We start from the raw sequence: 54,980 nt of genomic DNA on the forward strand, positions 1-54,980 counted from the left end.
GGGCAGAGCGAGAGCCCTGCGCCGAAGGCGCAGATCAGACAGGATTTCTATCCTTCGGTGCCGGGACTCTGCCGGGACTCAGTTGGTCCCGGCAGAGTCCCGGCACTGTCCCGTCATTCTCCCGGCACTAAGGGAGCGCGTTACGGTCGCATCCTTACTCGGCACAGGCCTGCTCGGTCCCGCTCGGATCCAGTCATAGGCCGCCGCTATGGGTTCCACGCTGGGTGTCGGCGTTGCGGCGTTCGCGCCGGTGGCCATGAGACTGGTTGCCCGGCAGTGGTTCACGCCATTCAGGGACGTGCGCAGATATTGCGTCGGTCCACTCGTCGGTTCCTGGTCGCCGGCATAGTATCGACGCGTGCCTGACATGAGTGGTGGAGCGCTACATTTTCTGAACGCACCAAACCTGAATGCGGTGCTAGACATTCCGTCGCCCAGCGGAGTCGATTACGCCTCGCTAGACATCGCGTACGTTGCAGATGGTGTAGAAGCGATTAAAGACGCATGGATACCCATCCTCAGGCGAGATAAATCGTTTTGTGAAACTCCATTGGAGGATTCTGATTCGCGGTGGCGAGAAGCGAGCCTGCGACTCGCTTATCATTTTGTTGCAGCGCTGCCATTTGCAGAACCTTGCTTCGCGAAAGGCAGAGGCGGAAGATGGACGCCGTTCTTGAAGTCCTTTCAGCGCGACATCTACATGGAAGATTCCGGCGCGGATACCTCCCTCGAGCGGCATATGATTTCCTACTTCTGTTCTGCATACTGGGGCGCTTTATTCACAGAGGTCGTCGGATCCGCTGTTGTCGGGCTCACTGAGAATGGGTGGGATCTGTTTATATTTTGGGACATGCAGAACATTTCCCAGATAGCGACAACTAGTCCGCATAAAGAACATCTCAAGATTGGTCACGTATTCGTCGAGGCCATCGCAAGACGGGCAAAGGATGCAGTCGAGAAGCGGGACGCACGGGATCGCTATCTGCGGGATAAGCTCTGGGGCCCACTTGTCAATACGCGGGAGATCGGGAAGTTGGCAAGACGCGATGAATCGGTTGTAACGCGATATGGGGACAAAGCGGTAGAGGAGCGCTTCGAACAGCAGTTGAGCGTTCTGTTTCAGTCATTTGGCTTTATCGTCGCAAGCACTTCACGGGGAGAAAGACGAGTTGACTTAATCTGTATCGCGACTCAAGCGGGCGCAATGCCTTTCACTGTACTTGTAGAAGCAAAGAGTACTGCGCGGGCCTATTCTTTGCCCACGAAGGACGCGAGGGCGCTTCAGGAGTATGTTGAAACTGTCAAGTATAAATTGAACACTTTTCCGCCGCTCAAGTTGGTTCTAATAGTAGGGCCGGAACCTGCAAGGACACTTGATTCCAAGCTTAGGACTTTAGAGTCTCAGGTCTCGGTACCTTTTCGATACTGTCGCGCCGAATTTTTATCAAATCTGAGAAGCGCATTCGCAGGCGCCCTACCGTCGGGCGTTTTTCTCGAAGCCGCATGCCGCGACTCGCAGGTGCTCACCAATGACACTTTCCGTGCGGTAGTTGAGCACATGCGAGGGAATGCGGAGGCTCATAATGAATTCGTTCGCCGAATGATTCAATAGCCTACAGGAGCCCAGCGGATATCTAACGCCTGGCCTGGTTGTGCTATCTCGTGAGGTTGGTGCCACCATCCGGCTGTTAGGGGGTGGGCGCAGATGCTCGGTCGGTGCCTCGAACGAATAGCAACCACCAACAGCACTCGATCGCCCACGTTCACCACGTACTGAGCCTCGTGGACGGAGTTATAATACCGCACCACTCGGAGGAGAAGGCGGGGATGGCGTTGGGGCGAAACATCGAGGATCGGCCTTACGATCGATCTTTGATGTCGTGAGTTTGACGTAAAGCGAAGGAACCTGTGATGGCTCGTGTGCCGTGGGCAGCTCTCGGGGGAGACGAGATCGAAGCCGTTGTATCTAATTTGCTGTACAACGAGCACCCCCGCGCGAAACGGATCCGGCCATCACAGGGGGACTACGGGCTAGATCTCATCGTTCCGCGGCTCGGAGATCGAGGCGAAGTATGGGACGTCTATCAGGTCAAGAAGTTCGCGTTGAACCTTACCGGCGATCAGAAGACACAGATCGAGAAGTCGTTTCGCCGACTCATGTTTGGGCTTGCACGCAAGGAAATTCCAGTCGGTGACTGGTACGTGGTGATGCCTCTGGATCCGACACCGGAGAACGTTACGTGGTTCGCGGCAATGCCCGACGACGTGATCGCTGACATGTTTGCCGACGAGCCGAGGCTGGCTGCCTCGGCTGAGGAGAAGCGAGACCCGCTCACCCCTGGCGAACGTGCGCAGATCGACCAGTGGCGGTCAGCCTCGGGGCGGATCGTTGACTGGAAGGGGTTGAATGCGTGCGAGGCCTGGGTTGCGAAGCACTGGTATGTCACCGATTACTACCTGAACGGCGGCAGCGAGCGCATTAGGAACGCGGTTGCCGACGTCGCGAAGATCCTCCAGCGCGACGAGAGTCTGGTCGATCAGGGCGATCAGACGGCTCTTCTTACGCCTGCGGAGTCCGAGGAGCATCTGCTGCGCCTTCAGTCGGCTCTCGATGGCGACCCGCATTTCCGCTACGGCGTCAGTCTTGATCCGCACGTCCCCGATCTCGTCGTCAACACTCCGGGGTTGATCGCCGCAACACAGAGAGTTGGTTCGGACGGTTCGTGTCTGACCTTTCGGATCTACGCTCGCTTCGACGAATCGCTCAATGAGCGACCTATTCCGATCAAGCTGAACTTCGCCATCGACGACCCGGAGTTCGACCAAGCTGCGTACGACAGTTGGCGCAAGTACGGGACGCCACTCAGCGCACCAGCAGCCTTCGAGATAGATCTTCCGGGTGGGCTCGGCAGCAAAGCCGAGGCTGTACAGGTGCAGGTCACGCAGGCGGACAGCAAGCAGCACGAGATTCGGGTCCGGGTTGTAACCAACGACGGCACGGTGGTACCCGACGTGCGATTGGAGATGAAATCCTCGATCGGTCCGGACAGAACCGGGGTGCGGATCGATGGGACGGATCAGTCTGGCTTGTTGGTGACGCACGGGACCCTCGACGGCGAGTCAAATGTCAGTAACTTGCAATTCAAGCTGCGGAAGGTCAGCGGTGCTGAGATAGGCGAAGCATGGCCTGCAATCGCGCTGATAGCGTCTATGACCTACCCGAACATGGTGCAGGTTGCGGGGAAGTACGGTCCATTTCTGGATTTGCAGAGAGTGCCAGAAGGAGTGGTAATGATCGCTCCCGCCGAGTTCGCCTACCTCCGTGCACTCAATTGCATCCAAACACGCACGGCTACACCGATTCGCATTCCGCGTTTGGATGAGGTCACGGTTGACGAGATCCGCGATGCACTGCATGCCGAGGCGATGATCGAGGGCCAGGTCGTGGTCACGGCGTGGCAGCCTTTCGAACTTGAGTCGCACATTGTTGCCCAACTCGATCCTGCGGGCAGCTACGAACTGGTACTCGAAGGGGCCTACAGGCTCTCGATCGGTGACCAGGAGGTCGCAATTACGGACACCGTCACCCTGAAGTTGCTGTCGGCGAAGCTGGACGACCTCGTCGGCGGCCGAGTTGTGCCCGACCTCAACAACACGAGTCACCAGTGGATCCACGGATCGGCTATGCCCCCCGAGGGGCGACGCCGAGTTCTTAGTCGTCGGATCGATCGGCAGGACTGCCACGAAGCACCGCAGGATCGAAATCGCAGCGCCGACGAGGAAGTGGGAGAGGTGGACGACTGAGCACCTTCGGCTGAATAGGCACGCAGGGAGTGCACGGCACCTTCAGTCTCCGCCAGCCCAGCTCGACGAACGCGACCAAGAACTCGCCGCCGCTGCGCCGCCAACCGGGAATTGTTGGCCAACATGAACAAACGCCATTGACGCAGCCAGCGTCGCGACCGATCCAGTCTCGAAGTCGGCAAGCGGGCCTTGTGCATTGGTGTCAGCGGTCGGTCGCTGCGGTAGGTCGCGACGGGCGGCGCCTTCCACCGTGAATCCGGGGACCAGATGGGGACCACACGTCCCGCGCGACAATGAACATTGCGAGGGCGCAGGCGGACTGGGCCCGGATGCGAACCGTGCGTGACGTGCACAAAGGCGTGGTGATCAGTCCTGGGGGTCAGGTGGTCGCAGGTTCAAATCCTGTCAGCCCGACAAAGAAACCCCTTCCGACCTCGGTCGGAAGGGGTTTTCTGATCTCAGGTTCGGGCTGGGATTTGAGCGGATCGCATCAAAATGTCATATTTTCGAGCTCATTCGCCGCGTGCCCATCGTTCGAGGACGTCCCGGTTGTCGGGAACGGTCTCGGGGATGTCGATGTAGTGGCCCTTGGCCACCGCGGTGGTGTTGCCCAGTTGCCGGGCTGCCCGTTCTGGGTCGCCGTACTCGCGATCGACCTCGGTGGCGGCGCCCTTGCGGAAGGTTCGCGGGGTGATCCATGCGAAGGTTTCGCCGCGGGCAGCGCGCCAGGTCCGGCCGAAGTTGTTCGGGTTGCGCACTGTCCCGACCGGGGAGGGGGAGAGCAAGCCCATCGGGTTCGGCTGCCCTGAGGTTTTCAGGTAGTCGATGGCCTCGCGGATGGCTTCGATGGTGTGTTTCGGCAACAGGATTCGGCGCCATCCGTTTTCGGTCTTCGGTGCGGGCTTGCGGGCCCATCCGCCGGTGCCTTTGCCCTTCTGCTCGACCAGGGTTCCGGTGATGTCCAGGTAAGGGTCTTCGGCCTCGAGATCGATATCGCCGAGGAGCAGCGCGAATACCTCGTGGGGGCGCATGCCGGTTCCGGTGATCACGTCGATCACCCATACCACTGCCCAGTCCCGCGCTGGTCCGGTCGTGTAGGCCGGAGTCCCGGGAATCGCCTCACCGCGAGCCCATGCGCGGACCTGGGCGCGGAAGGCTGGCAGCGCGTGCTGGTCTTGGACCTTGCCGCGGGCTTGCTTCTTGCGCCTGGTGAATGCGCCGACGCCGTCGATCGGGTTCGTCTCGACGGCGCCGTGGCGGACGGCGATCTGCATCATGGCGCGCAGGACGATCTTGTGCTGCTTGGCTTTGCGGCGCAGCCCCAGGCTCACCAGCCGTTTGAGGTGCCGGTCCAATTCTCCGGCGGTCGCTTGCCAGACTTGGAGGTTGCCCAGGGAGTTCTCGATCTTGGCGGATGGTGACAGCATCCCTGCTGGGATCGCAGATCGCGACGACAAACTACTGACGCAGATGGAATCACTCTCGGGCGGTGCGAGTCGGTTGCGGTCGTCCGATGCTTCCACGACAGCCAGAGGGGAACGGGAAATTTCGCAACAGAGTGAACCATCATGTGGTGCACAGCGTTTCTTCTGGTAAGCCGTCGACGGTGTGTCTATAGCGTCGAGTGCCGTTCGGAGATCTTGCGCTACCCGCGTACGCGAGACTGCATTTCAAGAAGAAGAGGTTTCTACGTGATCAACGCCAAGAAGACAATTGCCGTGTGTGCGAGCGTAATCGGAATCACTGCCGGGATGGCGGTATTCCTCCCCGCGACGGCATCCGCGGCAACCTACGGTGGTCAGTGCGGTAAGGGATATGACGTGATCGATTCGCACGACATCGTCGGTGGCACCGCCTTTCTGACCTACAACGGTAAGAACAATTGCGTTGTCACCGTCCGGGACCAGCCGGGGAAACCCGTGCGGATGGGCGCCGGGCTCCGGCGGTCAGGGGATAGTCGCGCCGTAGTCGTCGACGACGCCGAATACACCGAGTTCGCGGGTCCGGTGAAGGTCGAGGCAAAGGGCGAATGCATCGACTGGGGCGGCCTCATCGGTGATGACGAGTGGCAGGTATTCAAAGTGCACTGCGGCTGAACGGCACGTGCCCGTACCTGCTCATACCAGGCCGGTACGGGCTCGTGCGCAGGGGGCTGGCGGCAGCACCGATGCGTACTAGCGCCACACGGACATACTCAATTCGGCATGTGCCTGCGTCGCCGGAGCTGGCTCTGGCAGTGTCCGAGATCCGTTGGCGGACAACCGCTCCACGGGTGCGTGTGAGTGTGCGCTTTGTCGTCCTCGAGCCTGCAGTGAAGGCAGCAGTCGGCGAGCTATTCCCCAACATTGGATATCCGAGGATGCCAGCAGTGTGGGGGCACCTATGTTGATCCGTCCCACCGGGGCCAAGGCGTCGCCGATGGCTTGTGCGCAGAGCTATTCAAGTGGGCCGCTGAGGAAGCCGGCGTCGACTGGCTCGGCCTGCATGTACGCGATTCCAACACCCAAGCGATCCGGTTGTATGTCCGCCAGGGGTTTCGCGTTGTTTCGCGCAGCCACCATCCCGAACTGGGCGTGAGCTCGTTGGTCATGGTCCAACCGATTACCCAGGCCGACCGCAGGCAACCTAGATCGGATGTGTCCGTTACTGCTGGCCGAACCACCTCGCTGGAGGTCGACTCGCCCGCCACCGGATCAATCCTGGTTCTCAAAGGTAGCCGGACGAAGGATCGTTACCGCCGTGAATCCACCGACACGATGACTACTGACGACCGTCTGCGCACTACCTTCGGCGACGCGGCATCATCAACCGGCACCTGATCGACATCATCGCCGGACGTGCGCGGAATCTCGGTGGATGGTTCAGCGCCGACGACGGCTGCAAATGCCAGGTACCTGCGCCGGATGCGGTTGCCCCACTTCAGGTTTCGGATGGTTCGGTTACAGCGGTGCGGAGCGCCACCAATCGATGAGTTCGTCCACCGAGTGGTTGGTCCAGAAGGAATCGATCCGACATTGGCTGCGCTGTGAATCGTCGAATCTGACAGTGATGTCGGTCCTCCCGCTTGTGTCGTCGTGGCGCCACAGAGTGACTGTTCCGGAGGCGCGCGGCAATCTTTCCAGGAGCCTGTACTCGGGTCCCACCGGATCGACATATGGTTGATCGGCGGCCGAAGAGTAGGCCTTGTCGGCGATCACCACTCGCGGATTGCGTCGAGGCGGCCCACCCTTGAGGCGCGGCACGACCATCGTGTCGAGCAACGGCGCCAATACAAGAGCGTCGTTGGCCTGCCCAACGGTCACCAGCACTGCCAAGCCGCGCCCATCGGTGACCAGGTGCACTTTCATGGCCAACCCGGCATGGGATCGCCCCACCAGCCGGTTGTTTGGGACGGATTGAAAGACAACCAGTTCTGGCAGCCATGGTTGTGGAAAGGCGAGAAATTCCAAGCCATCAAAGACATCAAACTACGCGAAATGGACTTCTGGGTCGGCGACTGACACACCCGAACGGCGCCGATCAATGTCCGCTGGATAGCCGTTCCAACGTCGCTACGGCCGTCGGTTCGATCAGGCGCCTACCAGTACGCAGAAATCGGGCAGGCCGGCAGAGCTGTTGAAAATGTCCATGCTACTTCGCTTTTCAAGCAGCAGCGGGTCCTTCGGGCGCTTGGCAGTACCCCTGCGCGCCTTTCGCCGCGCTCATCCGGGCGTGACCTGCCAGCCCGCCGCGACGAGCAGCACCAGTGACGCCGCTACCGCCGGTGCGCCGACCGGCCACAGCATCGCGGTCAGAACCAACGGGCGCGGCCGCGGGCCAGCGGCGCGGACACACGCCGAAACCGAACTGACCACAGTGATCACCGAGATCCATGTCGCCACCTGCGGCACCTAGGGTGCTCGACGCGTGCATGCCGAGGTTTGGCTGGGAAGGGGAATCCGGTTGGACCGCAAGCGGGTTGAACGGTCGATGCAGTGATCCTGCGGCCGAACTCATCGGATCTGGCCAACCTGCGCTTCACCGTCGATGCCTCGGATCTGTTGTGGTGCATGGACATCAGCACCGCACCCCTTGAGGGCTGGGTCTATTGCGCGGTCGTGCTGTGGGTTCCTTGGTACGCGGTCAAGCCAGCGTAGTAGTGGATGTGATGGTCTTTTCGGTGTGTGTGAGGTGGTCTTGTAGTTCGGCGTGCCGGAATTGGTAGACCGCTCCGGTGGTGCGGAGCAGGCGGAGCCAGTGCGCATCGTCGAGAAACCGATGTGCCCTCCACGGCAACTTTCCCCTGACGGCCGGCCAGCGGGTTGTTACGACGAAACCGAACCAGGCTGGCTCGTGCATCAGCGCGAACACCACCGCGCCCACTCGCACTGACACCCCACCAGTTTCACCTTCCCGCGCTGCGCAGGCCTTCACAACCGACGAAATTCCCTTCGGGGAACGCGCTAGTAGCGGCGGCCCGTGAGGGATCGTTCGACAAAGCCTTTGGCGACTTCCTCGAACGTCTCGAGGAGTGTGTTCGCGGCTGGCGTGAGACGCTGTTCGGCCAAGTGCGCGAGTAGAACTCGCCGGGATGGAGCTCCGTCGGTCAGCGGAATCACGCGGACGTCCTCTCGCAGATTCGACAGCGCAAGTCGGGGCGCCAGCGAAACACCGAGGTCGACCGCCACCATCGCCTGCGCTTCCTGATAATCGTTGGCCGCGAATGCGACGACAGGGGTGAATCCTGCTGCGTTGCAAGCCCTTTCCAGGGCGAGCCCGACCGGATGCTGGTCCGCACGAATAATCCATTGCTCATCGGCGAGTTCGTGCATCGCGATCGTTTTCCGATCCGCGAAGCGATGGTTGACCGATACGACGAGCGTCGGTGGATCGATCAGGAGTTCATGCACCGCGAGCTCCTGATCGTCGACGCGAGCCCATTCATAGTCCCAGAGCAGCGACAGTTCGACCTCACGCGTATCGAGCATGGCACGCAATTGCGCGAATCGGGAGCTGCGCACAGTCAGCGCCACAGCTGGATGACGAGCCTTGAACAGTTTGACCACCGACGGCAACAGGCTGGATCCGGCCGTGGGAAATGTTCCGATCCGCACGGTGCCCGAGCGGAGTCCAGCGATGTCGTCGAGCTCTCTGCGCGCGGCAAGCAGTTGAGTCTCGATGCGCTCGGCACGACGAGCCAGCGTTGCCCCCGCCTCGGTCAGCCGGATGCCGCGCGCATGCCGCTCCAGCAGCGGTTGGCCGGCCTCGTTCTCGAGCTTGGCAATCTGCTGGGAGACCGCGGAGGTCGTGTAGCTGAGCCTGGCCGCGGCTGCCGTGATGGAGCCCGCGCGCACCACCTCGATCAGCAGCAACAGGCGACGAGGGTCGAGCACGGCGCAGCCCCAGAGTTTAGTAGAAGTTAAGTCTCATCGAGATTTTCGAAATTGTACTCCAGTCTCCGATGACGCACGCTTGTCCCTGTCACCGTGACTCACCTCATGAACAGGTTCGGCGTGTGCGGTGCTTCACAATTCTCTTCACGAGCGAAAGGCGGCCGGACTGGTGTTCACACTCCGCGGGACCTGGATGCGCGGAGGGACCAGCAAGTGCTGGCTCTTCAACGCGGTGGATGTAGACCCCTTGATCGTCCCGGCGGGCGGGGTCGACGCGATCCTGACATCGGCCTTCGGTTCGGGCGACCCCCGCCAACTCGACGGTGTCGGCGGCGGCAGTTCCACCACATCGAAGGCCGCGATCGTCCGGCGCTCCAGCACGCGCGGCATCGACATCGACTATCTGTTCGCCCAGGTGGCGATCGGGGACCGGCGAGTCGAATGGGGCAGCAACTGCGGAAACTGCGCGACAGCGATCGGCCTGTACGCGCTGCAAGCAGGGCTCGTCCCGGTCGACGCCGAGACCACGACGGTGCGCATGCGCAATCAGAACACGGGAGCGATCCTCACCGCCGAGATTGCCACCCCGGGTGGGATCGCCCCCGCCGAGGGCACTGCCGCGGTCCCGGGCACCAGCGCGCTCGGCGTCCCGGTCTCGCTGACCTTCACCGACCTGGCCGCCGACCACCGATCACTGCTGCCGACCGGTGCGGCATGGGACCGGCTCACGGTCGGTGACAACGACTACCGAGCCACCCTGGTTAGCGCCGGTGCCCCCGCCGCGCTGCTCGATGCCGCCGACCTGGGGCTGACCGGCGCCGAGGACAATCAGGTGATCGCCGAGCACGTGCCCCTGCTCATCGCGCTACGCGGAGAATCCTCGCTGCGGATGGGACTCAACCGAGCCGGGGCTCCCGTTTCGCACGCGATCCCGAAAGTCGGCATCGTCGGCACACCACGTGACTACCGCACCAGCGCGGGGGTACTTATCACTGCCGAGGAATACGACGTGTCGGTCCGGATGGTCTCCATGCTCGCGCCGCATCCCGCGATCGGGCTCACCTCGGCTGTTGCGGTGGCGGCCGCGGTGACCGTGCCCGGCAGCGTTGTCGCCGACAATGCCCGCATCCGGTGGCCCGGGTCCCTGCGACTGGGCACCGCAGCCGGTGTCCTGCACCTCGACATCGCCGCGACACCGGACGCAGGCCTCGAATCCGTCACCTTGCACCGAGCCGCGAGGCGCATCGCTACCGCAGAGCTCTTCGTCACGCCGCCGACGGTCCTGGCCGGATCCGCATGACGGTCAGGCTCCGGCGAGCCTCCGGGAATTCTGATGCGAACTGCCGAATCACCACAGCTCGACGAGGTGGTCGACGACAATCGGCCCCAAGCCGACCGCATTGCCCGGGCCGATCCATCACCACCGGGCGAATAGTCGGCGAACTCATGGACATTGATGTCCAGGATGAAGGAAACACATGAAAGTCACGATCGACAACCTGACTCTCGCGTACGCGGGCAACACCGTGGTGCGCGACCTCGACCTCGATATCGCCGACGGCGAATCACTGGTTCTGCTCGGGCAATCCGGATGCGGCAAGACCAGCACCATGCGGTGCATCGCCGGACTCGAAACCCCCGACGCCGGACGGATCGCCATCGGTGATCGAGTTGTCCACGATTCAACGAAAGGCCGCACCGTTCCGCCGCACAAGCGCAATGTCGGGATGGTGTTCCAGTCGTACGCGGTCTGGCCGCACCGCACCGTATTCGAGAATGTCGCGTTCTCGTTGCGGATGCAGAAGGTCGCGAAGCAGGAGATCCGTACGCGGGTGCTCGAGGCCTTGGATCTGGTGGGTCTGCGGGAGTTGGCCGACCGCGGCGCCAGCCTGCTCAGCGGCGGGCAGATGCAGCGGGTCGCGCTCGCTCGCAGCCTGGTCATGCGCCCGAGCGTGCTGCTGCTCGATGAGCCGCTGTCCAACCTCGACGCTCGTCTGCGTGAACGCCTTCGAATGGAATTGCGCGAGTTGCAACTGCGACTCGGGCTGACCACCGTCTACGTCACCCATGACCAGGTCGAGGCGTTCGCCCTGGCCGACCGCATCGCGCTCATGCACAAGGGGCGCATCGTGCAGATCGGCACTCCGGAGGAGATCTACACCAAGCCGACCTGCGCCTCGATCGCGGACTTCCTCGGTGTCGGCAATATCTTCCGCTGCACGCCCAGCACCGGAGAACGCGGTGCGGTCGAGTTGACCGACTTTCCGTCCATCGCGGTCCGAATCGATGCCACACCAGCCGAATCCGGACCGGTCATCGTCTGTCTGCGCCCCGAGGATCTGCTGGTCACGGCGGTGGACGAGAGCACACCGACCGGACAGTCCTGGACCGGCCGCGTCGAAGTCGCCAGTTATCAGGGCGCCTCGATCCGCTACCGGGTGACACTGGATGACGGTCCCGAAGTGGAGGCTATCGCCACCGGCCACACCAGCCGGGTTCTCGGGATCGGGGAGCGCGCGGTGGTAACCGCCATCCCGGGTGGCGCCCAGGTGCTGCGCGATGACCGCGTCGAGACGACGGCGGTGCCCGCATGAGTGCCCTCGACACCGGGCCGACCACGGAACAGCCTCGCTCCGAATATATGGAGCCCGAACGGAAATCCACGGCGTCCCGATTCAAGCGGCCCCGGCCGCGCCGCTGGTTCCCGGTGTTGCTGCAATTGGCTCTGCTCGCGCTCATTGTGTTGTGCCCGATGTTCTTCATCGTCATGGGCGCGTTCACCGATAAGATCGAACGCACCTCGCTGTTCGACTTCGGCGACTTCACCCTGGACAACTTCCGCGTGCTCGGCTCCGACACCGCGCGATCGGCGATGCTGAACTCGGCCGCCGTCGGGATCGGCGCGTCACTGCTGGCGCTGGCGATCGGCTGCACGCTCGCCTTCTTGGCGGCCCGCACCGACATCCCCGGACGAAAACTCATCTACGGCATCGGAATCGCCCCACTGTTCCTGCCCGCACTCGTCGGCTCGCTGGCGTGGGTACTGCTGGGCGGGCCCGCCACCGGCTACCTCAATCTGGCTTTGAACAGCATCGGACTGCCCAATGCGATCAATATCTACAGCTTCGGCGGAATGATCTTCGTCCTCGGCCTCTACTACGCGCCGTACCCGTTTCTCATGGTGCACTCGGCGCTGTCGCTGATGAACCCCGATCTCGAGGACGCGGCCAGTCTGCACGGGGCCAAGCTCACCCAGATGCTGCGCAAGGTCACTTTCCCGCTGGTCATGCCCGCCGTCGTCGGCTCGGGCATCCTCGTCTTCGCTCTATCCGTAGAGAACTTTCCGGTCGGTCAGGTCATCGGTGTAGCAGGCGGCATCGACACGTTGCCGACCATGATCTACCGGCTGATGAACGCCTCGCCCGCCCGTTCCAATGACGCGGCCGCCGTCGCTGTCGTGCTCACGGTGCTGCTGGTTGTCGTGGTCGCGTTCCAACAGCGGGCGATGGCCGGTAAGCAGTACACGACCGTCACGGGCAAAGGTGTGCGGGCCCGCAAGGTTCCGCTGCGCGGGTGGCGCGTTCCCGCTGCCGTCTTCGCCTGGGTGTATTGCGCTCTGGCCGTGGTGCTTCCGGTATTCGCGCTCGTTCTCGCGAGCTTGCAGACCAGTCCATATGTCGCCGACCTCGGGCAGTTGGGCCGCCCCGGTGCATTGTCCTTGTGGGGGATGGGACAGACACTGAAGAATCCCGACTTCCACCACGTCGTGGTCAACAGTGTCACCGTCGGCGTCGCGACCGCCACGATCGGCACCGCGCTCTGCTTCGCCCTCGCCTACACCCGGTATCGCACCAACGCACCCGGCCGCAAGCTCCTCGAATACCTCGCCATGCTGCCGCTCGCCGTGCCCGCCGTCGTGCTCGGACTCGGCCTGCTGTGGACCTGGCTGGCCATGCCGATACCGGTCTACGGAACCCTCGCCGTCCTGGTCATCGCCTTCGTCGCGGTGTTCATGCCGCAGGGATACCGCGGTGTGTCGGCCTCGATCATCCAGCTCGACAAAGACCTCGAAGACAGCGCGGTCATGCTCGGCGCACGCAGACATCGAGCCATCAGCTTCGTCACCGCACCGCTGCTGCGGGTCGGACTCTCCTCCACCTTCCTGTTGCTGTTGATGCTGTCCATGCGGGAACTCACCGCGGCGCTGTTCTTGTTCACCTCCGACACCCGATTGTTGTCGATCGCGATCTTCGACGCCTACGACAACGGCTCCTTCCAAGCCGCGGCCGAACTCGGCCTGCTGTATTGCGTCGTCATCGCCACCCTCGCCGTGCTGTCGCGCCGTCTCGGATCCAAGGAAACCGTCTGATGAAGAAGATCATGATCGGGCTGAGCGCCGTCTTCCTGGCTGCACTCACCGCCTGTGCGCCGCCCCCGGCAGGCCCACCATTGGCCCGGCCGGCCCAGAGCATCCAACGAGACGACGTTCTGATCATCAACGGCGAGCAGATCGCCGACCAGAGCCTCTGGAAACAAGCCAGGGCCGAGGGCAAGCTCACCCTCTACAGCGGCTACACCCAAGCCAGCGAAGCCACACTGCTGCACCAATTCGAAGCCGACACCGGTATCAAGGTCAAACAGATCCGGCTGACCCCCAACCGCCTGTACGAGCGAATCGTCGCCGAGCACGGCGCAGGCAAACTCAAGGCCGACGTCGTGCGCATCTCCGACGCCGGATTCGCGCACGGCCTCGCCGAGCGGGGCGTCTTGCAGCCCTACCAGCCGTCGACCGCAACGAACCTGCACGACGATGTGATCTTCGAGGGCGGCGGATACTACCGCACCTTCGACCCTGTCTACACCTTCGGCTATAACACCGCGCTGGTCCACACCGACGCCGCGCCGACCAGTTGGCGATCACTACTGGACGGCCGGTGGTCCAACAAGCGCGGAATCGCCCAAGCCGGTGCGGGCGGCAGCGCTCTCGCGCTGACCCGATTCCAGCGGGCCACGCTCGGCGACGACTACCTCCGCCAATATGCTTCCGGAGCAAGGGTTTTCGATTCGATCGGGGCCCAGCTCGACGCGCTGGCCCGCGGCCAGATCGACGTGGGCACCGTTGTCGTCAGCGCCGTCAATATCGCGAACAACGCCAACGCGCCGGTGAAGTTCGTCGTCCCGGAGGAGGGCGTCACGGCATACGACTACTACACCGGGGTCGCCTCGACCGCGACGAACACCGCTGCCGCCAAACTGTTCCTCAACTGGAATCTCTCCAAACGTGGCCAGCAGGTCTTCGCCGACATGGGCGAGTATTCGGTCCGCACCGACATCGCCGCACCCAATGTGCGCGGCGTGCAATTGCCCGACTTCACCGACTCCAAGGTGCACCGAATCACCCCCACCGAGTCCATCGGCAACGCCGCCACCGACCAACGGGCCTGGAACGCGATCTTCGGCTACAACCAATAGACGCGAACCACGACCGCCCACCGCGTCACAACCTGACGCGGTGGGCGGTTCTGATGCCCAGGAACACCCTCGATGGACCCGGATGCACTCAACTTCCGTACCTCCTCTTCGAGGCAGCGACTGACTTCGCGCCTGAGCGCCCATACCTCATCTGGACCGAGGACGACACTGCAATCAGCTATCAGGACTTCGCCTACTCAACCGGGCCGCCAATGACACGCCGAACATCCGCTGGCCCTAGGCACCATCGGCGAGAATCCGGGAGTGGGCCTCGGCTGGGGCAAACTACCGCTACGCCCTGCTGAAACCGATGCAGCCGGAGTTCGGTCCGGTGTGTCACCACGATCTGCTGCAATCGCTTGCGTGTTGCCGCCAAGCCCTCAATCCGCGCTTTGTGGCCTACGCCCAGCGACTCGTAGATCGTGCCTGCGCGGGGCCGGACAGGGCCGTGGCAGGGTCAGACGGCGCGCAGAGATGCCAAGGGGGTGATCTTGCTGGATGCGTGGAATTCGGTTCGGTGGGGTGGCGAGCTTGGTTTACTTGATCTTGGAGATTCGCCCTGGACGACGACTACGACATCAGCGCAGCGTGTACCGGCGGTTGGAAGCTCGGTGGCGGAGCGCTCACACAGTGAGGACAAGACCATGGCTGAGCTGACCGACGGCACATACAAGATCATCCACAACGATCGCGATAGTCTGGTGATGACGCTCGACCCTCACGATCGGGTCAGTGTGATCTTGCCAGCACCTGAACAGGGCAACTACGGGCCGCTCCAGGAGTGGACGGTTCAGACTGTGGGAGATGGCGAGTTCATCCTCAGCAATAAACTGACAGGCGCCGAAGTCGCATTCGAAGGCTGGGGGAGCCCTATCAAGTGTCAGGGTCATCCTGGTTTGAAATGGGCCCTCTACAACCATCACGACTCTGATGATGCAGTAGTTATCGGCATTCGTGGTGACCACTCGATGACAGATCCTAATCCTGAGGCCATGCTCTTGCCTCAGATGTGGGTGGAGCAAGGGAATAGGGTCTTGCTGGTCGAAGGCGACACCACGGCAGATGGCTCTTTTTGGCACTTCCAGGCGGTATAGACAAACCACAGCCAGGACACGCCGGGATAAGCACCGATCGAGCAGGCCCGCGCGGAAACCCCGTCTCGAAGTCACCGAGAACAGGTGACTGTACTGGGGACGCGGACCGGTAACTGGAACAGCCTGGTACTTGGGGGATTTCGATCTATCGGGCCCGTCGGCTGAGGGTGCGGGTGCTGGCTCCGATCGTCTTCCCGAGTTCGGCCAGCGTGGCGTTGTCAGCCGGCTTCCCCTACAGCATCCGGGCGGTGCGACTGCACTGCGCTTGTTTCGCCACCGGAGGTGGCGTCCGCCGGACGGCCACACATGTGACGTCACATCGACGACCAGGCGAGGTTGGCGGTGAACAGGCATCAGTTGGCTTTCTATCGGTAGCAAGCCACACCTTGATCTGGTGATACTTCCTCGATGCGGAGTGGTCTTCAGTCGCGCAGAGCGCCCGACCGAACCACATGTCATCGAGGCAGCGTGCCTCGATGCCGCAGCTTTGAGAGAGAAGGAGAAACGCATGGCGGCGTTCGTCCTCGTGCCCGGCGGTTGGCACGGCTCCTGGTCGTTTGAGGCGGTGGTTCCGCTGCTGGAGCGTGCCGGTCATGCCGTTCACGCCCTGACCCTGACCGGTCTGCGGCCAGACGACGACAACGCGACGGTCGCGACCGCCAACCTCGACACGCACGCCGACGACGTATTGCGGCTCCTCGATCGCGCCCACATCACCAGCGCGACGCTGGTCGGCCACAGCTACGGCGGGATGGTGATCGCTGCCGCCGCCGACCGCGCCCGCGGCCGCGTCTCACGACTGGTGCATCTCGACGCCTACGTACCGCGCGACGGCGAGTCGTGCTGGTCGTCGACGACCGAGCGCTACCGGGAAGCGTTCGCTGCCGGCGCTGCGACCACCGGCTACGCCGTCCGACCGCCGGACGGCGGTGATCCCCGCCGCCGTCCCCATCCCCTCGCCTCATTCTTGCAAACGATTCGGCTCACAGGCACGCTCGCCCAGGTCCCCCGTCGGGAGTTCATCTACTGCTCGGGATGGGAAGACCGGACGCCGTTCGCTGAACTCCGCACCCGACTCCAAGCCGATCCCGAGTGGCAGGTCCACGACCTCCCAACCGGCCACGATGCAATGCATGAGGCCCCGGAGGCCGTCGCTGCACTACTGCTCGGCGAATGCATCGCGGATGCATCGACGCACAGACGACAGGCCTGCCATTGAGGGCCGCACAAGCCCAGTTCATCCGGCCCCCGATCATTCATGCCGTCGTCCGGGGCCACGGCATCCCCGTGGGCCACTTACTCCGCGCGTTGCGCGCCAACCTGACCTCGGTCGATATGTTCCTCCAATTCCCGGATCCGAGCGTCCTCGTCCGCCGGTCACTTCCGGCCCGCCTTTGTACGGCGGGCAACCAGAACACATTCACGACACACGACATTGAACAGGGATGTTCTCGGGGAGCGTCATTGATCCCCTGGACACATCGTTGTGCCTGAACATCCACTCCGCGAAATGGCGCGTTCTGCCTTCCCGCGACCCCCAGGTGCCGGGTTGAACCGCGCACGTCATGATCTGCTGGTGATCCGCGGCGCCGCTCCGTTTATTTCTTGTTGTCTTCGCCTGCAGCCTGGCCCGCGAAGTACGTGCGTGCGCTCATCATCATCGACGGCATATGGTCCCGCATGAGCGCCGCTCGATGCCCAGTCTCGGCAAACCGTGGATCGAGCTGGAATTCCGCTGCGACCGAGAACCAGGTGACCGGCACGACGCCGAGCTGAGTCATGCGCATGATCGCGGCGTCATGCGCTTCGCTCGTGACAGTCGCGCTCGCGTCGACAACGACGTACGGTTCGTACCCGGCGCGAAGAGCTCCGAGTACGGTTTGCAGGACGCAGCCTTCGGTCGCAACTCCACCGATGACCAACTTCTTGCGGCCGGTGTCGAGCACAGCCGCCGCAAACCGGTCATCAAGGAAGCTGTTGAACCGTGTGGAGCGTTCGATTACCGGGAAATCGCCGATGACCTCGAGTAATTCCGGGTACAGCGGTCCGGAAGGCTTGCTGGGCAATCCGTTCGTCACGACCAGGCCGGATCCGTACAACGTCGCGGTTTTGGCCAACCCGACGACATTGTTGATATGGCTGGTCAGATCGTGTGAGCGGAGGATGTTCGCGAACCCCACGGCGTAGTCGACCAGGACTATCGTGGTGTTTTCGGGGTGAGGGGGTCCAGGTTCATTGTGGGAGGCTTTCTGATCGTCGGGCGTGCGATGAAGTGGGCGTGGGTGCATCCACGTGTCGGCGGAGAGCCGGTGCGATTTCCTCGCCGAGGCGGTGCAAGGACTCCACGACCGATTCACGAGGCAAGCCGCCCCAATCCACTAGCGCCTGGACTCGGTCGAAGCGCACCGCATCATGCAGTTCAGCGAGCTTGGCGGACACGTGCTCAGCGGTCCCGATCATCAGGCCTCGTCACCGTCGAGACCGGCGGGGAACGGGTATGGCAACCCGAATAACCACCCTCCCAGCATGATTCTCTCGCGCCTCCCATCGACCTTTCCGCAAGTCTGACGGGGCTCGAACCGAACTGCTTGCCGTGGCGGTGCAACTCCTGCACTGGTTCTGGCCGCCCGCGTTTCGGCCGAAATCGGTGACGACCCAAAAAGTTCGCCGATGCCCACGGCTCGAGGGCGTTCGCTGGCACTGCCCCGGTGACCACGTCATCGGGCCGATCTCACTACGTCAAGGCCCGCAAAGTTCGCAACAAACGCCTCGGCGACGCCCGCCATTGGTGGGCCTTCTCCACGCTCGCTCACCAAATCACCCGGCGCCCGCGCACACTACGACAAACGTAAGGCCGCAGGCGACCATCACGACGCCGCCCTGCGCAACCTCGCCAACAAGCTCCGACGCCTGATACCGGATGTTGCCGCTTCTCTACACCATGCAAGTGGACTCGTCGTCGACTGCCGCGTCGCCAATCGTGGGACTACCGACAACGGCTAATGCTTCTGGGAAACATGTTCCAGATCTGTCACGCCGGCTGATCATGGCGACGGCAGCCGAGCATCCCATAATGCCGATGACAGTCATCATTCCTTATTGGATTCGGAACGCTTGGACCGTTCTTAAAGGCGATGCCGGGCCTGCTCGAGGTTGGCGGGCTGCCGTCCCGGCCGTCGCGCCGCACGCACGCATCAACCACCCTGACATCCGGCCGGGACATCGGCCCACCGTTGACGCTCAACGAACCGGCAACCGGGAACGGCGTTCCGCCGATAGCCGGGACCTGGCCGCAACGGCACGCTCCGAACGCGTCCCGGAGCGTGCCGTCCTGCCTCAGCTGGTGCCGTCCTGCACCGGATAGTCGATGACGACCACACCGCCGGTGGCGTAGTTGACGACATCGGCGGCCGCCCGCTGGCCGTGCGGCGACTCCCGCGCCGCGGCCATGGCGGCGGCGTCAGCGAAGTCGGCTTCGAAGACCGCGAAATACGGCGCTTCTCCCTTGGTCGCCGCCACGTCGAAGCTGTAGCGCCACGCAAGCAGGCCGGGCCAATTCATGACCAGTGGAAGGTGGTTGGTCACGTAGTAGTCGCGGAAGTGGTCAGGGTCGGCGGGCTTGGGATATAGGACCAACAATTTATGCATGACTGCCTCCTGCATCTACCGCGGTCGGTTGAATCGTCATATGCGCAGGTTAGGGCTTGATGTGTGGTCGAGGGAAAGACCGGGACGGGATAGACTCAGAACGGATCGTTATCAATCGAGGGGGAGGGCATGTGGCGCCGGATACGGTGAGCCTGCGGTACTTTCTGGTGCTGGCGCAGGAGTTGAACTTCACCCGCGCGGCCGCACGGATCGGGATCGCGCAGCCCGCACTCAGTGCCCGGATGCGCCGATTGGAGGCGGAACTCGGTACGAGCCTGCTGGTTCGTAATACGCGTAGCGTCGTATTGACCACGGCCGGTGCGGCTTTGGCGGAGTCCGCGCCGCCCGCGCTGGCGGCGCTGGACCGGGCATGGGACACCGCCCGGAATGCGGGGGCCGGTGAACTGGGCACGCTGCGCATCGGATACAGCCTCAGCACGGGGGCCGAGACGGCACCGGCCCTGGTGGACAGGCTCATTCGCAGCAGCCCGGGACTCGAGGTCGGCGCGGTCCCGATGGCGACACCGGAGATCTCCCCCGCGGTCGCCGACGGCCGCATCGATGCGGGGATCACCCGCGGTGAACAGCCGGGTCGTGGCGTGCGGCGGTTCCTGCTGCGGCGCGAGCGCGTCGGGGTCCAGTTGGCGCAGCATCATCCGCTGGCCGAACACCCGGAGATCGGGATCGCCGATGCGGCCGCGTATCCGCTGCGACTCCCCGACCGTACGGCCAACCCCGTGATCCACGATCAGCTGTCCGCACTGTTCCGCGACACCCGGCCGACCCCCCGATTCCACACGCCCGCAGTCTCTTTCGACATGTCTCAGCGCGACCTACGCGACGGGCTCACCCTCGCTCCGGCCGGTGAAGTCGCGGTCACGATACAACCGGCCGGTCTCACGTGGCGACCGCTGCGGGGCGCACCCACCTTGACTATCCACCTGGTCCTCCCGCGCGTGCAGTCACCACTACACCGCCGCATCCGTACCGTCGCCAAAACCCTGGCACACGAGCTGCACTGGCTGCCGGACTGACGCGCAGCAGGTCACGCAGATTGCCGACGACGATGACGATCCCCTGCACCGCCAAAACCTTCAACAGCGGATGTGTCCAGGAAATCGGTACGAGCACGAGCAATTGCCCAACCGGCACCAGTCTGCGGATCGAGCGTGGCATCCAAAGGTGATGAGGCCGGCTTGGTCGGGGTCACGCTGGTCAGCCTCGACGATCACAGCGGCCTCATTCCTGAGCGGCAAAGCTTCAAGGACAACGCGGTTCCGTGGCTGGCGCCGCTGGGCTGACCCACGAAAGTTATCTGGCGGGGCGCCGCGCGGGACAGGTCATCCACTGTCTGTCCCGTGCAGCACGGTCGCTCAGCCTGCCCTAGGCGGTGGTGGCGCCAAGGTGATCATCGTGGGTCGGCGGGGCCAGTCGCGCCAATCGTTCTGTCTCCGAACGTTTTTGCCGAAGGAAGGACAATGTGAGATCGATTCCCTCGATCTCGCCGAGTCAAGCTTCTCGCTCGGCTCGTTCACGTCGGCGAACGAGGTCGTCTTCGATCTCGGTCAGTCGCGAGAGCATCTTCGGGTTGATATTGAGCATGGGGCACCGGATGCAGGCTTCTCTGAACTACGGATCATTCGAATCCTGTTGTGGTGGTGACTGATTTTTGCCAGTCCTGGCAAGCAGGAGGCTCGAGGTGGGGTGCGGCGGTGTCGAGCCCATCGAGATCACAGACGCGATCGGTCGTTGCCGAAACAACGCCGGTGTCCTCCCCTGGGATGGGGAGGATGCCGAGGCGATCCAGTCGTTGCGAGCAATAGGATGTGGAAGTGTCAGCGGGGAAGCATGATTCGCTGTTCACGAGACCCGGGAACGGGACCGTCGCTCGTAGGAGAAGCCCCCCCGGGGGCGGAACGGAACTACAATAAACACCAACAAGAACACCAGCAGGCGGATCGCCACAACCCTCGGGGCCATCTCGGTCGCCTTTGCCAGCAGCATCGTGGTCCTGGGCGCAGGCACCGCCTCCGCCGCGGACTGCCAGCCCACTACCGATAGCTACACCACCGAAAACACCGACACCGAAAACACCGACAACGCCGACAGCGAACGCACCAGCGAAAGCTACCAGGTCGAGAATAGTTGTTAAGCGGAACCTGAGACGGACATCGTTGCCGTCGAATTGGAGCCGGGCGTGAGGCTCGGTTTGCGGGGCCGGTGGAGGCGTGAGCTCTAGTCGGCCCCGGCCGTGCCCTGACTCGGCGATCACACGCGTCGGGTGGTGAGCCGATCGTCGGTGAACCGATGACGGTGAGCCGGTCGATTCTGATCCTCGGTGATCGATTTGCGGCGGTCGCGTCAAGCGGCCGCCGCGGCTCTTGTGCCCTATATCGATTAGAGTGGGCTTCTCCGAAGCCAGTTTCCTTGGGGTAGAAGACCTTCTGGACATGCTCTCGAATGCTGGCATGCCGAGTTCGGTTGCCGCCGTATGGCACCTGGCCATCGCCGGGAAAGCGGATGACTCCGGCGCGTGTTCAAAGCTGTTGCGGCGCTGCTGAAGCCACGATCACGACAATCGCCCCCGATTGCTGGCAGGAGGCCGCAGTGGCAGCACCTTCCGAAGGGCGTGACGCGTCGTCGGCGGTGAGCCAGCGCAAGCCAAGCGCCTGCCAGGGGATCGGGCTTGCCGTTGGTGATCTGCGAGTGCCGATGATGCCCACCTGTTCGTGGCTCAGCGTGGCGCGCATGGCTTCGGGGCTCTTCGGATCCCCAGGGTGCATAGGAGTCGGGATAGCAGTCTTCCCACAGCTTTTCGGGGTAGTAGCGGTGCGGGACACCCTCGGGTTTCGGTAGATGTTCGGGATCGGTGTCGACATCGCCGCGGGTGTCGAAATAGTCCCAGTAGTCGCGTTCGGCCCCGATATCGATGTCGGAGCGCGGTGGCTTCTGTGGCGTGTGGTCGACGCGGTCGGGGTCATCGCGTGCGGCGCGACGGTGTTGGTCGCGTCGGTCCGGTACGGGGATGTCGTCGGTGGCTGGTCGGTAGACGTGTGGGTCGGTGGTGGGTGTGTAGGCGTGGATGAGTGTGCGGTGTTGGGGGTATTGGTCTGCGGCCCAGCGGAGTCTGGCGGCGGCGATGGGGTAGGCATTGCGGTAGAGGGTGGTGGCGATGTGTTCGATGATGTCGCGTTGTTCGTCGGTGAGGGTGTCGACGAGGTCGTGAAACGCGCGCCGCGCTGCTGCCATGTCACCGGTTTGGATTAGTGCGGCGATCGTTGCGGCGCTGTCGGACAGCGGGTTTTCGGCACTGGTGGCGGTCCGTGGCGGCCGGATCGGTGGACGCGGGTCGATGGTGCGGTTGTGTCGCCGTGCCAGGGATCGTGTGGGTCGGGGTCGGGGTCGGGGTGGAGGGTGATCTGGTGGTGGAAACGACTGCGCCGCTAGAGACGGAAGGACGTCCACCGGAATTTGGCCGGTCACCACGGTCGGTGGCGCAGACCGTCGGCGGACGGGGCCGACTCAACTCTCCGGAGACGTTTGTGATCTCTCGAGCACGATGAGATCTTTTCCTGTGGCAATAACGATCTCCTGTTCGGGTCCGATGGAAAGAGCACTGATGCGGACGGAATATTCGAAGACGGCGGATTCGGTCATGGTGAGTAGGTCCAGCAGGCGAACCGTGCCTGCGTCGGTGGTGACGGCGACCGGTCGTCCGTTGATCGTGCCGCATACCCGCACACTGCCTCTGTGTTTGTCGAGGCTGGCGTGGAGTCTTCCGGTAGTCAGGTTCCATATTTGCAATGTCCTTGACCACTTGCGGCTGATGACTGCCATTGGGAGGTCGTCGATCACGACGCACGATAATCCCGTGATGTCATGGGGATAGCTGGAGACGAGAGTTGCTGACCGGGTGGCCGAGGAAGATTCCGGATCCGTGGGGTTCAGTCGGGCGTCGTCGGGTTGGTCTTTGCAACTTCGCAATACGCAAGCGTTTGGACGGCGTGCGGGAACGAGCTCGCAGATGCTCGGCGAGTGGAACACGTTTATACGGTGCCTGGCGCATCGGCTCGAGAAACGACTGACCGGCGGCGGAAGCTCAGCGTGCACACGAACCGGACGGCGAGCCCAGCGCAGGTGCGGTGGGGACGCCCGGGATACTCGCCGATGTCGGTGCCGCGGTGACACAGGTGACCGACGTCGGGCTGGTGGGGGTTGAGTCGTGGTGCGTACGATCGCTGATCACCCACCAGGCGATGGCGGCCACGACGACGAGGACGACGAGCCACGTCGATCCGGGCCGGTTGCGGGTTTGTGGTTGCGATGCCGGATTGATTCGAGTTGTGGCCAGTCTGGACGGTGCGGGTGTCGCTGTGGGTGTGGCGTCGAGTGCGGCTCGCGCTGCCGTGGCCAGGTCCCCGGCCGTGCGATAACGGTCGTCCGGGTTCTTCGCCATTCCCCGCCCGATGACCGCGTCGAAGGTGGCTGGCACCGCTGCGGCTGCGGACGGTCGTGGTGGTGGCGTGTTCAAGTGTGCCGTGATCTGCTGCTCGACGCTGTCACCGGGGAATGGTTGGGAGCCCGTCAAGCATTGGTACAGAACGCAAGTCAGGGAGTACACATCAGAGCGGGCGTCGCAGGCGCCGTGCAGGAGCCGTTCCGGTGCCGTGTAGGCGAAACTGCCGATTGCCGCACCGGTGGTGGTCAAGCTGGAGTCGCCGCTGCCGACGGCGATCCCGAAATCGATGAGGTACGCGAAATCGCCCGCGGTGACGAGGATGTTCGAAGGCTTCACGTCGCGGTGCACGAGCCCGGCCCGATGCGCTGCATCGAGGGCCGAGCCGATCTGCCGGATGTACTCCACCGCAGTGTCTTTCGCTATCGGCCCGGTGCCGAGCAGGGCGGCGATGTCGTGACCCTCGACCAGCCGCATGTCCAGATACAGGCGCCCGTCGATCTCGCCGTAGTTGTGGATCGGGATGACATGCGGTTCGCTCAACCTCGCCGCGGCGTGCGCCTCGCGCCGGAATCGCTCGCGATATTTCGGGTCGTGCGCCAGATGTTGCGACAGCACTTTGAGTGCCACCACGCGATCGGTCTCGGTGTCGTAGGCCCGATAGACCTGCCCCATCCCACCTGCGCCGAGCAACTCGAGCAGCCGGTACCGCCCGAATGGAGTCCCATCCACCCTGTACGACTACCACATCGGAGCACGGATCTCTGCCCGAATCATCCCTGTACGCAGCAATGCTCGCGGACTTCGCCGAATTATCCCGCACCGAGTGCGGTGTCAGAACGCCGTACGGCAGGGTTGCAGGGCGTGTTTTCGAAGATGCCGGGGTTGCACCTGCCGTGATCTGGCGGCGAGCCCGAATCCGGATCTAGTGAACCGCCGGTTCACCGCCGATGGCGCGGACCGGTTGTGGTGCATGGACTTGACCCGGCAACGGACCGGTGAGGGGTGGGTGTACCCGACGCGAAGGCATTCGAGGATCGACATGCTCAGCCCTGTGGAGTACGAACGCGTCCTGCCAGCGCCTGGCTGTGGTGCATACCGTGGAGTTACCGGGGGTGCTACGCGCTGAGCTGAACACGTGTTCCGATGCGCCGGCCTACGCCGGATACCGGCGCAGCCGTAGGTACGCGGACATCGAAGGCTGTGTCATCGGTTCGCTCCGTTCACGGCCGGATGTCCCGAACTGCAGCTCTGACAGCGCGCCGCAGTCCGTCACGCCAGTGTGGTAGTGGGGTAAGGCCGCAGTCGATCCACGATGAATTCGACAGAACGGCATTCCGGGGCCGGGTTGCGGCATCTCCGAAATCCGATGTCCGGCAGGGCCGTAACAGGTCCGCATCGAGTCCAGCCGCTTCGATAATCGCACGAGCGAATCGGTATTTGGATGCGGCGCCGCCTCCGGTCGCGTGGAGCAGTCGCGGTGGATTCGGGTGCGCGACGAGGTCGAACAGAGCGGATACGAGATCGTCGACGTAGGTTGGGGACGCGATCTGGTCGGTGACGACCGCGACGCGCTCGCCCCGGGCGCATCTCCGCACGAGTGCGGCCGGGAAATCCCGGTCGGTCCCCGAGTACAGCCACATGGTGCGGACGATCCGCGCATCGGGCAACGCTGCTCGGGCAGCCTCCTCACCTGCCAACTTGGATCTTCCGTACACACTCAACGGGGCGGTCGGTGACCAGGTCTCCCATGGACTCGACGCCGACCCGTCGAAGACGTACGCGGTCGAGATGTGCAGCAGTCGCGCTCCCTTGTTCGCGCAGGCTCGGGCCAGTAGTCCCGGCCCGACCCCGTTGACCGCGAACGCCTTGTCGGCTTCGGTCTCGGCGGCGTCTACGCCGGTGTACGCCGCGCAGTTGATGACCACATCGCCGGGGCGAACGGTGTCGTTCAGCGCCGTTGCATCGGTGATGTCGAGTTCTTTCGATCCGAACCCGAGCACCTGTCGATCGGCACGATGAAACGGGCTCGTCGCCCTCGTTATCCCGCTGCCGAGCAGTCCGTCCGCACCGGTGACCACCAGCCTGTTCACCACTTGTCCTCGGGCGAGGTCGCCATGAGCCGGACGGGGGAGCGTCGGTAGCCGGAAACGAACTCCCGGACCGAGGCGACCATGTAGTCGGTCATCTCGTCGGTAATGCCCGGGTACACGCCGACCCAGAAGGTGTTGTCGGCGACGTAGTCGCTGGCCGCCAAACTTCCGGAAATACGGCACTCGATGTTCGAGTACGCCGGATGGCGGAGGAGATTTCCGGCGAAGAGGCCACGGGTCGCTATTTTGCGGCCTTCGAGGAAGTTGACAATGTCGATACGGCCGAAAGGCGCGTCCGGCAGCACCGTCAGCGCAAATCCGAACCAGCTCGGATCGCTGTCGGGGGTTGGTTGCGGCAGGCGGAGATGGTCGATCCCATCCAGGCCCTCGCGAAGCCGACGCCAATTATGACGCCGGCGGGCGCAGAAATCGTCTAGTCTGGCCAGCTGAGAAAGCCCGAGCGCAGCCTGGATATCTGTTGTCTTCAGGTTGTAACCGATATGCGAATAGATGTACTTGTGGTCGTATCCGTAGGGAAGACAGCCTAGCTGTTGATTGAATCTCTTTCCGCATTTGTTGCTTTCGCCCGGCTCGCACCAGCAGTCGCGTCCCCAATCCCGCAGAGACTTCACGACGCGAGCCGTTGTCAGGTTGTTGGTCAGGACGCATCCACCCTCACCTGTGGTCAAATGGTGTGCCGGGTAGAAGCTGACCGTGGCCAGATCGCCGAAGGTGCCGGTAGCGCGGGACTGATATGTCGATCCGACTGCATCGCAATTATCTTCGATCAGGAACATGCCGTGCTCCGCGCACAACGCGGAGATCTCTGCCACCGGAAACGGGTTGCCGAGCGTATGTGCCAGTACGACGGCACGGGTTCTCGGGCCGATCGCCGCCGCCACGGCTTCCGCTGTCGTGTTGTATGTGGAGGAATCGATATCTACGAACACCGGTTTCAATCCGTTTTGTAGTATCGGGTTCACTGTCGTCGGGAATCCGGCTGCGGCCGTGATCACCTCATCCCCAGGGCGCAGCCGGGTATCACCCAGCTCCGGGGCGGTTAATGCGGTTACCGCGAGCAGGTTCGCCGATGATCCGGAGTTGGTGAGTCGCGCCTTGCGGAGTCCAATTTTTCTGGCGAATTCGTTTTCGAATCGATGTGCCAGAATTCCCGCCGCGATACGCATATCCAGCGCTGCCTCGACCACGGCAGCCCTGTCGTCGTCATTGAGGCAGGCGCCGGATGATTGGATCTCGGTGACGCCCGCGACGAAGCGATGCTCGGTTTGCGAATTGTGGAACCGTCGGATTCTCGCGAGTAGATCGTCTCTATCGTTCATTCTATTTTCTCCCGGTGCGAGCCTAGAACGAGATCTGCGAGGTCATCGGCGAATGCAGCTTGTGGCGGCAGTGCCCACATATGTCGTTTGAGCGTTCGCGCGGCCTGCCGGTAGGCGGGGTCGTCGAGGGTCCGTCGGCAGGCGGTGAAAACATCCGCGGCGGTGACGGTCATGGGATCGATGTGGATGCCGGTGCCGAGGGTTTCGCAGCGTCGTGCATTTCCGGGATGATCGGCGAAGAAGGGGAGTACGACGTGCGGGACCCCGTAGGTTATCGTGTCGCGCATCGAATTCAATCCACCGTGCGTGATGAACAGGTCCACGTTCGCCAATACAAGGGACTGCGGGACGTACGGCAGGACATGGATGTGTGGCGGTAGCGACCGGAATATGTCCTGGTACAGCGACGGCAGTGAGACGACCGCGGTACACCGGAGCTCGGCCAAAGCCGCGAAGACCTCTCCGTAGATTTCGGCCATTCGATCCCTGAACCGCGGTGAGAATGGTCCGATCGAGCCCAGTGAGAGGTAAACGATCGGCCGATCGCCAGGCATCGACGTGAACACGTCCGGGAGCAGTTGATCATTGTGACGCACCGGTGGTTCGTGCCGGTACCGGACCAGTGGGGTGTCGAGATCGGCGTTATTGAATTCTTTCGGCGTCAGGGAGACCGTGAGATGCCGGAGGATTCCCGGTGCCGATGGTTCTTCCGGAAGCCCGAGTTTGGCCCGCTGAGTGGTCAGAGCGGGCCGGATCAGGTCTTCATGGAGGTTTCGCACAAGCTGCAGCGGGCCGATATCCACCGTGACGTGTGGTATCCCGAGCACCTCCGCGGCCAGGTAACCGCCGAATTCCGAGCACTCGTGCAGGACGACATCGGGCCGCCACCGCTCGGAGAGGTTCAGTACGTCTTCGGCGATACGCAGGGCGATCCGGTCGCTGAGGAACTCCGTCATGTACATCCGGTCGAACGCGTCTATGTCCCGGTCGAGCAGAAGTCCGAAGATGGCTGCATCGAACTCGCGGTTGGCCCGCCGTATGTTCACGTCTACGGTCTCGACGCCGTAGTTACTGTGCAGCCAGGCGCCCCACTTCTCGGGTGCCGCAACGCGGACATCGTGGCCATGCCTGCTTATCGCGTCGACCAGTGTGACCAGGCCACGGAAGTGGGATTCGAACTGGTTGAGGGTCACCAGCACGCGCATGCGATCTGCCCGCGAGAAAGCCATGCGGGCAGCGTGACACATTGGGGCACAAGGCCGTACGCGTTTCCGTCGAACTTGCCAGCGACTGTTTCAGCTCGGGAGGTGTCGAGTAATTTGCTCGGTGGAAGCCAGGCTGAGGCAGTGCGTGTCGGCACTCCCGCGATCCGGTGCCGCGCGGCTGTAGTTCGCCCGCCCTCCCTTGCGATACGGGTCGAGGTGGAACCCGACAGTCGAGAGCGTCGCGGCCTGGGGACGCACCGGCTGATCTCGAGGGCCCGTTTCGCAAGGCGCTGCTGACCGCGTTCGTCACATGCGGCGATCCGCAAATACCTGTGGCGAGAGCCAGTTTCGGCTGTTTGCTCTCGAGGCGAGCCTTCGCGCGGGCCTTTGCCCATGCCGTCGCGCGATAGTGCCGTCACCACGGACCGGGGCGCAAGGACATCAACACGACGATGGGGGTGCAAGGTGAGAGTTCCCGCCAGAATGCCGGTGCGCTGACCTGGCGTCGCAGGTACGCCCACAGTGTCATGCGGCAATCCTCGCACCGACATCCCGACCAACTGCCGAGTCGCCTTCACAACGTGCAGCGTGTCGATCGCGGGCTCGCATGCGGTGCGCACCGCCAAAGCGATTTCTTAACGCATGACTCTTGCGTTATCTGGCGAGGGGTCGTAGCGTCTACTAACGCAGTGTTATTGCGTTAGATGCATGGGTCGTCAAAGGAGCCGCGATGTCGTATCAATGGCCGCTGGACGCAGCGGAGCTGTTCGGGGAGCGCTACCCGCAAATGGTCAACACCGGGTTACCGGCCGCGGACGTGAACGCGGTCTGCGCCGCCATCACCGACATGTGGCCCGATGCCCCGGGCGGTTGGGTGCACGAGTGGTCCCAGTTAGGAGCCCGCTACGCCGGTTCGAGCGCCCATGATCTCGCGGCGCTGGCCTACGGGTGGGCGAAGTTCCCGACCTTGGCCGACGACAGCAAGCGCACCGCGCTGGCCCGCCAGCTCGAGCAGTATCAGCTCGCGGCACCGGGCTTCGGGGTCGATTTCCGCCGCGAGGTCCTCGCGGTGCCCTATCGGGGTGCGAGCACCCCGGTGCCGGTGCATATCCTGACCCGGCCCAAGCTGCCGTCCGACACCCCCGTGCTCATCGCCAGCGGCGGTGTCGACGGCTGGAAAATGGATCTGCACGCGATGTTCGTGATGTTCGCCGTGCACCTGGGCGTGCCGGTGGTGGTGTTCGATATCGCGGGCACCGGCGAATCGTCGGTGCCGATGACCTCCGAGGGAGGCGCGCAGATCGTGCAGGGCTTGATCGACCATGCGCGCGGCCTCGGCAACGGTGTCGTCGCCCATCTGGGGATCTCGATGGGCGGATACTACTCGGCCCGCTCAGGGCTCACCGGCGACGTCGACGCCGCCATCGTGCTGGGTGGACCGGTCGAAGAAGCCTTCCACCGCACCGGGTCGGCCCGGTTCGGGATGGACGGCATCATCGGCAACGCCATGGGCTTCGACTCCCCGCCCGCCCCAGACGAATTGGCCGCCCGTTTCGCGGCGTTCTCGCTACGCGAGCTCCTCGACCGGGACACCAACGCCCCGATGCTGGTCGTCAATGGTGCCGACGATGTCCACATCCCCCAACACGACACCCTGGTGTTCCAGGGCCGCCGCGACACCGAAGTGCACCTACTGCCCGACACCGGGCACTGCGCGGTGTCGCGGCTGCCCGAAGCGCTACCGCTGATGATCGGCTGGCTCCAACTCACCCTCGACAGCCTCGCGCCCCGGGGCAACTCGTGAACCACACCGACATCACCTGAACCCCAACCGATTCCAAACGCCGACGCCGCAGAATCCGGCAGCAAACGCTCCACGCCGATGCCACCACTCTTCGATGCGGCGGCGGGTCATCGATACCGGCTGCGCGCCTCGGTTCCTGGTCATACGACGCCACCCGGCTACCTCGACCCACCCCGAAAAGGACTCACCGATGACTCGCGCATCTCAGCTGGCGACGAAACTTTTCATCACCACTGCAGCCTTCGCTCACGCCACCGAGCGCCTGTCCACACCGATCGGCACCCGGTTCTTCCTGCCCGCGCTGTTCGTGGACCGGTTCTCGAATATGGGCGCGATCGACAAACTCGAGTTCACCCGCCAACTCGACCGGTGCCGTTCCTTCACCGACGAGGCCTGGTCCGGGCACTGGAACGAGCTCGCCGAACCCCACATCGCCACCGCCGACGCCGCCCTCGAACGCCTCGGTGGCCCGTCGGTGCGCGAGCTGCTCGACGACACCAACGACACCGCGATCGAGCACCTGGGCAAGCTCCTCGCCCCCGCGGTATCGATCCTGTCCGAGCGCGGCGGGCAACCGAATCCCGACCTGGTCGAGCGGTTCATCGCCGAACACCCCGCCCACGCCGATGCCGCCACCGCCGTGGACGCGCTGATCAAGACGACGGTCTACACATTCGCCGCGTCTTGGCCCGGATGGACACCGCACCGGCTACAGGCCTACGCCGTGTCCCGGCGGCTGACCCATGTGCTGCTGCTCGCGCTGGCTCCAGCGATGGACCTGGTCATCGAAGCCGTCGAGATCCCTGCCGGAAACGAAACCGTGCGCGGGTACACCCTCTTCCCACCCGGGACCCACCGTGTGCCGACCCTGTTGGCCACCAACGGTATCGAGGGCACGATCGCCGAACTGCTGTTCCCCAGCCTCGCTCACCGCCCGGCAGGGCTGGGCGTATTCGCCATGGAGATGCCCGGCACCTACGACTACACCCAACCGATGTCGCTGACCTCCGAAGCGATCTACCACCACGTCATCGAATACCTCGCCGAGCATCCCCGCGTCGACCCCAGCAGCATCGGCATGTTCGGGCTCAGTTTCGGCGCCTACTGGTCTACCCGCATGGCCGCCACCGATCCCCGGCTCCGCGCGGTGGTCTCCAACGGCGCACCCGCGGAGAAGACCTGGGCGCTGACCGGCTCGATCGGTGTCCCCGAAATCATGGCCTGGACACTGGCCAACACCGTGGCGGCCACCGGCACCTTCGACTTGCTGCGCCGGTTGTCGACCTTGACCGTGCGCGAACTGTGTCCCCAGATCAGCATTCCGTTGCTGGTCATCAACGGCGACTCCGACACGCTGGTACGCAGCCAGGACTCCATCGATATCGCCACACTCACACCCCGCGGACTGCTCGAGCTCTACCCGGGCGACGACCACTGCGCGATGAGCCACTTCGACGAGTGGCTGGACATGTCGATGCGGTGGGTGCACACCCAACTAACCACCTGACCCTCCCGCATCGCCCCGCTATCGGCGGCCCGAAGCGGCTGCCGATATCAGGGCGTCGCGGTCAGCGTTGAGACGGCCGGTTCAGCTCCGGCCAGGCGAAGCGTGGGGTGCGAACGTGCGGGTGACCCCGTTCGCTAACGCGGTGAGCGAGCTCTCCTGGTTGTCTACCGGCTGATTCCGTGGAGCAGTTGGTCGACCACGCGCGCGAGGAACGGCTCGTCGACGGGCTGGCGGGTAAGAAGTGCCCGGAAATGCACCGGGGCGATCAGCGCTTCCAAAGCCATTGCCGCGTCGACGGTTTCGGGGAGTTCACCGCGAGCGACGCCGCGGTCGATCATGACCCGGGCCAGGTCGAATCGGGACTGCCAGAACTGTATGCGGTTGCTCGCCAGCACCGAATCGTCCTCGGCGACGGCCATGGCCCGCGCCAGCGCGATCCCGAGCGGACTCGCCTGATACGTCGCGATCGAGCGGGCGAAGTCGATCAGATCTTCGCGCACCGTCCCGGTGTCGGGTATCGGCAACTGCTGGGAGCTGTAGCTGAGCAACGCGTCGAGGATCACGTGTTCGCGGGTGCCCCAGCGCCGGTAGATCGAGGTTTCGTGCACTCCGGCGATCCGGGCGACCTCCGGGATACTCACCGCGTCGGGGCCGTCCTCGGCGGCCAGTTGCAATGTGGCGTCCAGTACCGCTTGGCGGACCCGGGCCGAGCGGCCACCGGTTCTGCGGCGGATCTCTGTCTCGCTCATTCCACACATATTAACGCCAAGAGCTTGCGATAATTCTCCGCCTGGCTGTACGGTCTCATTAACGCAATAATACTGCGTTAACTTGCGGATCGCGCAAAGGAGAAGGAAGCCACATGACCAACTCCGTACTCGACGACTACATCGCCCGCTTCAGCCGCTGGGGCAAATGGGGCGAGGACGACCAGCTCGGCGCGATGAACCTCGTCGGCCCCGACCAGGTGCGCGCCGCAGCCGCATTGGTCCGCGACGGCCAGGTGATCTCGCTGCCGCTGCCCTACGACCAGGCCGGACCCCAGCTCGGCGGGATGCGGTCCAACCCGCAACTGGTGACCACCGCGACCGGCACCGACCACCTCGCCGGAGTGCAGGAGAAGGTCCTGTCCGCGCTGGGCCCGACCGGCGGGTTCGGGTTCTCCGACGACATGATCGTCATGCCCACCCAGTGCGGCACCCAATGGGATGCGCTGTCGCACATCTTCCACAACGGCAAGATGTGGAACGGATACAGCGCCGCCGAACACACCTCCCACGGTGCGGTCCGCAACGGCATCCAGCACTGGAGCGACCGCCTGGTGTTACGAGCGGTCTTGGTCGATGTGCCCGTACTACGCGGCGTCGACAGCCTGGACCCCGGCTACGCGATTACCGTCGAAGACCTCGAGGACACCCTCGCCGCCCAAGGCTCCACCGTGGCGCCCGGAGACGCTCTGATCGTGCGGACCGGTTTCCTGGGTGCGCGCCGCGGAAACTGGGGCGACTACGCCGGCGGTGCGGCGCCGGGGCTTTCGCTGCACACCGCACTGTGGCTGTTCGAGCAGGAGATCGCCGCGCTGGTCACCGACACCTGGGGTGTGGAGGTGCGCCCCAACGAGATCGAGGTGTTCCAACCGTTGCATCTGGTCGCACTCGTGCACATGGGTTTGGCGATGGGAGAAATGTTCGACCTGGACGCGTTGTCGGCGGCGTGCGCGGCCGACGGCCGATATGAGTTCATGCTCGCCGCGTCCCCGCTGCCGATCACCGGTGCGGTCGGCTCCCCGGTGGGGGCGGTGGCGATCCGATGACCACACCCACTCCAGCGGTGCTGTGGGAGCCCCACGACACCACCGGCGCCGAAATCGCGCGCTACGTGGCCTGCATCTGGCGCCAAGGCGACTGGATCACCATCACCGACCGCGGGTGGGCGATCATCAGCGGACGCTCCGACGCCACCCTCAACCGCGGCGGAGTGCGCCTGGGCACCGCCGAGTTCTACGCCACCCTCGGCGCACTGCCCGAGATCAACGACAGTGCTCGGCGATATGGAGCACCGCCGGATCTCGGTAGCCGGCTTCGGCCGTCGGCTCCGACACCACGCTGCCGGTCTGCGAGCCGAGATCGGTGATCTCGGATGCCGCCGTGGCGCCGAGGGTGTCGGCGTCGATTTCGGTGATCGTATCGGTGTCGCCGGTAGGTGTGTCGGTGTCGTACGACATCAGCGAGTACTCCTATCGTGAAACAGGCAGGCACCGGCCAGCTTTGGACTGGCCGGTGCCTGCCTGGATACGGGGCTATTGCGGATTGGTTCGGCAAACGAAAAACCGAGTCCCGCTGCGGGACTCGGCATAGGGCTGATCGCGGCTCCCCGCGATCGGGGATGCGGACAATGTCGATCACCCGCGCGGCTCGGCACTGACGGCGCGTTGGGTGGTTGTGGTGCGCCGATTGCCCCGCGGGAAGTATCCGCACTCGAGGGGCGATTCAGGGTCTGTCGCAGCGCCGAGCGCGGTCGAACCGCATGACGCGGAGCCGTTCGCTATGACAGTCGCCGTATCCATAAGTGGGGGTCCGATCATGCCAACTGCGACCCGCCGCGACCGTCGGTAGGGATGCGCATCTGCTGTGTTCGCACGGCGGCAGCATCCTGTCCACTCGGTGCCCTCGGCCAATGCCGGTCAGGTTGACGAGGGTGAACCACGAGTGCACAATGCTCTCATTAGAGAGCGATGCTCTCTTTGGTTTGAGGGAGAACGAACATGCACGAAGTCTGGAAATGGGCCAACCTCACGCTGGCATTCGTGATGGAGTTGGTTGCGCTCGCGGCGCTGGCGCTGTGGGGCTGGAAGATCGCTGATGCGACTCCGGTGAAGCTCTTGTTGGCTGTCGCGGCGCCTCTCCTCGCAGCGCTGGCCTGGGGCTTGTACGCGGCGCCGAATGCGACATACGACCACCCATTGCTCGCGGTCGTCACCAAGGTCGTGGTGTTCGGCAGCGCTGCGGCCGGGCTGTGGGCCGCGAGCTACCGAGCGGTCGCGGTCGTCTTCGTCGCTGTCCTGGTCGCGAACCTGCTGGCGATCAGGCTCGGGCACATTACCGCGTGAGCACGCCGTAAGGCGTGTACGGCAATCATGGAGATCTTGGCGGGACTGATGCGTGTCGGGGGTTAGAACCAGCCTTTGCGTTTCGCCCAGATGAGCAGGTACGTCGATATCGCAAGCATTACGAGCAGGGCCAGGGCCAGCCCGAACCATTGGGTTCGGTCGTTCACGATCAGGTTCATGCCGATGATGGAGGACAGGGCCGTGATCGGCAGCGTGACGGCGGCGATGACGGCGAGGCGCTCGGCTGCGATGGTCATCTTGGTGTTCGTGCGTGCCTGATAGAACTCGATCGTGCCCTGCAGGTAATCCTTTTGGCTGTCGGCCATCACCGTCAGGTGCTCGAACTGATCGACTGCGTCGAGCAGCAGCTGCTGACCCGTGCCGCCGCCGAACGCCTCGATGGTGACCATCCGGCCGTACAGTGCGTGGCTCAGCGCGGCCATGGTGCGGACCGTCAGCAGGCCGTGCCGCGCCCGAAACATCTCATCCAGGAAGGTCTCCGGATCACCGAGATGTCCGGCGGTGACTTGCTGCTCGAGCTTCCACACGTCCTTGGTCAACTCGGCGGTGTAGGCCCGCATTCGCGCGGTCAGCGCGGCGAGCAGGGCGTGGGACAGTTCGAACGCGTTGCCGGGTCGGAGCCTGCCCGATGCCAGCCGGCCCAACACCGTGTTCACCTCGACCATCGCGGTTGATTGATCGATCGCTGGATTCAGCGGTCCGTGGACCGTCACGAGGTAACGGCCGCCGATGAACTGGTCGAGTTCGACGTAGTGCACATGCCCCTGCGCCCCCGACTGCGGCGCGTGCAGCACCAGGAACATATGGTCGGCGTACCGGTGCACCTTGGGCACCTGGTTGCGGTTCATCGAGTCCCGGATGGCGAGGGGATGAAATCCGAAGACGTCGGTCAACGCGTGGGCGGCCTGATCGTCCCAGGTCGGGACGTCCACCCAGACCAGTCCGTCGGACCGGTCGAGCAGCTCCTTCAGGTCGGTCGCTGGATACGCACGCACACCGCCGTCAGAGATGAACCGAACGTCCATGTCGGCCTCCTCACGCGATGAACCGTCTCCTCCGTGATAGCACCGGAGCCGCACCGCCGGGGTGGTTCGTCGAACCCGACGTCCGACCACAGGACGAGCCAGGCTCTCGTCCACAACTCCTCATGATCCGATGGCGCGGGCGAATGCGCTGTGCCGTCGATGAATTCGAGCGCACCAACCGGTTTCAGCCACGGAGTTCATGATGGTCCCCGCGCTGGTCGCGATGACGCCGCCGAGTCAGGGTTGGTCCGCGAGCACGTCCGGGCATCCGAACGTCGCGGCCAGTGCGGGATCGTGGAACTTGATCACACGGGAGATACCGGCGGCGGTGGCCGCCAGCACCACGGTGCCGTCAGCCCGGAGCTCGCTGTCTGCGTCTCGGTGGTACACGACGGCGGCGGGTTGGCCGTTGGCGGTGGTGGGGATCATCCGCCATTCGCCCGGCGTGCCCAGCACGTATGTGTCGAGCATGTGGATGCACATGGCCCGGCCCGCCTGCCAGTCGCGGAATGGTGTCGCTTCCAGCGTGGCGTCCGTGCGCAAGACCTGTTCCAGCAGGCCGGGGTCGGAGCGCTCGAAGGCTGCGATGTAGCCGTCGAGTAGCGCGCGTGCCCGCTGGTCGGTTGGTTCGAGCAGTTCTTCGGGTTCGGGTTCCAGTTCGTCCAGCCGGGCGCGGGCGCGCTGCAGACCGCTTTTGACCGCCGCTGTGGTGGTGTCGAGGATCTGCGCGGTTTCGGGCGCGGAGAACGCCAGCACTTCGCGCAGGATGAGGATCGCGCGCTGGCGGGCGGGCAGGTGCTGCAGGCTTGCGATGAGTGCCAGCCGTAGCGACTCGCGCGCGATCACCGCTGCGGCGGGATCGTCGGCGGTCGGGGCGATCCACCCGTCCGGCAACGGTTCCAGCCACGAGACCTCGCCCGGCGCAACGTGATTCGGCGGGCGATCGGGTCCGTCGTAAGCCCCTGTCAGTCCCGAGGGCAGTACCCGGATCCGGCGCGGCTGCAACGCCGTCAGGCAGACATTGGTGGCGATCTTGTAGAGCCAGGATCGAATCGACGCGCGGCCCTCGAAGTCGGCGTAGGAACGCCATGCCCGCAGATATGTTTCCTGTACCAGGTCCTCCGCGTCGTGGGCCGAGCCGACCATGCGGTAACAGTGCGCCAACAGCTCCCGGCGGAATCGCTCGGTCTCGGCGGCGAACCGGTCTCGGTTCGGTGCCGGCCGCGCGTGCGAGGTCATGCTGCGAGCCTATGCCGGTCGGCGAGTCGGGCTTTCCAGCGCGGGTCCGCCGCCGGAATCGTCAACCGCCGGTACACAGCTGGACTACTACCGGATGCTTGCTCGTCATGTGCTGCCCCTTCTCGGACCGGTTCCGCTGGCCGGGACCGTCTCCCATTACGACCGCCACGCCGCGGTAAAGGAATCGAATCCCAGGTCAGCGGATATCCGGGCGGAGGCGACCGCCCGTGACGTGCGGGGGAGGCCGCGGCGATCACCGCCGACAGCGCGCGGGGTGATCATTGATCGTCGAGTTGGACGATCATGACGCGAATCGTGGTGTGCTCGGGTTTCTCAGGGCAGCAGGGCCAGTTTGCCGACGCTGGCCCTGGCTTCCAGTTCCGCGAGCGCTTTCGGGCCGTCGGCCAAGTCGTAGGCGGCGGGCCGGCTGGGAGTGAGTACGCCGACGGCAGTGAGCGCGGACAGCTCACCCATGAGCGCACCGAAGATCTGCGGCGCGGCCTGGATCAGCACGCCGATGTTGAGGCCGATGATGTGGACCTGGTGCTTGTACACCAGCTCCCAGTTGGTGATCGCGGCTTCGCCGCCTGCCACACCGTAGACGACGACTCGGCCGGTGACCCGCTTGGCCGCGGCCAGACTGGCGCCGAAGGTCGCCCCGCCCGCCGATTCCAGCACCAAATCAACACCTGTGCCGCCGGTCAGCCTCAGCACCTCGGCGGCGAGGTCGCCGCTGAGAGAGTCCAGGACATGGTCGGCGCCCAGTGCCAGCACTGTCTCGTGCTTGCCCGGCGAAGCGGTGGCGATGACCGTCGCACCGTAGTGCTTGGCCATCCTGACCGCAGCCTGGCCGGTCGCGCCCGCCGCGGCATGGATCAGCACGGTCTGCCCTGCGGCGATGCCGCCCAGCGGCCTGAGTGCGGCCAACGCGGTGGGCCAGTTCACGACCAGACCCAGCGCCTGCTGCTCCGTCCAGCCGGGGGACACCGGCACCGCTGCGGTCGCGGGCAGCACCATGTACTCGGCGAAAGCGCCGTCTCCGACGCCGACGACACGGGCGCCCGGTTGCGGGCCGGTCACCGCGTCGCCCACTGCGACGATCTCGCCGGCGGCCTCGAAACCCGCCAGGTACGGCGGTCGCGGGCCGCCCAGGAACGTTCCGTAGGCCTTCGAGATGTCGGCGAAGTTGACCCCGGCGGCGGCGACCCGGATCAGGACCTCACCCCGGCCGGGGACCGGCACCGGCGCGTCGGTGATCAGGCGCATGTCCTGCGGACCGTTGAACGAGGTCTGCTGCAGAGCTCGCATAGTCGCGGGAATATTCATGGCACTCAACTTTCCTATCTCGGCGTGCATGATCGAGACCGGCCCGTTCAGCGGTCCGCTTCTCCAACCATGTAGACCCCGGCCGCCGCCAAAAGGAATCGGCTACCCCGAATCCTCAAGGCGCAAGGGTGCAGCTGTGAGACTGTCCGGGCGAACCCGCGTCGCTCGTGAATCCGGCAGCACCGGTGCCGCGCGGGCCGCGGCTACTTCGCGCCGAGGCCGTCGCGGAGGAAGTCGCTGAGCTGTTCGCCGAACGGCTTGGCGATCTGGGTGTTGTAGTCGTTCCAGCCCTCTTGCTGTGCCTGCTGCAGGTAGTCGGGCAGCGGTCGGTGCAGTTCTTCGCTGACGGCTCGGTCGTGCAGCCGGCTCATCGCATCGCGCAGGCTCCCGCCCGCCGCGGCGGTGTTGTCCAGTTCGAGTTCACCGTCGTGGGTCGAGTAGTCGTATAGCTCGTACTCCTCCTCGAGCGACGGGTCGATCTCCGCGGAGCCCTGCACCCAGTGCGAGTAGCGGACGAACTTCGCGTCGGCGGTCCGGACGGCCACCACATGGCCGGGTGCGTTGTGGTCGAACCGCACTGCGGCTTCCTCGATGGAGTGTTCGTCGGTGGTGTGCACGATCCAGGGGCGCCCCGGCGCGCCCGGGTCGCGGCAGACCGCGGCGATGTCGTGTCTGCTCGCAAGATGGGCGTAGCGGTCGTCGCCGCGCCAGCCGTTGCCGCCCGCGCCGATGGTCAGGAGCAGAGGGGCGAGGTCGATGCTGGAGGTCAGCTGGGTGCGGGTGCCGGCTGCCGGAGTCAGGTCGCCGCGCGGGTCGTAGACGAACAGCGGCACCCGGATGGCCTCGTCGTATGCCCCGCCGCCCTTGCCGTGCAGGCCGTGGGAGCCGGCGTAGTCACCATGATCGGAGGTGAACACCACCACGGTATTGGCCGCCACCTCCGGACGGGTCGCCAGTTCCGTCAGTACCCGGCCGATCTGGATGTCCACCTGCTGCTGGAACCACAGGTAGAGATTGAGCAGCTCGATCCACTCCTGGTCGGCGTCGGGGGTGCCGTACGGCGCGACGCCGAAGGTCGCCGCCGACACCTGCACCAAGGCCAGTTGCAGCCGAGGCTTGCGCGAGAGTTGTTCGAGGGTCTCGTGATTGGCGGGCAGGGTGTCGATCCAGCGCGGAATGTTGTTGAACGCCGAGGTGCGCCGGGTCCAGCGCGGCCACCACTGGACATCGTGCGGGTTGACCAGCGACACCGTCGTACACCAGGGGCTTTGGCCCGCATCGGTATTGAACCAGTCGACGAACTGGTCGACGATCCGGCCGTCCATCTGCAGGCCCTGCTCTGGCGCGCCGTTGGGCGACGGGTAGGTGCCGCCGTCGAAGCCGTGACGCTCCAACCCGCCCGGCGTCGTGTCGGCTTCGTGGCCCAAATGCCATTTGCCCCACCACGAGGTGCGGTAGCCCTGTTCGCGCAGCATCGAGCCCCAGGTCGGAAAGCTCGGCGACAGCTGCGAGGTCGAAGTCGACAGACAGCCGGTCTGGTGTGAGTACAGGCCGGTCACCATCGCGCCGCGGGAGGGCGTGCAGTCGTTGGCGGCGGTGTAGTGCTGTTCGAACGAGACCGACTTGGACCGCAATCCGGCGATGTTCGGCAGGATGGTGTCGAGCACGGGCTGGTCCGGGAACCACATGGGGGCCCGCATCTCGTCGACGATGACAACGAGAATATTCGGCTTGTCGGGGTGAATGTCCATGCGCGGCTGGGCGGATGCGCTCGGGCTCCCGGTGGTCATGGCGGCGGTCGCCATGGCGGCGGTCGCCGCCGCTCCGCTACCGAAGAACCCACGCCTGCTGATCGACACTGTGTCCTACCGCCTTTCGGTCGGGTGCTGAGAAGAAGCGTCCATGAAGTGGTTCACCACCGACGCGAGCCGAGGACCGTTGTCCTCCTGCAGAAAATGTCCCGCGCCCTCGATCACCGTGTGCGGTTGACCCGACGCCCCGGGAATCTTGCGCTGGAAGATCTTCTCGCCGCCGGCTGTGATCGGGTCGCCATCGGAGAAGGCGGTGAGAAGAGGTTTGTGGAAGCGGGCCAGCTGGTCCCAGGCCCGGCGGTTCGCCGCGGCGGCCGGGTCATCGGGCCGGGTCGGGACCAAGAGGGGGAAGGCTCGGGCACCGGCCTTGTAACTCTCATCGGGAAACGGGGCGTCGTAGGCCGCCATTGCCTCGGGGGAAAGCTTTGCCCGGCAACCATTTTCGATAATGGCCCCGACCGGGAACTGCGGCGTCTCCTGTGAGAACCGCTGCCAGGCGAGAAAAGCGTCGCTCAGCGTTGCCGTTCCGTCGGGAAGTCCGGTGTTGGCCGTTACCACCCGCGCGAAGCGATCGGGATGTTCGGCGACGAGTCGCATCCCGATCAAACCGCCCCAGTCCTGGCAGACCAGCGTGATGGACGCGAGATCCAGGTGGTCGAACAGCGCTTCTCGCAGCCATTCGACGTGGCGGGCATACGTGTAGTCGGCTCGGTCGGCGGGCTTGTCGCTGCGGCCGAAGCCGATCAGATCCGGCGCGACACACCGCCGGCCCGCCGCGACGAGCACCGGAATCATGCTGCGGTACAGGAAACTCCAGGACGGCTCGCCGTGCAGCAGCACGACGACTTCGCCATCTCGCGGCCCTTCGTCGAGGTAGTGCACCCGCAGGCGGGTGTCGCCGTCGTCGCCGGCCGCAACCTCGACATAGTGCGGCGGGAACGGAAAGTCGGGCAGGGCCGAGAACCGTTCCTCAGGCGTGCGCAGGACGTGCATGGTTCTGACACTAAATGTTCTTGCATCATGAGTGCAACTTCTGCTCCGGCTTGTTAGGCTGATCGCGATGGATGGACGTACCGCTCGGGCGGCAAGGAACCGTCAGGCGGTGCTCGATGCCGTGCTGGCGCTCACGGAAGAAGGAGATCTGCAACCGACCGCACGGGCCGTGGCCGAGCGAGCCGGGGTTGCGACCAGATCGGTGTTCCATCACTTCACCGATCTCGAGTCGATGTATGCCGACGCCGCCCAGACGCAAATGGAGCGACACTGGTTCCCCCTGCTCCGTCCGGTGACCGGTGATCCGGGGTATCGCATCGAGACTCTGGTCGAGCTGCGAGCCGAACTGTACGAGCGCATTTCGGGCACCCGCCGCGCCGCCGTGCTGCGTGAGCACGAATCCTCCGTCCTTGCCGAGCGTTTGCAGGAAAGCCGCGCCGCCCTGCGCGCCCACCTGCGCGCCAACCTCCCCGAACTCGAGCGCCTCGACCGCCCCGCCCGCGAGGCCGCCTACGCCGCCGCTTCATGGGAGACCTGGGACGTATTCCGCCGTCATCAAGGCCTCTCCGCGGATGCCGCCCGAGCCGCCGTCGGCGCTGCCCTCACCGCCCTGCTCGCCCCTGCATCGACCGTCATCGGTGGAACCCGAAAGTAGGATCCGCTCATGACCATCGCCCCAACAGTGCACAGTTCGCGGACTCGCCGCGAGCATCGAGGAAGGTCCGGTGGTAATGCTGAACCTCATCGAGTTCAGTGACCGGACCGAATACGCCGCGGGCGACAGTGCCCTGACGATGGTCGAGCAGCAGGACGGCCGATTGCACCGGCACGGCGAGCCTCGGAAACGCTGATCGGCGAGGCGGATTGGGACTGCGTCGCCCTCGTCGAATATCCCAGCCGAAGCCTCCATCGGCGTCTGGAACGCCGCCGTATCGCCCAACGACCTCAATATCGCCACGGCCGCGTGATCGCTACCGGCCCGTTGGTGCGCACCGTTGTGGCGCAGCGGAATCGCGCCCGCGGACGCGCTGCCGGTATGCCGCACCGTCGTCGTGGGTTCGGCGCTGGTGTTGTTGATATCTACTGGTGTGTGGGTAGGCCGAGTACGTGTTGTGCGAGGTGGTTGCGGGCGAATTCGAGGCCAATCGGCGTGAGTGTCGGGGCGCATTCCGGTGCATAGAGCTGTCGCCGGCAGGATCGCCATGGAGTGTGCTCGAGCAATGCGCGAGAGGGGATTCGGATACCTATGTTGGTGGTGACCAGTACCTGAATCCGGCGTGCCTGCCGGATTTCGCCTGTCGCGGAACGGGATTCTGCATGGTCAATGTGTTGCTGCCGAACAACCGCCATGGTGAGGGTGCGGGACCGGAGTACCTTTCCAGGTGCCGCGGTTCTGCTGCGCCGTCACACAGATGAGCGGAACCGAAGGCATAGTGTCGCGGCGCTACCCTCGTGTCGTGGCAGCTCGATTCGACACTCCGGCGGTGCGGGAACTCCTGTTGGCGGCAATCGATCCGCAGACCGTTACAGCACACCACGCGCTGCTGCGTTCGATCTTCCAGTCAGAGATGGACGATCGGCGCGCGGAGTACTTCGAGAATCTGTACTGGTGCGCGTTTCTGCTCTACCTCATCGGTGACCCCAGTGACGTGCCCATGATGTGGCGCGCCAAGCATTCGGACTTCGATACCGCGTGTGGATTCGACATCCAGTTCCTGCTGGGCGCTGGCTTCCAACCGACGCTCGCGTACCTGGCAGACCACGGGCATGCTGACATCGTGGCAGAGCTGTCCACCTACTCCGAGCTCATCGACGGCCTCGGAGACTGGGAAGCGTTCCGGCGCAACTATTTCTATGGCAGCAACGCTTGACGCTAGCTTGCCCGATCCCTTCGCGATCAACGGCTGTTGCGGGACGAGAGCTCGCGGCACCGCTCGAATTCGGGTTTGGTCGGATCCCTTCGCCTAGGATGCCTGGGCTTTCTCCTGCACCCACGGCACAGGCGTGTCACCGGATCCAACGGGCGGTGTTGGTACTGGTTCAACTGATTGATGTCTGTCGGTGCCGGCGGGATCCGGGGTAACTGTGCTTACTCGATGCCGAAGTCTTTGATCCTGCGGTAGATGGTCGCCCGCGATATCCCTAGTGCCGCGGCGGCTGCGGCCTTGTTGCCGCTGTTCTCCTGCAGGCTGCGCACGATCGCGTCGCGTTCCAGTGCCTCGATCCGGCTCAGTCTGCGCCGGGTCAGCGAACGGCATTGTGGTGGCAGGTTGTCGATGTGGATCAGACCGGAGCGCTGCTGTGAAATGGCTTCGGCTAGCACCCGGCGTAGTTGGGCGACGTTGCCTGGCCACGATAGCTTGTTGAGCTGGCGCATGGCGTCCGGGGCAAGCCGGACTTCGGCGCCGTTGGTCAGCTCGCGCAGCAGGAAGGGGACCAGCTCTTCGAGGTCTTCGATGCGGTGCCGGAGTGCGGGCACGCCGACGGTCTGGCTGAACAGTGCCAGCAGTGAATCGAGAGCCGTACCGGGCGTGGCCGAATGCATGGTTGCCGCGATCCATCCGCGACCGGCGCAGGTCCGGAGTATGTCCGCGATCGGCTCGATCGCCTCGGTCGGCAGGCGGTCGATATCTTCGATGACAACGTTGAAATTGCTGTTGCCGGTTTCGGTGCGCAGCGCGGCCAGCAGTCCCTCGGTGTCGGCGAAGTCGGCCGTCCGCAGCACCCGGGCCATCTTGCCGGGGCTGACGTGCGCGACGACAGATTTCGCGAGTTTTGTTCGTCCGGAACCCTTTTCGCCATCGATGACCACCCATTCGCGATCCCGGCAGCAGCGTTCGACCTGCTGGCAGCTGCGCCGCCATGAGCTGCTCCTACCGGCGATGCCGGGCAATGCGAGCGTGCCGTGTGCGATCGGGTGGTCCACGACGCGGTCGATGGGCAGCTGAACGTGCAGGACCATGCTGAAGCTGCTGCCACGTATCGAAATACGTTCCACTGCTGTCACTTTCGCGGTCTGACCGCTCGGCAGCGGGGCCAGGAGGGTGTCGACGGCCCCGGGACGAAGCAGGTCGGTCGAATATTGCAGTAACGCTGCTTGGTCGTGCGGGTCAAGAGCCTGGCGCAGGTAGTGGTTCATCAGCACCACGTCGCCACCGATCGCGAGCACGCCGAGCGGATACTGGCGGCATTGGCGCAGATACGTCTCCAGTAGCGCGGTCTCGGTTTCGCTGGCGAGCGCGCGGAGCCGGTCCTGGATCTGGCTGCTCGCGCTGTTGGCGAGGGCGAGCAGCAGGGGATCGGATCTGCTGGCCCAGCAGGTGAGATCGATGACGCCCAGCATCGAGCGCGTCAGCGGGTGGCGAATAGGCGAGCCTGCACACGCGAGCCCGCCGAGGGTGCCGAGATAGTGTTCGCCGCCGCGAATGAACGTGGGGGTGGCTGTTTCCAGGGTGGTGCCGATTCCGTTGGTGCCGACGAAGTCCTCGGCATAGCTGTAGCCGGGAGCGAGTTGCACACCGTCGAGTGTGCGCATGATTGTGGCATCGGCGGCGTAGCGCTCGAGCAAGAGCCCATCCGACGAGGTCAGGATGACGCTGACAGCCTGGTCGGCCAGGTCGCTCGCGAGCCGCCGCAGCACCGGCGCAGCGGCGCTCACCAGCGGGGAGTCGAGATTCGGGTCCCGCACATAAGGCAGCTCCACACGGTCGGGATGGATCTGCAGCGCGCGCGATCGGCACCACGAATCGAGCACGGTGTCACGCACCGGCGGGATATCGAGCGAACCCACGGTGAGGAATTGTTCGCGCGCCTTCTCTAGGCTCACGGCGACGTCGGCTCGAGGATCCGGCATCTGCTCATACCTCGGTGCTTGTTGCTCAACCCATGGTGGCGGCCGTCTCAATGGATGACGCGTCTCAGATTGAGACCGTCAGTCTATCGCTTCCGCTGTGTCATGGGCAGAAGGAGATTTGCTTCGCCCAGCAAAACCAGGAGGAAGACGTTTGAGCCCCCAGAGCCTCAGCACGGCCTATCGAAAGATCACCGACCTATCGGGGGAGTCGACCTTCGCCGAGGTCCGATCCCGCGCCGAGCTGTTGGATGAGTTCTTCGCACTGTTCCTCGACCCGGCCCTCACCCATAGTTGCGCGTTCTGGCCTCACCCGGACGGCACCTTGGAACGAGCCCAGTTGGCGACGATCGACCTCGCTCTGGCCCAATGCGATCTGCGGCCGGGGATGACCTTGTTGGATGTCGGTTGTGGCTGGGGTTCGACCATGTTGCGCGCCATGGACACCTACGGTGTGAATGTGATCGGGCTGACTCCCAGCCGTAACCAGTACCGGTGTGTGCGGAATCTGCTGGTCGACCGGGTGATCCGAGGGCGCCCGTATGGTGGGGTGCGGCTGAAAGGCTGGGACGAATTCGACCGCCGCGCAGACCGGATCGTGTGTATCGGCGCGTTCGAACACTTCGAACGAGACCGCTACGGCGAATTCTTCGAATTCGCCTACCGCACAATGCCCGCCGATGGAGTGCTGCTACTGCAGACCATCGTCGGCGACAACCGCGACGAACTACGTGGACATGGAATTCAGCACGCCAGCGTCGATGACGCGTTCATGCGGTTCCTCACCGAAACCATCTTCGGCGGCGGCCCGCTACTGCCCCCGACCGGACGCGACCCCAAAGGTGTCACCGCATACGCCGAAGACGCCGGATTCACCATTACCGGCATGCAGTCGATGGGACCGCACTACGCCACCACTCTCGACCACTGGGCCGATGCCCTGCGCCAGCACCGCGACCGCGCCATCGAGCTCGCTGGACCCGATACCTACAACGCCTACATCCGGTACCTGACCGGATGCGCCGACTACGCTCGCTGTGGCCGCATCGACGTCATGCAATTCACCTGCACCAAACCCGGTACACCGCAGTGAACCAGACACATGAGCAGCGACGACAGATCGTCACATCGGTGGTTCGTGCCGCCGCAGACCGGCAAATCCTGGTCAGAGTCCATTGATGTCCCTCGAAACCACAGCCGCCGCCGACTCGGGGCGGCAGGTCGGCGGTGCTGTGCAGCAGTCCAGGACCTCGCGCATTGTCGACGCGCCAACCACGGTGATGCCCTCGACGACCGGCAGGTGCGCGGCGAGGACGGCGTAGCGGAAGCGGGCTTGCGCGGCGGCGGTAACCGCGGCTGCGCCCGATCGAATCGACCCCACACCGCCCGGCGATGCTGAACGCGGCCGTGCCCCATGCGCGCAAGCCGTTCGTGACCGATGCCTAGCCGGTGCAATCGGAATGATCGCGCCACCAGATGCTCCGTTTCGTGCCAGATTCTCCGTGGCGATCCGGACCGTGGTCGTCGATCCGGACGACGGAACTGGCCGGCTTGTAGTGCTCGCTGTCGGCGCGCGGGCCGCCCTTGGAGTTGGGTGCGTAGACCGGGTCGATGTGGTTCTGGATCCGCATCACTCCGTCCTGGCTGTAGGTGTGCACGGGCACGACCGGTGCGTTGACCGGGATTTGTTCGTAGTTCACTCCCAGCCGAGCCCTTTGCGCGTCGGCGTAGGAGAAAAGGCGCGCCAGCAGCATCCGGTCCGGGCTCGGCCCGATACCAGGGACCAGTTTGTCGGGCTGGAAGGGAATAGGGACGACGTGCGGACCGGCACCAGCAAAGGCCGCACGTGGTAGACCAGGGATCAACTCATGCCCTTGCGTCCACCGCTGCGATTGGTGTCCGCTGTCCTCGCCGCTTCGGTCTGAAACGACCGCACGCTGCCCCTAACACTACCGCTGTCGGCGGCCGCCTGGACCACGATTTCTTCGACGGCTGTATGACCATCCCGCCTCACGGCCCGGCGCCGGCAATTACCATTGACTCGGCAACAAACCTCGTGGTCAACGGCATCGGCGGCTCGGCTCACACGGAGGCGTGCCGGTCACCGCCACCAGTGTGTCGCCGAGGACGATTCCGGTTTGGCCGGATGTTCTCTGCGCACGCTGGGTCGGATACGCACACGCGAAGCAGCGGCAGCAGCCGTGCGGAGACTTACAGTCAGCGACTATGGGAGGTAGGCATCGGTGGGCAACCGCATCGACTCCGCTGCATTCGCCCGCGGCGGTGCGGCGTGATCCGAAAGGCCGGGCAGTGAGTGGGTTCGCTGCCCGTGCGTTGGCCGCGCAACCGGAGGTTCCGGCGTGGATCGCGTGGTTGTTCGAGCACGCCAGCGAACAGCTGGCGCGGGCGGAGTATCAGATGCACTACCCGCTCGACCACACCGGGCACCAAGACGGGCGCAGCGCCGATGAATGGTTGATCACCCAACGCGCTTACCACGCCGAGTGCGCTGCTCGCGCGGTCGAACGCGCCCGCCGATTCCATAGCGACCGACCCGGTGTCGTCGCGGCCTATGCCCCCGAGTTGCCCGACGACGGCGAGTTCTACGCGGCGCTGGCCGCCAGCCGGGAATGGACCGGCCACTGGTACTCCCGCGACCCGATCCAGGCGTGGGAACTGTCGAGCGCACCGGCCTGACACCGGTAGACACTCGAGGTCTCGCCCGGGTCCCCCGGTCGTCCTCGCGGAAGATGAACCGATCCCTGCCCGGCTGGCTGTCCACCGCACCGGCTGCGGCCGGGTCGAAGACGGGCCCGATGAAGGCGTAGACGCCGACGGATGCCGGGCTGCGAATCTCCACGACCGAAGGCGCCGAGACGCTGCGGATGGCAGTCGCCACCCCTGCCGTGGTGGGAGCATTAGAGCTAGTAGAGCTGGAATTGGGCCGCTGATCCGACTCTTCGTCGCCGAAGGGCGGGGCCGACGCTATGCATGCCGAACCGCTGTGGGACCTGGATCCGACCGAAGGAGCGTCTGGAAGATGAGAACGATGCGGTCGGTCGTCGCCGACACGCTAGGTGAACCGGCGGAGGTTCTGCACCTGCAGACCCGCCCGGTTCCGGAGCCCGGTCCCGGCCAGGTCCGGATCCGGGTGGCCGCCGTGCCTGTCCATGCCAGCGATCTACATACCATTCGCGGCAGATACGGATTCACCCCGGAGTTCCCCACCGTACCCGGAATCGAATCCGTCGGTGTGATCGACGAACTCGGCAGCGGCACAGACGATCTGACCGTCGGGCAACGCGTCATCACGGTCGGAGTCAGGGCCACGTGGCAGGAGTATGTCGTTGCCGATGCCGAGCAGGTCTTGCCTGTCCCCGTTGGCATGAGCAATTCCACGGCCGCTCAGATTCTCGCCAATCCACTCACCGCCGTGATCTTGACCGGTGCTGAGCTCGATGTTCGACCGGGTGAATGGCTCTTGCAGACGGCGGCCGGTTCAACCGTGGGCCAGTCGGTCATCCAGCTCGGGGCGCACGTCGGCTTCAAGACCCTCAACGTGGTCCGCCGTCGATCAGCTGTCGAGGACATCCTCGCGTTGGGGGGCACCGCGGTGATCTGCACGGAGGATGAGGACCTGCGCGAACGGGTGGCCGACATAGCAGGCCACGACGGCGTGTCCAAGGCGATCGACTGTGTCGGCGGTCAGGTGGGTGCGGACGTGTCGCGTGTGCTGGCACCGCACGGTGAGCTGGTCGTCTACGGTGCGTTGTCTACGCACCGCCAAACCGATCCCGACAAACTCACCATCCCCATCTTCGCGCGCTCACTGATCTACGAAACCAAGACCGTTCGGGGGTTCTGGCTGTTCCGCTGGTTCACCGAGACCCCGAAGGATCGAATGGCCGCAGCGATCGACCGGACACTTCAGCTCGCCGACAGCGGCGCGCTGCGCGTGCCCGAGGGCCGGCCGATTCTCGTCGAAAAGTTCAGCGAAGCCGTCTATTTGGCCGAAGCTCCCGCACACGGTGGCAAACCGCTGCTGGTGTTCGAACCGTAGAAGGCACCAGATACCGGTCGGCCCGACGCCGGCGATCACCCGTGGAATTTCCCGCTGAATCCGACAGTGCGGCCCTCGGTTTCGAGTCCGCTGATCCGGCCGGTTCGGTCGTGGTGCGGGTGGGCGCGCCTTGTCCCGAAGGAACGAAGTCTGCGCGGGTTTGTCGCCGCGGTCAGTCCGTTGTCGGCCCCAGCACCGCCGCGCCGTACCAGTGGCAAATGAGCAGCGCCAGCTCGACGTCCAGCCGGTCGTCGGTGATCGGCCGCCCGCGCCGCGAAACCGCCCGCCCGACCCGGTATTTCACCGAGTTGAAATGTAGATCGAGCTCGGCGGCAGCCGCCTTGTAGCTGGATCCGGTGCGCAGGAACACCCGCAGCGTCTCGCGCAGCCGGGCATCGTTCTCGTTGTCGGCGGCCAATTCGCCGAGCACCTCGCCCACCCATTCGCCGACCTCCGCGCCGCCGCCGAGCAGCGCCGCCGCCGACAGCCCCGGATCGCTCGCCGCGATGATCCTCGGTTCCACGTCCCCGCGTGCCAGCGCGACCGAGTGTGCCCGCAGCGCATCCCGATGGGACCGGCGGAAGCCGGACACCCCCTGGCCCATGATGCCGATCGCCAGCCGTGGTGCGTCCGGCCGCTTGCTCGCGAAATCACGGACCTTGGCCACCGCATCGGACTGCTCGGACCGATATGGCAGCCAGGCCCATGCGGTCATCCGGTCGGCGGCCCCGACCAGCGGCGCGGCTGCGGTGCCGACCGCCTCGGCCAGCTCACGGACGAAACGTTGCAGCCGGTTCAGCTCGTCACCACTCGCGCCGGTGTCGGGATACCAGATGATCAGCGCCAAGTGATGCCAGAGCAGCGGGTAGCGGATGGATTCGGTCGCGGCATCGGTATCGACCGGCTTCTCTCCGGCCAGCAGCTCACGTACGCGCAGTGCGCGAGCGCTGTTGCGATTCTCCAGCCACTGCTCGCGCTCGGATTCGTACACCGCGACGACCTGCAGGGTGATCCAGTCGATGTACTCGAACAGCGTGGTGGTGATGGTCTCCGCGACCGTGACACCTTCGGCGGGCGCGATATCGCTGGCCTGTAATTCGGCGAAGATCAACTCGGTCATCCGGCGATGGCCGACTCGATAGGCGCGCACCAGGGCATTGACCGGAACCCCATGCTGGGCAAGGCGTCTGGCGTATTCGATCGCTGCCGTGGGAGCGTTGATCCGAGCCACCGGTATGTCGTGCTGCAGCGCGTGCAGGATGGTGTCGACATTGCCTTCCACACTGGCGCCGAGCAGTTCGACGGTGCGGGCGTCGCCCCGCAATTCGGGGATATCGTCCTCGAGGCCGCGCCGGAGGATCGCGCTGATATCCGTCACCCGCTCGTTCATGCGGGCGGCGATTCCCGCGACATAGCGGCCCATATCGGCATCACCGTCGCGACGAAAAGTCGTCACTCCCCAACGGTAGTACTCGGCGGTTGCCGCGCGGGAAATTGCCGGTGTTGTCCTCCGGGGACAACACCGGCGGCGAACTTCGTCGACGTACGACGGTGTCACGGGGTGGCCCGATTTCTACCGTTATCGGCATCCCGCACGCCCATTCACCAGGACCGCTCATGAACCTCCCGACATTGCCGGACCGTCGCGCCGCCGCGGATCCGAACGCACCCGCCCTCGCCGACGACACCATCGACTTGAGCAACGCCGGGTTCCTCGAGTCAGTGCAGCGCGCGGCCACGGCACTGCGTGCCGCGGGCGTTTCGGCGGGCGACGTGGTCGCCATCATGCTGCCGAATACCGCGGCCCTGGTCATATCGCTGTTCGCCACCTGGCGTCTCGGCGCGGCGGCCACCCCGCTCAATCCGGCGCTGACGGCGGCCGAGGCCGCCTATCAGATGGCGGATGCGGGCGCCAAGGTGCTGATCGCGACCGAGCGGCCCGCATTCGACGTTCCGGTCCGGGCCGTCATCCCGGCCGCCGAGCTCACCGCGATCGACCCCGACATCACCCTCGTTCCGGCCCAGCTCGGCGACGACGCACTGGCGCTGCTCATCTACACCAGCGGCACCACCGGTCGCCCGAAGGGCGTGATGCTCGATCACGCCAACCTGAATGCCATGTGCCGCATGGTGATCGAGACCTTCACCCTCACCGCGGCCGACCACAGCCTGCTCATCCTGCCGCTGTTCCACGTCAACGGCATCGTGGCGAGCACACTCTCGCCGCTGCTCGTCGGCGGCCGCACCACCGTGGCGGGCAAGTTCAGCCCGCGCACCTTCTTCGACCGGATCGAACACAGTCGGGCGACATATTTCTCCGCCGTGCCGACGATCTACACGATGCTGAGCGATCTGCCCGCCGAGGTCCGCCCCGACACCTCCTCGGTGCGCTTCGCCATCTGCGGCGCGGCCCCGGCCAGTGTGGAACTGCTGGCAAAGTTCGAAAACCGTTACGTCATCCCGATTATCGAGGGATACGGCTTGTCCGAGGGGGCCTGCGCAAGCACCGTCAACCCGCTCGTCGGCAAGCGCAAAGCCGGTACCGTCGGACTGCCGCTGCCCGGCCAGACGATTCGGATCGCGGATATGGATGGCAATCCGGTGCCCGACGGCGAGATCGGCGAGGTGCTGATCTCCGGGCCGAATGTCATGCGCGGCTATTTGAATCGTCCGGCGGACACCGCGAAGACCCTGGTCGACGGCTGGTTGCATACCGGCGATATCGGCCGCTTGGACGAGGACGGCTATCTGATTCTTGTCGACCGTGCCAAGGACATGATCATCCGCGGCGGCGAGAACATCTACCCCAAAGAGATCGAAACCGTGGTCTACCAACTGCCGGAGATCTCCGAGGCCGCGGTCGTCGGTCGCGCGCACGAGGTCTACGGCGAGGAGCCGGTGCTCTATGTCTCGCTGAACTCGGGCACCGATTTGGCGACCGACAAAATCCACGAGCACGTTCGCGGCGCATTGTCGAAATACAAACTGCCCGTCGCTATCACGATTCTCGAGCACCTTCCCAAGAACGATGTGGGCAAACTCGACAAGCCGAAGCTACGGCGGCTCGCCGTCGAAAACCATTGATATCCACCATCAGTCAGAAATAGGAGCAGGACAATGGGATTCACGAAACCGGATCTGCCACAGGTAGATCCCGAAACCTTTCTGCGGAAACCGTTGATGGAGCGCATGCGCATCCTCGCGGCCAACTGGGTCGAGCACGGATTCGGGTCACCGCGGATGGTGCACACCGTCTACATTCTCAAATTGCTCGTCCTCTACGCGCTCGGCGGCATCGTCGTCGCCACGGTGACCTCCGATCTTCCGGCGTTCTGGCATGTTTCGCAATGGTGGGACCAGCCGATCGTCTATCAGAAGTTCGTGTTGTGGACGGTGCTGCTGGAGACCATCGGCATCGCCGGTTCATGGGGGCCGCTGGCGGGCAAAGTAAAGCCCATGACCGGCGGCATCCTGTTCTGGGCCCGGCCGGGCACCATTCGGTTTCGGCCGTGGAAGTGGGTCCCCGGCACCGCGGGCGACCGGCGCACCTGGTTCGATGTCGCGCTGTACGCGGCGCTGCTGGTCAGCCTCGCCATTGCTCTGCTCGCCCCTGGCGCGCACAGTGATTCGCTGTCGGCGGCGGTGCCGGAGAACACTTCCGGACTGGTGCGTCCGGCGCTGCTGATCGCGCCGATCGTGCTGCTGATCATCAATGGCCTGCGCGACAAGACGATCTTCCTCGGCGCGCGCGGCGAGCAGTATCTACCGGCACTGTTCTTCTTCGCGGTGCTGCCGTTCGTCGACATGATCATCGCGCTGAAGCTGCTGATCCTGGTCGTGTGGGTCGGCGCGGGCGTCTCCAAACTCGGCAAGCACTTCTCGCAGGTGGTGCCACCGATGGTCAGCAACAGTCCGTCGGTGCCGTTCAAATGGCTCAAGCGGGCGCACTACCGTGACTTCCCGCGCGACCTGCGCCCCTCTCGGATCGCGGATCTGATGGCGCACGTCGGCGGCACAACGATCGAAGTGATCGCTCCGCTGGTGCTGTTCTTCTCCACCAATATCTGGCTGACCGTGGCCGCGGCGACGGTGATGGTGATCTTCCACCTGTTCATCGTCTCCACCTTCCCGCTCGCGGTGCCGCTCGAATGGAATGTGCTGTTCGCCTATGCGACCGTCTTCCTGTTCCTCGGCTTCCCGAACTGGGACGGCTACGGACTCACCGATATCTCCTCGCCGTGGCTGGCCTTCGCGCTCATCGTGGGATTGCTGTTCTTCCCGATCCTGGGCAACTTCCGGCCGGATAAGGTCTCCTTCCTGCCCTCGATGCGTCAGTACGCGGGCAACTGGGCCTCGGCGGTCTGGGCCTTCGCACCCGGCGCGGAGAGCAAACTGAACAGGGTGACCCGCAGCGCGAAGAATCAGGTCGACCAGTTCGTCGAATTCGGTTACGAACCGCAGTGGGCCGAGATCACCATGCAGCAGACCATCGCCTGGCGCACCATGCACAGCCAGGGCCGCGGTCTGTTCTCGGTGCTGCTGAAGAACCTGCCCGATATCGACAGCCGGACGGTGCGCGAGGCCGAATTCGTCTGCAACTCGCTGATCGGCTTCAACTTCGGTGATGGACACCTGCACGACGAGGATCTGATCAGGGCGGTGCAGCAGGAGGCCGGCTTCGAACCCGGTGAACTGGTGGTCGTCTGGGTGGAGTCGCAGGCTTGGGGCAGCAAGGTGCAGCGCTACAAGGTGATCGACGCCGCGCTCGGTGTTATCGAGCGGGGCACCTGGAAGGTCGCGGAGGCGGTCGAGGAGCAGCCGTGGCTGCCCAACGGGCCGATCCCGCTGGAGGTCACCTGGTCGTTGGTGTCGTCCACCCCACCCGCCCGCGAAGAGCAGGAACACGGACACGGAGCGCTGGCATGACCACCGCGACCGTCGTCGGCGGCGGGCCCAACGGCCTTGCCGCCGCCGTTGCCCTCGCCAAGGCGGGTCTCACGGTCACCGTCCTGGAGGCCGCGAGCGAGATCGGCGGCGGGACCCGCACCAGCGAGGCATTGCTGCCCGGCCTGCTGCACGACCAGTGCTCGGCCACCCACCCGATGGCCGTCGGCTCCGCCTTCCTCAACGGTCTCGACCTGGAACGCTACGGATTGTCTTGGCGCACACCGGAAATCGATTGTGTGCACCCGCTGGACAGCGGCCGGGGCGCGACGCTCTACCGGTCGGTGGAGCGGACCGCGGCGGGTCTGGGGCGCGACGGCGAGCGGTGGCGGCTGTTGTTCGGTGCGCCGTCGGCGCGGTTCGACGCACTATCGGAGGACATCATGCGGCCGCTGCTGCGGCTCCCGCATCATCCGCTGACACTGGCCAGGTTCGGCCTGCCGACCGTGCTGCCCGGTTCGACGCTGGCGCGGCTGTTTCGCACCGACGAGGCCAGGGCATTGTTCGGAGGTGTTGCGGCACACGCGTTTCGGCCGCTGCACTACCCGCTGACCTCGGCCATCGGGCTCGGCATCCTCACCGCCGGGCACCGGCACGGCTGGCCGGTGGCGGCGGGCGGATCCCAGTCCATCACCAATGCGCTGGCCGCGCTGCTGACCGATCTCGGCGGCAAGATCGAGACCGATACCCGGATAGAGTCGGCCACCCAGTTGCCCACCAGCGATGTGACCATATTCGATCTGGCCCCGGATGCGGTGGCCGGTATTCTCGGTGACCGCCTGCCGTCCCGAATTGCCCGCGCCTACC

The 54,980-nt window shown here is 64.5% G+C and carries 50 protein-coding genes and 1 pseudogene; 28 read left to right on the forward strand and 23 right to left on the reverse strand.

Going from position 1 to position 54,980, the window contains the following annotated elements; all coding sequences use genetic code 11:
• Window positions 1-367: 367 nt before the first annotated feature.
• Window positions 368-1,612 (forward strand): restriction endonuclease FokI C-terminal domain-containing protein, encoded by a 1,245-nt coding sequence (locus tag ON44_RS39420; protein ID WP_506333359.1) that lies wholly within the window; start codon window positions 368-370, stop codon window positions 1,610-1,612.
• A gap of 299 nt (window positions 1,613-1,911) precedes the next feature.
• Window positions 1,912-3,804, forward strand: coding sequence for a hypothetical protein (locus ON44_RS39425; RefSeq protein WP_157187538.1), 1,893 nt, complete (start codon window positions 1,912-1,914; stop codon window positions 3,802-3,804).
• A 512-nt stretch (window positions 3,805-4,316) separates the two neighbouring features.
• Here the strand turns inward: ON44_RS39425 and ON44_RS39430 are convergent.
• A complete protein-coding gene (locus ON44_RS39430) occupies window positions 4,317-5,231 on the reverse strand; it encodes a site-specific integrase (protein WP_040699904.1) in 915 nt (304 codons plus the stop codon).
• A 264-nt stretch (window positions 5,232-5,495) separates the two neighbouring features.
• Here ON44_RS39430 and ON44_RS39435 point away from each other — a divergent pair, with 264 nt between their 5' ends.
• Complete coding sequence (locus ON44_RS39435; protein ID WP_218007749.1) at window positions 5,496-5,900, forward strand: hypothetical protein; 405 nt, start codon at window positions 5,496-5,498, stop codon at window positions 5,898-5,900.
• 249 nt (window positions 5,901-6,149) lie between these two features.
• Window positions 6,150-6,623 (forward strand): GNAT family N-acetyltransferase, encoded by a 474-nt coding sequence (locus ON44_RS39440; RefSeq protein WP_083898435.1) that lies wholly within the window; start codon window positions 6,150-6,152, stop codon window positions 6,621-6,623.
• Between the two features lie 120 nt (window positions 6,624-6,743).
• On the opposite strand, the gene ON44_RS47490 is transcribed toward ON44_RS39440, so the two are convergent.
• Window positions 6,744-7,253 carry a transposase gene (locus ON44_RS47490; RefSeq protein WP_169338151.1) on the reverse strand — a complete coding sequence of 170 codons (510 nt, stop codon included), beginning with the start codon at window positions 7,251-7,253 and terminating at the stop codon, window positions 6,744-6,746.
• Window positions 7,254-7,505: 252 nt separating this feature from the next.
• Window positions 7,506-7,685: a hypothetical protein gene (locus tag ON44_RS39450; RefSeq protein WP_157187540.1), complete on the reverse strand. Its 180-nt coding sequence runs from the start codon at window positions 7,683-7,685 to the stop codon at window positions 7,506-7,508.
• 93 nt (window positions 7,686-7,778) lie between these two features.
• On the opposite strand from ON44_RS39450, the gene ON44_RS51045 reads away from it, so the two are divergent.
• Window positions 7,779-7,940, forward strand: a complete 162-nt coding sequence (locus ON44_RS51045; RefSeq protein ID WP_157187541.1) for a hypothetical protein — start codon at window positions 7,779-7,781, stop codon at window positions 7,938-7,940.
• A gap of 306 nt (window positions 7,941-8,246) precedes the next feature.
• Here ON44_RS51045 and ON44_RS39460 read toward each other — a convergent pair whose 3' ends face one another.
• Window positions 8,247-9,176 (reverse strand): LysR family transcriptional regulator, encoded by a 930-nt coding sequence (locus tag ON44_RS39460; protein WP_083898436.1) that lies wholly within the window; start codon window positions 9,174-9,176, stop codon window positions 8,247-8,249.
• 193 nt (window positions 9,177-9,369) lie between these two features.
• Between ON44_RS39460 and ON44_RS39465 the strand changes: the two genes are divergently transcribed.
• The 6 genes from ON44_RS39465 to ON44_RS39490 all read left to right on the forward strand — a co-directional run bounded on the left by ON44_RS39465 (window position 9,370) and on the right by ON44_RS39490 (window position 16,961).
• Window positions 9,370-10,476 (forward strand): PrpF domain-containing protein, encoded by a 1,107-nt coding sequence (locus ON44_RS39465; RefSeq protein WP_174415244.1) that lies wholly within the window; start codon window positions 9,370-9,372, stop codon window positions 10,474-10,476.
• Window positions 10,477-10,654: 178 nt separating this feature from the next.
• Complete coding sequence (locus ON44_RS39470) at window positions 10,655-11,770, forward strand: ABC transporter ATP-binding protein (protein WP_040699908.1); 1,116 nt, start codon at window positions 10,655-10,657, stop codon at window positions 11,768-11,770.
• Entirely contained in the window at window positions 11,767-13,545 is a 1,779-nt protein-coding gene (locus tag ON44_RS39475; protein WP_245567520.1) for an ABC transporter permease, read from the forward strand. The genes ON44_RS39470 and ON44_RS39475 overlap by 4 nt, the downstream gene beginning before the upstream one ends.
• Entirely contained in the window at window positions 13,545-14,648 is a 1,104-nt protein-coding gene (locus ON44_RS39480; protein ID WP_051183047.1) for an ABC transporter substrate-binding protein, read from the forward strand. Before ON44_RS39475 ends, ON44_RS39480 begins: the two co-directional genes overlap by 1 nt.
• A 644-nt stretch (window positions 14,649-15,292) precedes the next feature.
• Window positions 15,293-15,742: a ricin-type beta-trefoil lectin domain protein gene (locus ON44_RS39485; RefSeq protein WP_157187542.1), complete on the forward strand. Its 450-nt coding sequence runs from the start codon at window positions 15,293-15,295 to the stop codon at window positions 15,740-15,742.
• Between the two features lie 508 nt (window positions 15,743-16,250).
• On the forward strand, window positions 16,251-16,961 hold the full coding sequence (locus ON44_RS39490) for an alpha/beta fold hydrolase (RefSeq protein WP_040699911.1): 711 nt from the start codon (window positions 16,251-16,253) through the stop codon (window positions 16,959-16,961).
• Window positions 16,962-17,340: 379 nt separating this feature from the next.
• Here the strand turns inward: ON44_RS39490 and ON44_RS39495 are convergent, their stop codons facing one another.
• Together ON44_RS39495 and ON44_RS39500 are read right to left on the reverse strand one after the other, a co-directional pair.
• Window positions 17,341-18,030 (reverse strand): isochorismatase family protein, encoded by a 690-nt coding sequence (locus ON44_RS39495; RefSeq protein WP_083898437.1) that lies wholly within the window; start codon window positions 18,028-18,030, stop codon window positions 17,341-17,343.
• A gap of 1,048 nt (window positions 18,031-19,078) precedes the next feature.
• Window positions 19,079-19,390 carry an EthD family reductase gene (locus ON44_RS39500; protein WP_040699961.1) on the reverse strand — a complete coding sequence of 104 codons (312 nt, stop codon included), beginning with the start codon at window positions 19,388-19,390 and terminating at the stop codon, window positions 19,079-19,081.
• 131 nt (window positions 19,391-19,521) lie between these two features.
• Here ON44_RS39500 and ON44_RS39505 point away from each other — a divergent pair, with 131 nt between their 5' ends.
• The 3 genes from ON44_RS39505 to ON44_RS51050 all read left to right on the forward strand — a co-directional run bounded on the left by ON44_RS39505 (window position 19,522) and on the right by ON44_RS51050 (window position 21,052).
• Window positions 19,522-20,424 (forward strand): LysR family transcriptional regulator, encoded by a 903-nt coding sequence (locus ON44_RS39505; protein WP_040699912.1) that lies wholly within the window; start codon window positions 19,522-19,524, stop codon window positions 20,422-20,424.
• Between the two features lie 135 nt (window positions 20,425-20,559).
• Window positions 20,560-20,691 carry a hypothetical protein gene (locus ON44_RS53605; protein WP_281005612.1) on the forward strand — a complete coding sequence of 44 codons (132 nt, stop codon included), beginning with the start codon at window positions 20,560-20,562 and terminating at the stop codon, window positions 20,689-20,691.
• Window positions 20,692-20,794: 103 nt separating this feature from the next.
• The gene (locus ON44_RS51050) at window positions 20,795-21,052 is read left to right on the forward strand and encodes a hypothetical protein (protein ID WP_157187543.1); all 258 of its coding nucleotides are present in this window, start codon (window positions 20,795-20,797) and stop codon (window positions 21,050-21,052) included.
• 875 nt (window positions 21,053-21,927) lie between these two features.
• On the opposite strand, the gene ON44_RS51055 is transcribed toward ON44_RS51050, so the two are convergent.
• Entirely contained in the window at window positions 21,928-22,140 is a 213-nt protein-coding gene (locus ON44_RS51055) for a hypothetical protein (RefSeq protein WP_157187544.1), read from the reverse strand.
• Between the two features lie 106 nt (window positions 22,141-22,246).
• Between ON44_RS51055 and ON44_RS39525 the strand changes: the two genes are divergently transcribed.
• Window positions 22,247-22,657 (forward strand): hypothetical protein, encoded by a 411-nt coding sequence (locus tag ON44_RS39525; protein ID WP_040699918.1) that lies wholly within the window; start codon window positions 22,247-22,249, stop codon window positions 22,655-22,657.
• Between the two features lie 255 nt (window positions 22,658-22,912).
• Here the strand turns inward: ON44_RS39525 and ON44_RS39530 are convergent, their stop codons facing one another.
• The 5 genes from ON44_RS39530 to ON44_RS39550 all read right to left on the reverse strand — a co-directional run bounded on the left by ON44_RS39530 (window position 22,913) and on the right by ON44_RS39550 (window position 28,508).
• Window positions 22,913-23,245 carry a WD40 repeat domain-containing protein gene (locus ON44_RS39530; RefSeq protein ID WP_157187545.1) on the reverse strand — a complete coding sequence of 111 codons (333 nt, stop codon included), beginning with the start codon at window positions 23,243-23,245 and terminating at the stop codon, window positions 22,913-22,915.
• A gap of 244 nt (window positions 23,246-23,489) precedes the next feature.
• A complete protein-coding gene (locus tag ON44_RS39535; RefSeq protein ID WP_051183049.1) occupies window positions 23,490-24,578 on the reverse strand; it encodes a serine/threonine-protein kinase in 1,089 nt (362 codons plus the stop codon).
• Window positions 24,579-25,069: 491 nt separating this feature from the next.
• A complete protein-coding gene (gene rfbD / locus ON44_RS39540; protein WP_040699965.1) occupies window positions 25,070-25,939 on the reverse strand; it encodes a dTDP-4-dehydrorhamnose reductase in 870 nt (289 codons plus the stop codon).
• Window positions 25,936-27,279 carry a lipopolysaccharide biosynthesis protein RfbH gene (gene rfbH, locus ON44_RS39545; protein WP_051183052.1) on the reverse strand — a complete coding sequence of 448 codons (1,344 nt, stop codon included), beginning with the start codon at window positions 27,277-27,279 and terminating at the stop codon, window positions 25,936-25,938. The genes rfbD and rfbH overlap by 4 nt, the downstream gene beginning before the upstream one ends.
• Window positions 27,276-28,508 carry a glycosyltransferase gene (locus ON44_RS39550; protein ID WP_157187546.1) on the reverse strand — a complete coding sequence of 411 codons (1,233 nt, stop codon included), beginning with the start codon at window positions 28,506-28,508 and terminating at the stop codon, window positions 27,276-27,278. The genes rfbH and ON44_RS39550 overlap by 4 nt, the downstream gene beginning before the upstream one ends.
• Window positions 28,509-29,214: 706 nt before the next feature.
• Here ON44_RS39550 and ON44_RS39555 point away from each other — a divergent pair.
• Together ON44_RS39555 and ON44_RS39560 are read left to right on the forward strand one after the other, a co-directional pair.
• Window positions 29,215-30,288 carry an alpha/beta hydrolase gene (locus ON44_RS39555; protein ID WP_040699921.1) on the forward strand — a complete coding sequence of 358 codons (1,074 nt, stop codon included), beginning with the start codon at window positions 29,215-29,217 and terminating at the stop codon, window positions 30,286-30,288.
• Between the two features lie 190 nt (window positions 30,289-30,478).
• Window positions 30,479-31,795 carry an alpha/beta hydrolase family protein gene (locus tag ON44_RS39560; RefSeq protein WP_040699923.1) on the forward strand — a complete coding sequence of 439 codons (1,317 nt, stop codon included), beginning with the start codon at window positions 30,479-30,481 and terminating at the stop codon, window positions 31,793-31,795.
• A gap of 164 nt (window positions 31,796-31,959) precedes the next feature.
• Here ON44_RS39560 and ON44_RS39565 read toward each other — a convergent pair whose 3' ends face one another.
• On the reverse strand, window positions 31,960-32,544 hold the full coding sequence (locus tag ON44_RS39565; RefSeq protein ID WP_040699925.1) for a TetR/AcrR family transcriptional regulator: 585 nt from the start codon (window positions 32,542-32,544) through the stop codon (window positions 31,960-31,962).
• Window positions 32,545-32,657: 113 nt separating this feature from the next.
• Here ON44_RS39565 and ON44_RS39570 point away from each other — a divergent pair, with 113 nt between their 5' ends.
• Window positions 32,658-33,608, forward strand: a complete 951-nt coding sequence (locus tag ON44_RS39570; protein WP_040699927.1) for a cyclase family protein — start codon at window positions 32,658-32,660, stop codon at window positions 33,606-33,608.
• Window positions 33,609-33,824: 216 nt separating this feature from the next.
• On the opposite strand, the gene ON44_RS51060 is transcribed toward ON44_RS39570, so the two are convergent.
• Complete coding sequence (locus ON44_RS51060; protein ID WP_040699928.1) at window positions 33,825-34,019, reverse strand: hypothetical protein; 195 nt, start codon at window positions 34,017-34,019, stop codon at window positions 33,825-33,827.
• 540 nt (window positions 34,020-34,559) lie between these two features.
• On the opposite strand from ON44_RS51060, the gene ON44_RS39580 reads away from it, so the two are divergent.
• The gene (locus tag ON44_RS39580; protein ID WP_040699929.1) at window positions 34,560-34,904 is read left to right on the forward strand and encodes a DUF2568 domain-containing protein; all 345 of its coding nucleotides are present in this window, start codon (window positions 34,560-34,562) and stop codon (window positions 34,902-34,904) included.
• A 62-nt stretch (window positions 34,905-34,966) separates the two neighbouring features.
• Here the strand turns inward: ON44_RS39580 and ON44_RS39585 are convergent, their stop codons facing one another.
• The 5 genes from ON44_RS39585 to ON44_RS39605 all read right to left on the reverse strand — a co-directional run bounded on the left by ON44_RS39585 (window position 34,967) and on the right by ON44_RS39605 (window position 41,319).
• Window positions 34,967-35,950 (reverse strand): magnesium transporter CorA family protein, encoded by a 984-nt coding sequence (locus ON44_RS39585; RefSeq protein WP_040699930.1) that lies wholly within the window; start codon window positions 35,948-35,950, stop codon window positions 34,967-34,969.
• Between the two features lie 237 nt (window positions 35,951-36,187).
• The gene (locus ON44_RS39590) at window positions 36,188-37,189 is read right to left on the reverse strand and encodes an RNA polymerase subunit sigma-70 (RefSeq protein WP_040699931.1); all 1,002 of its coding nucleotides are present in this window, start codon (window positions 37,187-37,189) and stop codon (window positions 36,188-36,190) included.
• A gap of 333 nt (window positions 37,190-37,522) precedes the next feature.
• A complete protein-coding gene (locus tag ON44_RS39595) occupies window positions 37,523-38,515 on the reverse strand; it encodes a zinc-binding dehydrogenase (RefSeq protein WP_040699932.1) in 993 nt (330 codons plus the stop codon).
• A gap of 203 nt (window positions 38,516-38,718) precedes the next feature.
• Window positions 38,719-40,320 (reverse strand): sulfatase-like hydrolase/transferase, encoded by a 1,602-nt coding sequence (locus ON44_RS39600; protein WP_085998712.1) that lies wholly within the window; start codon window positions 40,318-40,320, stop codon window positions 38,719-38,721.
• A 60-nt stretch (window positions 40,321-40,380) separates the two neighbouring features.
• Window positions 40,381-41,319, reverse strand: coding sequence for a haloalkane dehalogenase (locus ON44_RS39605; RefSeq protein ID WP_040699935.1), 939 nt, complete (start codon window positions 41,317-41,319; stop codon window positions 40,381-40,383).
• 67 nt (window positions 41,320-41,386) lie between these two features.
• Here ON44_RS39605 and ON44_RS49695 point away from each other — a divergent pair, with 67 nt between their 5' ends.
• The 3 genes from ON44_RS49695 (at window position 41,387) to ON44_RS39615 (ending at window position 43,190) form a co-directional block, all read left to right on the forward strand.
• Window positions 41,387-41,974, forward strand: coding sequence for a TetR/AcrR family transcriptional regulator (locus tag ON44_RS49695; RefSeq protein WP_157187547.1), 588 nt, complete (start codon window positions 41,387-41,389; stop codon window positions 41,972-41,974).
• A 70-nt stretch (window positions 41,975-42,044) separates the two neighbouring features.
• Window positions 42,045-42,170, forward strand: coding sequence for a hypothetical protein (locus ON44_RS53610; RefSeq protein WP_281005622.1), 126 nt, complete (start codon window positions 42,045-42,047; stop codon window positions 42,168-42,170).
• A gap of 606 nt (window positions 42,171-42,776) precedes the next feature.
• A complete protein-coding gene (locus tag ON44_RS39615; protein WP_040699936.1) occupies window positions 42,777-43,190 on the forward strand; it encodes a hypothetical protein in 414 nt (137 codons plus the stop codon).
• A 218-nt stretch (window positions 43,191-43,408) separates the two neighbouring features.
• On the opposite strand, the gene ON44_RS39620 is transcribed toward ON44_RS39615, so the two are convergent.
• Entirely contained in the window at window positions 43,409-45,172 is a 1,764-nt protein-coding gene (locus ON44_RS39620; protein WP_040699937.1) for a sigma-54-dependent Fis family transcriptional regulator, read from the reverse strand.
• 187 nt (window positions 45,173-45,359) lie between these two features.
• Here ON44_RS39620 and ON44_RS39625 point away from each other — a divergent pair, with 187 nt between their 5' ends.
• Entirely contained in the window at window positions 45,360-46,262 is a 903-nt protein-coding gene (locus ON44_RS39625; protein WP_040699968.1) for a class I SAM-dependent methyltransferase, read from the forward strand.
• A gap of 72 nt (window positions 46,263-46,334) precedes the next feature.
• Here the strand turns inward: ON44_RS39625 and ON44_RS39630 are convergent, their stop codons facing one another.
• Both ON44_RS39630 and ON44_RS53140 read right to left on the reverse strand, forming a co-directional pair.
• Entirely contained in the window at window positions 46,335-46,550 is a 216-nt protein-coding gene (locus ON44_RS39630; RefSeq protein WP_040699938.1) for a hypothetical protein, read from the reverse strand.
• A 187-nt stretch (window positions 46,551-46,737) separates the two neighbouring features.
• A pseudogene (locus tag ON44_RS53140) lies at window positions 46,738-46,965 on the reverse strand (catalase); the annotation flags it as partial.
• 514 nt (window positions 46,966-47,479) lie between these two features.
• On the opposite strand from ON44_RS53140, the gene ON44_RS39640 reads away from it, so the two are divergent.
• Entirely contained in the window at window positions 47,480-47,866 is a 387-nt protein-coding gene (locus ON44_RS39640; RefSeq protein WP_157187548.1) for a hypothetical protein, read from the forward strand.
• 343 nt (window positions 47,867-48,209) lie between these two features.
• The gene (locus tag ON44_RS39645; protein WP_051183058.1) at window positions 48,210-49,229 is read left to right on the forward strand and encodes a zinc-dependent alcohol dehydrogenase family protein; all 1,020 of its coding nucleotides are present in this window, start codon (window positions 48,210-48,212) and stop codon (window positions 49,227-49,229) included.
• 172 nt (window positions 49,230-49,401) lie between these two features.
• Here ON44_RS39645 and ON44_RS39650 read toward each other — a convergent pair whose 3' ends face one another.
• A complete protein-coding gene (locus ON44_RS39650) occupies window positions 49,402-50,685 on the reverse strand; it encodes a PucR family transcriptional regulator (RefSeq protein WP_306306537.1) in 1,284 nt (427 codons plus the stop codon).
• A gap of 161 nt (window positions 50,686-50,846) precedes the next feature.
• Between ON44_RS39650 and ON44_RS39655 the strand changes: the two genes are divergently transcribed.
• From ON44_RS39655 to ON44_RS39665, 3 genes are all read left to right on the forward strand, one after another.
• Window positions 50,847-52,313 carry a class I adenylate-forming enzyme family protein gene (locus ON44_RS39655; RefSeq protein ID WP_040699949.1) on the forward strand — a complete coding sequence of 489 codons (1,467 nt, stop codon included), beginning with the start codon at window positions 50,847-50,849 and terminating at the stop codon, window positions 52,311-52,313.
• 33 nt (window positions 52,314-52,346) lie between these two features.
• Entirely contained in the window at window positions 52,347-54,155 is a 1,809-nt protein-coding gene (locus ON44_RS39660) for a DUF3556 domain-containing protein (protein WP_040699950.1), read from the forward strand.
• On the forward strand, window positions 54,152-54,980 hold an 829-nt coding region (locus ON44_RS39665; RefSeq protein WP_040699952.1), incomplete at its 3' end, for a phytoene desaturase family protein. The genes ON44_RS39660 and ON44_RS39665, both read left to right, overlap by 4 nt.

The sequence above is a fragment of the Nocardia vinacea NBRC 16497 genome, assembly GCF_000308835.1.
In the GTDB taxonomy this organism is placed as follows: Bacteria; Actinomycetota; Actinomycetes; order Mycobacteriales; family Mycobacteriaceae; genus Nocardia; species Nocardia vinacea.

What these genes read in the sequence shown, in the direction of transcription:
- ON44_RS39645 (WP_051183058.1), top strand. Translation starts at nt 48,210, where the DNA reads ATGAGAACGATGCGGTCGGTCGTCGCCGACACGCTAGGTGAACCGGCG.
- rfbH (WP_051183052.1), bottom strand. Translation starts at nt 27,279, where the DNA reads ATGAACGATAGAGACGATCTACTCGCGAGAATCCGACGGTTCCACAAT.
- ON44_RS39525 (WP_040699918.1), top strand. Translation starts at nt 22,247, where the DNA reads ATGTTCGGGATCGGTGTCGACATCGCCGCGGGTGTCGAAATAGTCCCA.
- ON44_RS39420 (WP_506333359.1), top strand. Translation starts at nt 368, where the DNA reads ATGAGTGGTGGAGCGCTACATTTTCTGAACGCACCAAACCTGAATGCG.
- ON44_RS51060 (WP_040699928.1), bottom strand. Translation starts at nt 34,019, where the DNA reads ATGTCGTACGACACCGACACACCTACCGGCGACACCGATACGATCACC.
- ON44_RS39485 (WP_157187542.1), top strand. Translation starts at nt 15,293, where the DNA reads ATGGCTGAGCTGACCGACGGCACATACAAGATCATCCACAACGATCGC.
- ON44_RS39495 (WP_083898437.1), bottom strand. Translation starts at nt 18,030, where the DNA reads ATGCACCCACGCCCACTTCATCGCACGCCCGACGATCAGAAAGCCTCC.
- ON44_RS39550 (WP_157187546.1), bottom strand. Translation starts at nt 28,508, where the DNA reads ATGGCTTTCTCGCGGGCAGATCGCATGCGCGTGCTGGTGACCCTCAAC.
- ON44_RS39555 (WP_040699921.1), top strand. Translation starts at nt 29,215, where the DNA reads ATGTCGTATCAATGGCCGCTGGACGCAGCGGAGCTGTTCGGGGAGCGC.
- ON44_RS39595 (WP_040699932.1), bottom strand. Translation starts at nt 38,515, where the DNA reads ATGAATATTCCCGCGACTATGCGAGCTCTGCAGCAGACCTCGTTCAAC.
- ON44_RS39470 (WP_040699908.1), top strand. Translation starts at nt 10,655, where the DNA reads ATGAAAGTCACGATCGACAACCTGACTCTCGCGTACGCGGGCAACACC.
- ON44_RS39500 (WP_040699961.1), bottom strand. Translation starts at nt 19,390, where the DNA reads ATGCATAAATTGTTGGTCCTATATCCCAAGCCCGCCGACCCTGACCAC.
- ON44_RS39600 (WP_085998712.1), bottom strand. Translation starts at nt 40,320, where the DNA reads ATGGCGACCGCCGCCATGACCACCGGGAGCCCGAGCGCATCCGCCCAG.
- ON44_RS39590 (WP_040699931.1), bottom strand. Translation starts at nt 37,189, where the DNA reads ATGACCTCGCACGCGCGGCCGGCACCGAACCGAGACCGGTTCGCCGCC.
- ON44_RS49695 (WP_157187547.1), top strand. Translation starts at nt 41,387, where the DNA reads ATGGATGGACGTACCGCTCGGGCGGCAAGGAACCGTCAGGCGGTGCTC.
- ON44_RS39570 (WP_040699927.1), top strand. Translation starts at nt 32,658, where the DNA reads ATGACCAACTCCGTACTCGACGACTACATCGCCCGCTTCAGCCGCTGG.
- ON44_RS39655 (WP_040699949.1), top strand. Translation starts at nt 50,847, where the DNA reads ATGAACCTCCCGACATTGCCGGACCGTCGCGCCGCCGCGGATCCGAAC.
- ON44_RS39480 (WP_051183047.1), top strand. Translation starts at nt 13,545, where the DNA reads ATGAAGAAGATCATGATCGGGCTGAGCGCCGTCTTCCTGGCTGCACTC.
- ON44_RS39620 (WP_040699937.1), bottom strand. Translation starts at nt 45,172, where the DNA reads ATGCCGGATCCTCGAGCCGACGTCGCCGTGAGCCTAGAGAAGGCGCGC.
- ON44_RS39585 (WP_040699930.1), bottom strand. Translation starts at nt 35,950, where the DNA reads ATGGACGTTCGGTTCATCTCTGACGGCGGTGTGCGTGCGTATCCAGCG.
- ON44_RS39560 (WP_040699923.1), top strand. Translation starts at nt 30,479, where the DNA reads ATGACTCGCGCATCTCAGCTGGCGACGAAACTTTTCATCACCACTGCA.
- ON44_RS39565 (WP_040699925.1), bottom strand. Translation starts at nt 32,544, where the DNA reads ATGAGCGAGACAGAGATCCGCCGCAGAACCGGTGGCCGCTCGGCCCGG.
- ON44_RS39490 (WP_040699911.1), top strand. Translation starts at nt 16,251, where the DNA reads ATGGCGGCGTTCGTCCTCGTGCCCGGCGGTTGGCACGGCTCCTGGTCG.
- ON44_RS51055 (WP_157187544.1), bottom strand. Translation starts at nt 22,140, where the DNA reads ATGCGCGCCACGCTGAGCCACGAACAGGTGGGCATCATCGGCACTCGC.
- ON44_RS39660 (WP_040699950.1), top strand. Translation starts at nt 52,347, where the DNA reads ATGGGATTCACGAAACCGGATCTGCCACAGGTAGATCCCGAAACCTTT.
- ON44_RS39465 (WP_174415244.1), top strand. Translation starts at nt 9,370, where the DNA reads ATGCGCGGAGGGACCAGCAAGTGCTGGCTCTTCAACGCGGTGGATGTA.
- ON44_RS39425 (WP_157187538.1), top strand. Translation starts at nt 1,912, where the DNA reads ATGGCTCGTGTGCCGTGGGCAGCTCTCGGGGGAGACGAGATCGAAGCC.
- ON44_RS39605 (WP_040699935.1), bottom strand. Translation starts at nt 41,319, where the DNA reads ATGCACGTCCTGCGCACGCCTGAGGAACGGTTCTCGGCCCTGCCCGAC.
- ON44_RS39580 (WP_040699929.1), top strand. Translation starts at nt 34,560, where the DNA reads ATGCACGAAGTCTGGAAATGGGCCAACCTCACGCTGGCATTCGTGATG.
- ON44_RS39475 (WP_245567520.1), top strand. Translation starts at nt 11,767, where the DNA reads ATGAGTGCCCTCGACACCGGGCCGACCACGGAACAGCCTCGCTCCGAA.
- ON44_RS39430 (WP_040699904.1), bottom strand. Translation starts at nt 5,231, where the DNA reads ATGCTGTCACCATCCGCCAAGATCGAGAACTCCCTGGGCAACCTCCAA.